We start from the raw sequence: 57,671 nt of genomic DNA on the forward strand, positions 1-57,671 counted from the left end.
GTTTTTTATGAGTTTACAGACCTTGTAGAACCTTTATCGCTAGATGAGGCCTATCTTGATGTTACCGAAAATAAAAAAGGAATGCCAAGTGCCACGGTTATTGCCTCTTGGATACGACAACGCATCAAAGAAACTACAGGATTAAATGCCAGTGCAGGGATAAGCATTAATAAGTTTATTGCTAAAGTTGCCAGCGACATCAATAAACCCAACGGACAAAAAACAATCCCGCCAGAAGAGGTTATTACTTTTTTAGAAGAGCTAGATATCAGAAAATTTTATGGTATCGGTAAAAAAACTGCCGAAAAAATGTACCTCCACGGGATTTTTACAGGCCTTGATTTGAAGTCAAAATCCAACGAATACTTGTCAAAAAATTTTGGAAAAAGTGGGGCGTACTATTACAATATTGTACGTGGAATTCAACACAGTGATGTCAAGCCAAATCGCATACGCAAATCTTTAGCAGCAGAGCGTACCTTTAAAGAAAACATCACTAGCGAAGTTTTTATGCTAGAAAAGCTAGATCATATTGCAACAGAGGTAGCTCGTCGCCTTGAAAAAAGTAAAGTCGCCGGTAAAACCATTACGCTTAAAATCAAATACTCGGATTTTACCTTAAAGACACGATCAAAAACTGTAGAGCTTTACATTAGATCTAAAGAAATTATTTTTGAAACTGCAAAGGACTTACTTTATCAAGAAAAGTTAGAAAACAGCGTGAGACTTCTGGGTATATCCCTATCAAATCTTAATACAGATGATCGTAAATTAAAGGATGCTCAAAAAGCAATTGAAGAAGATAAAATTGATGTCCAAATGCGATTTGAATTTTAGTTAATTATCCTAAAATCTTAGTTTGGCGTCTATAAAAAGCGTCCTGTTGTCTTTTTAAAATTTCTTTAGACATTTTCTTTTTATAATTATAGAGCTCTTCATCTTGAGTTATATCTGTATAAATACGATCATTTAGAATATGATCTGTTTGCGTGAGCATAGAACGGTGAGCCGATTTTTGAGCACTCCACTCTTTAATCGTAAGCTCATGATCTGCAAGTTTGATGTCATATTCTCCCATAGGAGAGATCAATTTTGAAAATATAGGAGCTGTTTCTATGGCAAGAAATAATAGAAATATAAAAAACGATGGAAGCCAAGGCAAAACCTTCATCGCATCGATACGAGCCATTAATCCGTCAAAGTTATTTATTACAGGCTGGCTGTTGCTTATAGCTGCATTAAAAGCATCTTTTAACCTAGTTTTTTCCGCTTCCGCGAAAGCGATTGCATCATTATTCTTCGTTTTAAGAGCAGCAAGTTCTGCAAGAGCAGCATCGTGCTTGTCTCTTTTCTCTTTATATACCGGGCCTTTACCCAGTAATTCTGTGCCCGCAGTTCCCTCTGCCTCTGCGATATAAATATCGTACAGGTTATTCACTTCTGTTTCCTTTTGAGAAATTTCAGCTTTTAAGTTCTCAATTTGGTCGTTGAGCTTGTTAGTCTCTGGGGTGAATTGCGCGAGTATTTCCCCTTGGTTTTGAACGGTAAATTCATTTTTTTGACTTAGAATTACCCGATCTATCTCTTTTTCAAATATTTTAAGCTCTAATGGTTTTGAGATCACCACAGCAATGATTACTGCGAGAATAAGTCTTGGTACTGCCATCCCAAATTCTTTCCACCATTGGTCACGTTTCTTAAGGGTGGAAACGATAAATCGATCAAGGTTAAAAATTACAAGACCCCACAACAACCCAAAAAGAATAGCACGATATACGTTATCAAAAACTGTATATAGCGCGTATGTTGCAGCTATGGTTGCGAGTACAGCAGTAAAAAATACGGTAGCTCCTATTCCTGCATATTTAGTTTTTTCTCCACGAGAGCACGTATCAAGAACATCTCTGTCTGCTCCAGAACAAAGAATAAAAAAAGATTGAATCATAATGTGCCTCGTTTTAGATTTTGATGGTAAGTGTTTCTTATAGTTGGTCAACTATAAGAACGATCAAAATTTTAAAATGTTACAGTTTTTTAATTATTTTGAAATCAAATGAATAGGATATTACTTATGGAGGGTAATTAAATACTTATTATTCTTTTCTATTTTTTTAGCTTATAATACCTCATTATTAATCGCAATAATATAATTAGAGAACAATAGATTTTATTTTGTAAGAATAATCTCGCACTTATAGTTAAAAAATCGATAAAGCACTGATTTAAACCCAAAAAAGAACATCTAGAAATATGGCTTTTACGTATCTTGTAAGAGATCCCTATTAAAAATGTATAATATGAAAAATGTTTACTTCATTTTAATCTTTTTTATTTCTCAGTTTGCTGTTTCGCAAGTGGGAATTAATACAACAACGCCTATTTCACAAGCAGCCTTACAGATCGATGGTTCTAATAGTGGTTTGTTAATTAATAGAGTAGCACTAACAGGAAAAGATGATGTCACTACGATACCTAGTTTGTCAGTCCCAGCAGATGCTGCAGCTGCAGAAGGTTTGATGGTTTATAATACTGCTACAGCTGGTACAGGAGAAAACACTGTAAAGCCTGGCTTTTATAGCTGGGACGGGACAGGGTGGTTACGTTTTGTAGATGAAGACTCAGTAAGTCGTCATACGGGATGGGCGGTATATAATGATACGCAATTCACAAGCGCAGCTCCAGGATTTGTAGCAGCTAATACTTCTTATTTCTTACCTAACAACGCAGGAAATAAAATTGAATCGCAATTACCCACTGATGTACCGACTTTTTATGATGAGACTACTGAAAAAATAACAGGTAGGAATGGAGATGGTTTGAATGTAGTGATAGAATTCAAATTGAGACCTTTGACAAACGGAACTGTACGAGTAAACTTAAGTATAGATATCGGAGGTGGAGTAGGGGAAATATACCCACGTAGTTTTGTACTCACTCGAGGTATTAATCAAGAGCATTTCTATTTAAGTTCATTCAATGCTTATACATTAGGTACTTGGGAAGCAAATGGAGGCTCTGTAATTATAGAAGCTACAGGTAATGTTGAGGTATATGATATTAGATATGTATTAACTAGGACGCATAAAGCAAGATAACTCTTAGATTTTAAAGACTCTACTCGTTTACATTTACAAAAGAATCTTTTTGATTACTAGGTAATTCAAACAACTCAAGCTCAAAATAAGATACTGCAGCAAGAAAGTGATCAAATAAATCTGCCATAATATACTCGTAATTCTCCCAGACTTTATCTTTACTAAAGCAATATACCTCTAATGGTACTCCTTGAGCGGTAGGCGCAAGTTGACGACACATGAGTAACATTTCCTTGTTAATAGCGCTGTGATTCTCAATATAGGTTTCCATATATTTTCTAAAGACTCCTATGTTTGTCAAGTTTAATCCATTAATTTGAAGTGATCGATCTATATGATCTTGAGAATTAATTTTTTCTAATTTGTCTTCCATCGCACTTAAATAACTTGAAACCAGCCGTATGTTCTTTAATGCCTCTACGTCCTTGTCTGAAAGAAATTTAATGCTGTCTTGTTTGATCAGTAATGATCGTTTAATACGCCTCCCAGGGCTATCTGTCATACCACGCCAGTTCTTAAATGAATCTGAGATGAGCGCATAGGTAGGAATGGTCGTAATGGTCATATCAAAATTTTGCACTTTTACAGTAGCAAGGTTAATTTCAATAACATCTCCATCTGCCCCAAACTTATCAAAAGTAACCCAGTCACCTATACGTATCATATCGTTAATAGACACTTGAATACTAGCGACAAAACCTAAAATGGTATCCTTGAAGATAAGCAATATAATAGCAGAGGCAGCTCCAAAGGTTCCTACAGCTTCTTTTAAAGATACTGGAGTCACAAGGCTTACGGCAAAAAATAGCATAAAAACCCAAGCAAAGATCATAAATACCTGTATGTAACTGTCTATGGGCTTGTCTCTTAGGCCAGGTACTGTTTTAAAGTAATCTTTAAGTGTATGTAAAAAAGCGCGTATAATACGCAGTGCAATAAAGATCCCTACCAGTGTAAACAATACCAAAAATATTCTATGCGTTTCTGGAAAATCAATTAATACTGTAGGTAAAAAAGCCAGTAGCATGTAGAGAGGGACTAAGTGTGCAACCCTACGTGGAGCTCTGTTTTTAATCAATAAGTCATCAAAATTTGTTTTGGATCGTTTAGAAATACTCGCAGCTACACGACGTAAAATATTTCTAACAATGAGATCTACGACCACAACAAGGATAAGAAGCAATATACCCAGTATGAGTGCATTTAGAAATTTTGCAGCTATTTCTGAAAGTCCCCAATTTTCAAATTGATTGAAAAAAAAATGTCCTACCGTTTGTTTATCCATCATGGTACAAAGCTACGTATAAGACTATAATATTTTACATTAGTACAACTTATATCTGGGTGTAATTTTTGGGGTTACGCTTTCGCGAAAGCGTAAAAAAAAGCTACCCCTTTCACGAAAATAGCTTTTTCTATGAGGTGTTAATGTTAATCTCTAAAGGCTCCCAGGAGTTATTATGATTTAGAGATATACGTTTTAGGCGGATTACTATATGGGAGAGGTGTTTTTATTGATAGGGTTTTGTCTTTCTTAACTAATTCTAATGCGCTATCAAATGATATTTCTTCTTCATTAAATAAAAATATACTTCCAAGTTTTTTCATTTTTAACAAGTGATCTTGGATAGAGGGTGGCATTGGAGGCGGTGGCGGAGGTGGTAGTTCAGAAAGGGGTGCTGGTGGCGGTGGTGGTAGTAACTTTGCTGAGGGATTTTCTTTTACATAATTGGTTTTTTGGAATTCTTTTTCGGCCTTTTTACTGAAGGCGATACTATTTCCTTTAAACATAAATGATCTGACTGCTTCAGCATACTCTTTTGGAGACCATCCTTTAGTGATTTCATTAATTACCGCTTTCAATTTGGAAATTGGGGTAAACTTGCCATTAATCCAGATTTGATCATTTTTAATTTCTATCACCAATGATTTTTTTCCATTTCTCTGTGCACCAGTATTGAATTGAGAGGCGTAGTTTTCATCATTGCCAGTATAAAATTCTACACAAAAACTACTTTTAGAACTTCTTGTAAGCTCAAATAATTGTTCTATTTTCTCTTTTTTAAGACTTTCAGGATAATTTACATCTGTTTTAACGAGTGCAGAGGTAATATGCTGCTGTACTGCTAAACTATCTAAAGCCTGTTTATCCAGTTCCTTACCTTCAAAAAGAAACACTCCTGCTGTGTTGAGCTCTAGGTTTAAAACCTCGTCTAGTTCACTGGCAGATAGATCTGTAGTATTTTGAGATTGTGCTACGATTTCATTATTAAATAGGAAGAGGCATAATGCCACAAGCGGGATGACTAATAATGTTTTAAGGATTGCTGTTTTACGATTAAATGATTTTGATAACATAACGATTCGTTTTTTGGTTAATGAATAATTGAATGGGCTTTCAAGCGAAGTGTGATGAGCACAAGATGAGTAGCTTAAAAGTAAATTTTGATATGTCGAGATTTGGGTGCCTTCATTTAAAGCCCCTTTATCTGCAAGAAATTCATGATTGAGTTTTATGGTGTTTCTTGACAGCCATATTAATGGATTAAACCAAAATATAACTTGAATAAGTTCTATAAAAAGAATATCCCAAGAGTGTTTTTGACGTACATGCGTTGCTTCATGAGCAAGGACCTCTTTAGGTATTTTATCCTGATGATACTCATTTTCATTAAGAAATATCCATTTAAAGAATGAATGTGGAATCATTTTTGTTTTTAACAAAACCAGTGTAAAACCCTTTTTAGGAAGAAGGTGTGCTTTTGAAATTTTTCGCTTTAAGCGAACTAAATTAGCCGTAAATCTTACAGTAAAGAAACTAAATCCTAAAGTGTAGATTATTACTAGAGCAATCTGTGTATAATTTGTTGCTGGTGCAGCTACTGGAATTGTTTCTTTAGAAAATTCCTCACCTGTGGATTGATAAACAATAGCTGCTTCTTCAACGGTAGTATTAGTATCATACGTAAAAGTAACAAGCGGGATAGCTGTTGCAAATCCAACAGCAAAGAGTAAATAATAGCGTTTAAAATGATGTAACAAACTATTCTCTAGTACTAATTTATAGAATAGTAAAAATACGGCCAGACAAAGTGTGCTTTTTATAAGATAGGTTACAATCATAATTTTTTCTTTTTAAGTTGACTGTCTATAATGGCTTTAAGGTCCTCTAATTCCTTTTTTGATAAATCTGTTTCCTGAGTAAAAAATGATGCAAACTGACCAGCACTATTATTAAAGAAGTTTTTAATGAGCCCATTGACGTGCTTAGAGAAGTAATCAGTTTTTTTAACTAAAGGAAAATATTCTCTGGATCTGCCATATTGAATATAGTCTACAAATTGTTTATCCTGCATGCGTTTAAGTAAGGTGGCAATAGTTGTAGTTGCAGGTTTAGGTTCAGGATAGGCATCTATGAGGTCTTTCATAAACGCTTTTTCCTTTTTCCAGAGGAGTTGCATTAATTGTTCTTCAGATGTGGAGAGCGCCATTTTATTCTAAAATTTTAGAGTGTGTTCTACAAATGTAGAAAAACTTTTTAATTCTACAAGTGTAGAGTAAAAATAATTTCAAGAAAAAAATTATTTTAATCCACAAAAAAAAGCGTATTGAATAGGGTAAAAGATTTGGAGTAAGTGGAAAATTTAAATTTTCCACTTACTCCAAATGAATTTTGTATATTATACCTCTCATAAATACCCCATATTATGAAACAATTTATACTTACATTTTCACTCTTTATCAGCTCGCAATTGCTTTTTTCTCAGATTGGTATTAATACAACCACTCCTGATCCATCTTCTGCATTAGACATTTCATCAACCAATAGTGGTGTTTTGGCTCCGCGTATGACCAGCGCACAGCGACTTGCTATTACCAGCCCAGCCACTAGTCTCTTAGTATTTGATACAGATGAGAATGAATTTTATTATTATGAAGGTTCAACTTGGATTCCCTTGGGGTCTTCTCAAATGAGAGATAACTATAAATTGGTGAAGAGCATTGCTGATCTTGCAGATGAGTCTACTGGTAGCGCATATGTTTTAAACACAGATTTTCTCTATGAGATCAATGGAACAATTTTAGTAGACCTCCCTATAGATATAAACGGTGCTTATATAGAGGGTGTTGATAGTGGGGAAGATATTTTAGTAAATGCGAGTGGTGGTGCTCTTTTTCAAGGCACAGGTGCTGGCAGTATCCGTAATATTACATTATCGGGTAATGGAAGCCCAATTTTTGATTTAACGGGTACAGGATCGGAGCTTTTAATTGTAAATAATACAGTCCTAGCAGGAGCTAGTTCCGTTGGCTCTATAAGCTCTGTGGGTACCGCTTTTTTTAGTATCACGCAATACGTTGGAAATGGGAACGGGTTTACATTATCAAACATTGGTAGTTTCTTGATGAATACTATGTTTTGGACTGAATCGAATTCAGGAACATTTATTACGGCTTCAGGAAGTTTTGATAATTTTCAAATGGGTAATGGGAGGATAGAAGCAGATGCTGGTGAAACAGGATTAGATGTAAGTGCTAACCCTACAATTGTAAATGAAGCAGCCTTGTCTGAAATTAGTTTTATAGGAGCTGGAACGAGAGTTCAAGGGTATACTGTAGGTAGCTATCCGGGGTACAATTTTAACACAAATTGGAATGTAAGTTGCTCAGGAATACCTACGGAGACAGACGAGGTGGCAGTAGGGGATTTAAATTTTAATTTTACAGCTGGCGGAGGTGCTGGTACTACTTTTCCGGCAAACGGTACTCCTCGGAAATTACAAGGTACTACTACCACTAATAATTTGTTTCGCTTTTCTGAGACTGGCAGTAATAGAATTATATACGAAGGAAAGGAACGAAGGTTTTTTGAAGCTTCAGCGAGTATCTCTTTTGAAGGAAGTCAACCAGGTGATCGTTTTATATTTTATATTGCTCGAGGTAGAGCAGGAGATGCCACTGCTACAGTAATAGACGAGACGGGCGCCTGGAAGATTGTTTCTAATGCAGCAAATCGTGGCGGTGGAGTTACAGTCGCTGATATAAGCGTCGTTCCAGTTATTGGTGTTTTTGATTTAGAACCAAATGATTACATTGAAGTTTGGGCAGAGCGATTTAGCGGTACTGGAAGTATATTTACTGTAGCGCTTAATCTCGCTGTTTTTTAATTTTTTCGCGCAAGCGTAATTTGAAAAATGAAAATGCCAAGTATTATTTAGATTTTTCTGAAAAATAATACTTGGCAAAATAACCTTTAGTTTGATAAAACTTATTTATTCATCTCTGTAAAGTATGTATAAAAATAGGGAATCGTTTCTATACCTTTTAAATAATTCCAAATTCCAAAATGCTCGTTAGGAGAGTGTATCGCGTCGCTATCTAACCCAAACCCCATTAAAATTGTTTTACTCTTGAGCTCTTTTTCAAAAAGTGAGACGATAGGAATACTTCCTCCAGAACGTTGGGGTATAGGTGTTTTTCCAAACGTTTTCTCGTATGCTTTTTCTGCAGCCTGATAGGCGATAGTATCTATTGGTGTTACATATCCTTGACCTCCGTGATGTGGCGTAACATTTACCTTCACACCTTCGGGTGCAATACTTTCGAAATGTGTTTTAAAAAGTTCTGTTATCTCTTCCCAATCTTGATTAGGGACTAAGCGCATCGAGATCTTTGCATATGCTTTGCTTGGGATCACTGTTTTTGCACCTTCTCCTGTATAACCACCCCAGATTCCATTTACATCTAAGGTAGGACGTATAGAATTTCGCTCATTAGTAGTATAGCCTTTTTCACCATAAACGGCATTGATGTCTAAAGACTTCTTATAATTTTCTAAAGAAAAGGGAGCCTCTCCCATTTTGTCTCTTTCAGCTTTTGTAAGTTCTTCTACTTTATCATAAAACCCTTCTACAGTGATGTGATTATTTTCATCATGTAGACTAGCAATCATTTTGGCCAGAATATTAATAGGATTTGCCACAGCACCACCGTATAAGCCAGAATGAAGATCCCTATTAGGTCCTGTTACTTCCACCTCTACATAGCTCATACCTCGCAAGCCAGTTGTAATAGATGGAGTGTCGTTTGCAATCATTCCAGTATCAGAAATTAAGATGACGTCATTTTTAAGCTTTTCTTGATTGCGCGCTACGTACCAAGCAAGGTTCTTACTTCCTACTTCCTCTTCACCTTCAATCATAAATTTTACATTACAAGGCAACTTATCTTGTGCTACCATATATTCAAAAGCTTTGACATGCATATACATTTGCCCTTTATCATCGCATGCTCCACGAGCAAAAATGGCGCCTTCTGGATGTAATTCTGTTTTTTTGATCACAGGTTCAAAAGGGGGAGAGTCCCAAAGCTCTACTGGATCTGGTGGTTGTACATCGTAATGACCATACACCAAAACGGTAGGTAGACTTTTATCAATGATTTTATCTGCATACACAATAGGATATCCAGGGGTCTCACAAATTTCTACCGTATCGCAACCTGCTTTCTTCAAACTATCTGCTACCATGCTTGCTGTTTCTTGGGTAGAAGTTGCATATGCAGAGTCTGCACTTATACTAGGAATTTTTAGTAATTCTATAAGCTCATCGATAAACCTATCCTTATGTTGAGCAATGTATTCTTTAGGATTTTGCATGTAAATTATGTGTTTGACGTAAAAATACAAATTACAAAGTGCATTTTTTATTGAAAAATTATTTTACAATTAGAAAATAGTATTATATTTGCACCCCGTTACAACATATAAGGGTAACGGTACTACCAAATGCGGGCGTGGTGGAATTGGTAGACACGCCAGACTTAGGATCTGGTGCCGCAAGGTGTGGAAGTTCGAGTCTTCTCGCCCGTACAAAAGCCAAAGTGAAAACTTTGGCTTTTTTAATTTAGTATACATTACTATCTAAAAGGAACTTTAAAAATTTACGCTTTCGCGAAAGCGTATTATTAAAACCCAAGTGTATTATCAATTTCTGAGATTTTTACCTCTGGGTTTGCACCTTCCTTACTTGCTACAATACTTCCTATAGCACAAGCTACTTCTAGTGCATCATCAGGTGTCTCTCCAGATAATAATCCAAAAAGTAATGCTGCCAAAAAACTATCGCCAGCACCAATAGTATCAATTGCTTCTACAGAAAAACCTTCTTGAGTATGAATGCCACCCTTGTGATACAGCATTGCTCCATCTGCGCCTAATGTGACACAAATGGTAGGGGTTTCTGTCATGGCGCTTAGCATTTTTAACTCGTCTGCAAGTGTCTCACCTTCTATACCCATTGCTAGGACTACAAGTTCAAGCTCTTCATCATTGAGCTTGATCATATCTGAAGCCTCCATGAGACCTACTATGATTTCAATATCATAGTATGGTGCTCTTAGGTTAACATCAAAGACTGTAAACTTAGAACGGGCAATTAACACTTCTATGGCTTCTATATTTTCAGGTACAGGAGCATATTTTACATCTAAATGATCCATATCTAGAGGCACATCAATTCCAGATCTAAAAGCTAGGCTTCCTATTACTAAAGCATCTGCCTCTGTAACTGCTTGAACATTTTTTTCTGTCCAAGGAATACGATCCCATGCAGCCGGCTGTGGTATTGTATAGGTAACAGCCCCTTTTTTGTTAAGAGCCACTTCTACGTGTCCTGTTGGCTTATCATTACGTTGTATGTATGAAGTGTCCAAGCCTAGGCTTTTAATTTCTTCTAGAGCTTCTTTTCCTAGCGTATCATTCCCAAGAGCGCTTATCATTTGGACCTTAGCGCCAAAGGAATGTAGTCTACACGCAACATTAAAAGGCGCGCCACCTAGGTGCTTCTTCTCTGGGTACTGATCCCACACTATTTCTCCGTAAGCGGCTATATTTAAAATTTTTTCAGACATTTTTCAGGTATTATTCTGCGGTAATGATTTCTAAACAGCACGGCATTAAATATTTAAAGTGATGCGGGTTATGAAATTATTGATAAAAATTACTTTTGCAAAAATAACCATTCACAATGACCATTGGTTTTATATCTACTTCTTTTGGGGTATAAATCATCTTAATAAAAAAAATATTCACTTTGAGGAGTTCATCATACTGCTCAATCGCTACTCTTATGTATTATTGAGGATACAAAAATGGGATTCAGATACTAACGGCCTATATTAAATCTAAAATAAAAATTCTCCTTTTGTAAAAGTTATTAATAATACATCGTTTTCGTACCCAAAAGGATTTGAGTAAATTGTACAGTGCGTTGTACAAACCTTATTTTTAACCACACAATATGAAAAGAAAACTCACATTAAAACTTATTGCAAAAGAACTAGATGTCTCAATTTCTACAGTGTCAAAAGCATTAAGAGACAGTGCCGAAATAAGTGAAGATACGAGGCAAAAAATTAAAGCTTTTGCAAAGCTTTACAACTATAAGCCCAATAATATAGCTCTTAGTCTTAAAAACCGTAAAACTCAAACGATAGGGATCATTATACCACAAATAGTACATCACTTTTTTACAACAGTAATTCGTGGGGTTGAGCAAATGGCTAGAGAACATAATTACAACGTGATTATTACTCTTTCTAATAATGATTTTGACAAAGAAGTCCTTAATATGGAACTGTTAGCTAATGGAAGTACTGACGGTTTTATTCTATCACTATCAAAAGAAACTATGCAAAAAGATGACTTCCATCATCTCACCGAGGCTATTGACCAAGGAATGCCAGTTGTTATGTTTGACCGTGTGGTTGATGAAATTCCTTGTGATAAGGTTTTAATTGATGATAGGGAGGGAGCAAAGCTTGGAGTAAATCACCTTATAAAAACAGGTTGTAAGAAAATTGCTATCATCACTACAGAAGATTATATCACCGTAGGTAAATTACGAACCAAAGGATATATGGAGGCAATTGAATCTGCTGGCTTAGAGGTTGACCCAAACCTTATTTTGAAGCTAGATGCTATTGATGCTTTAGATGACAAACCTATGGCACGCATCAAACATTTCCTTAAAGGTAAAGATATCGATGGCGTATTTACTATTAATGAGATTTTTGCAGTAAGTGCAGCTAGATTTTTGATGGAACAAGGGAAAAAAATTCCAGATGATGTTGGGATTGTTAGTTTTTCTGATGGCGAACTCTCACAGCACTTTGTACCTAGACTCACAACCGTTAGTCAGCACGGTGAGCAAATGGGACGAAAAGCAGCAGAACTGCTAATCAATAAATTAGAACGTCCAGAAAATGAAACAGAAGAATACACCACAGCATATATTGATACTAGCCTAATAGAAAGAGATAGCACAAAACGCCTTCCTAAATAATTTATCATATATACGCTTCCGCGAAAGCGAAAGGGGATACACTTATAAAAGATGCAGTGACTTTCTGCGCGATTTAGAACTTTAATTAAATGAAAAAAAAAGCTTTTCTTTTTGACTTAGATGGAGTAATCGTTGATACCGCAAAATTTCATTACCTAGCCTGGCGCAATCTCGCTAAAGAAATGAATTTTAATTTTACTGAAGAACAAAACGAACTTTTTAAAGGTGTAAGTAGAGTAAAATCACTAGAAATTTTATTGGATTTAGCAAACTATAGAGCTACTGAGGAACAGAAGACAAGATGGCTCAAACAGAAAAATATGGAGTATTTAACCTTTATCGATGGGATGGATGAAAGGGAAATCTTACCGGATGTAGTGAGAGTTTTAGATTTTTTACATTCAAAAGATCAGGGAGTTGCTTTGGGGAGTGCTAGTAAAAATGCACGTCCTATACTAAAGAAGCTCGATTTACTCTCTAAATTCCACGCTATCGTAGATGGTAATGATGTGACTGCTGCAAAGCCAGATCCAGAGGTTTTTTTAAAGGGAGGTGAGGCGTTGCAAATAGAACGTTCTCATTGTATTGTTTTTGAAGATAGTATTGCTGGAATACAAGCGGCAAAAAATGCTGGCATGTTAAGTATCGGTATTGGAGATACTAAGACTTTAGGAGAGGCAGATTATGTATTTAGAGATTTTACAGAAATAAATACTGATTTTCTGATTAATCTTATCGATAAGTAGTTTAAATCATCGTATAGAAAAAATAAAGCCAACACCAGTTTTTAACCACATAGAATGCATACAAATTATATTATACCAAATCCTTGGTCCATCATAGAAGAAGGTTGGAATCCAGTCCATGTAAAAGCATCAGAAAGCTTAATGGCTCTTGGAAATGGGGCGATGGGACAGCGGGCAAATTTTGAAGAAACTTACAGCGGAAAAACTTTTCAAGGCAGTTATATAGGAGGAGTCTACTACCCTGATAAAACTCGTGTAGGTTGGTGGAAAAATGGCTACCCAGAATACTTTGCAAAAGTTCTCAATGCACCTAGCTGGATAGGAATAAATGTATGTGTTAATGGTGAAAATCTAGATCTAGCTACCTGTAAAGAGGTGAAAAACTTTAAGCGAGAGCTCAATATGCGAGAAGGAATCCTCTATAGAAGTTTTACTGCAAGATTACAGAACGACATTGAAATAGAAGTACATTCTACTCGTTTTTTAAGTCTAGCAATGGATGAGGTAGGGGCTATTCACTACACGGTAAAGCCAATTAATAAAGATGTGAGTATTCAGTATGAGCCCTATTTGAACAGCAGTATAACTAATGAAGATTCAAACTGGGATGATACATTTTGGAATACACTAGAAGTTTCGGACGAGGAAGAAATGGCATTTATCTCAACACATACCATGAAGACAGAATTTTATGTGTGTGCGTTTATGGCTGCATCTTTTGAGATAGATGGGAGGGAAATTTCGCTTTCGCGAAAGCGAATAGAAAACAAAACTTACATCGGTCATATTTATGAAACAGATGTAAGAGCAGGTGAGCACTTTACAATATCAAAAATAGGAGGTTACGTAACGAGCCTCAACCACAAAACCGATGAGCTTAAAAAAGCTGCTGTAAACGTTTTAAGTAAAGCAAAGCAATTAGGTTTTGATAGGATGAAGCAGTTACAAAAAAATGCTTGGGCAGGCATATGGGAGATGTCTGATATCACTATAGAGGGGGATGTAAAAGCACAACAGGGAATACGATTTAATATATTTCATCTTAACCAAACATATACTGGAAGTGACAGTAGGCTTAATATAGGGCCTAAGGGCTTTACTGGAGAAAAATACGGGGGATCAACTTACTGGGACACTGAGGCATATTGTATTCCATTTTATATGGCCACAAAAGATCAGCTGGTTGCTCGTCAGCTTTTAAAATACCGTTATGATCAACTTGATAAAGCTATTGAAAATGCAGAAAAACTGGGCTTTAAAAATGGTGCTGCATTATACCCTATGGTAACTATGAATGGGGAAGAGTGTCATAACGAATGGGAAATTACCTTTGAAGAGATACACCGCAATGGTTCTATGGTGTATGCTATTTTTAATTACGAGCGATTTACAGGTGATAAAACTTATATTCCAGAAATGGGGTTAGAAGTAATTATTGCCGTAGCTAGATTTTGGGAACAGCGAGCAACATACTCTACTGCTAAAGATAAATATGTGATTTTAGGGGTGACTGGCCCTAATGAGTATGAGAACAACGTTAATAACAACTGGTTTACAAATTACCTAGCAAAGTGGTGCCTAGAATATGCCATAGAGAAAGTAGCATATACAAAAGAGTCCTTTAAGGAAGATTGGTCTCGTATCATTAATAAAACAAATCTTTCTGATAAGGAGATGGTTTCATGGAAAAATACAGCTAGTAATATGTATTTCCCTTTCTCTGAAAAACACGATGTATTTTTACAGCAGGATGGCTTTCTCGACAAGGAACTCTTGACAGTAGCCCAACTTCCTAAATCAGAAAGGCCTATCAATCAAAAATGGTCATGGGATAGGATACTAAGATCACCATACATAAAACAAGCAGATACGCTACAAGGATTTTATTTTTTTGAAGATCATTTTTCACTGAAAGAACTGGAAAAACACTTCGACTTTTATGAGCCATTTACTGTTCACGAGAGTTCATTATCACCTTGTGTACATGCGATACAAGCAGCCAGATTAAATAGAATGAATCAAGCCTATGCATTTTACTTGCGTACTTCGCGTTTAGATCTAGATGATTATAATAAAGAGGTAGAGGAAGGTTTACACATCACGAGTATGGCGGGTACGTGGCAAAGTGTAGTAGAAGGATTTGGAGGAATGCGTGTACAAGATGAGGTTCTCTCTTTTACTCCTAAAATACCACAAGCTTGGAAAAGTTACAGTTTTAAAATAAATTTTAGAGGTCAGATTTTAAAAGTTAATGTAACAAAGGAAGCTGCAGATTTCACACTAACGAATGGAGAGAAGCTCACAATACTATTGAATGGAGAGAAGCGATTAATTTCTGCTAGTTAAATCTCTAATAGTATCGTTTTAAAGCTTTACAATTTTAAGGGACTTTGCTCCGTTACTGCTGCCCCATTATATTTTAATGTCCAACCTAGTGAATTTGTCAATATGTATATTTTTGAAAGCTCTGAAATGAGTCTATTTTCTGCATTTGTATATAAATCAGATGCTTTAATTTTTTGACGTAAGTTAGATAGTACTCTTTTCTTTATGATATTGTAATCACGGGCATTAAACTGGTTTAAGTAATCTTGTTGTACATCGTAGTATTCTATATTGGGATTTATGTTGAGTTCTGGCTTTGGAATATTTGTAATGTACACTGTTTTTGAAAGCTCATCTATTTTTGTGGTTACCTTACTTAAATCATACGATATAGATGCTTCGGCGTTAACAACAACTAGCGCTTTTTTTGAGGCAGATAGTACATCTACGTAAAATCTCTTTGAATCTTTATAGCTAAAGACTTGTGCATAGCTACCTTCTGTAACAATGAGCTTCCCAACATTTCTTATTTCTTTCTCAATAAGTGCTGTGTTTGCCTCTAGCTGCTCACGATTATTCTTGATATGCTCACAATAGCGTAACCCAAAAACAATAACCAACGCAAGTACTGCTCCTAGAAAAATTTTTCTCATAGTAAGATTTGAGAAAGTAAGTTATAAAATAAAAGCCACACATTGCTGTGTGGCTTTTGAAATAGCTTTTTAATCCCCCAATTTAAAAGTCTATTTGTTAGTGATTTTTGTTGATGTAAATATACAAGAGGCCATCATTTTTTTTTAGGGGCAAATGCCCCTAATTATAAATATTCCAAAATCAAACATTCTAAGTGTTTTAAACTAGGGTTTCATTATTAGGTTAAGATATTTTAAAAGGTCTTTGAGATTATTTTTAGAAAAATGCGCATTCTTGAAAGGATTCTTTGAGATATATACTTGCTTTCTCAAAAAATTATATTTTCTAGGATAGCGTTTTCTAAGTGCGAACTAACAAGATCGCATTCAGCAACATCTACTCTTCTGAGAATAGCTTTCTTTGAAAAATCACTAAATAATGAATGTTGTGTGAAATATGCTTTCGCGAAAGCAGAATTACAATTTAAAGGGATTGCACGCGCTAAAACCCTGCTCCCGTCATTTTTACATTCAGTAAAAAATGCAACTCTAAACCAAGCGCTCCCTTAACTTGCATTAGATAAGTTACAATACTTAAAAGTGTATTCTAAAAAAGTGGTGTTTTTAGGATGTGCGTCTTGAAAATTTTAGCTTATAAACAGAAATAAATCAGATTCACTTTTTTTGATAGTGTCAAGAGTGTAGTTAAAATGAGAGAATTTTTTTACGAATAAGTAGTTCGGAAATATTACTCGTTTATCGGAAGGAAAATCTCTACTTTCCAGTCTAGTTCATTCCCACCCATATTAGGGTTGTTGTAAAAAACTTCTATAGGTAAGGGAATTGCTTCGATATTATGAGTCTCTGCATACTGCAGTAGAGCATACCACGCACGATCTGAAGTAATGTAATTGCCATTATATGTCGCTTTCAATACTTTTTGTTGGTGGCGAATTCCGAATTTAATGCCTGAAATTTGAGGTAATGAATTTAAAGACTTTATAGGGAATGCAAATTGATAGGAGATGCTATCCTTACCTGTATCCCAATGTGTGATGTTTAAAAAAGGAGGTCCGTCTAATTGCAGATTGTTTGCAACAAGTTTGTTCTCTATGAATAAAATATCGCGCATCATGCCACTTACTTTTTTATCTTGAGGCCCGTTAAACTCTGTGTAAGCATAATCTTTCCTAGGTAATATCGTTAGTCCATCTATTTCTATTTTTATATTTTCTAAATGAGATCTAATAAAATCTGTGAATTGTAAAACTGTAGCTTTTGATCTTCTTTCAAATGATGTGTGAAAGAATACTTTTTTTAAACGATCTAAACCACCTAACTTTTCATCGGTAATATATATAGTAATATCTGTTAGAGAGTCGTGTTTTCTTTCTAAATTCCAATTATAGGTGTGGATGGAATCATTGAAAGAGAGTTTTTGAATAAGGTTCTTAGTGTTAATCTGTAAAATTGGATAATTCTTATTATAAATGCGATTCCAGCTTTTAAGAGTTTGGTTAACTGTTCCAACATTAGTTCTAACGGATAGCTTTGCTATATAATCATCTGGTTTTATAAACATAAACCAAGTCATAATCATCAAAATGATAACTAGAACTAATAGAACTGCTTTTTTCATGGTATTAAAGAACTTAATTAAAGCTAAGCTGTGTATTATTTTTCATCTGAAGTGAAGTAACGACATATTTTCCAAGTGCTATTCCTTGTTTTAATCCTTCATCTACAGCGACACGGTAATGGATTCCCCCGTACATACGGCTTACTGCCGCTTCTTGTGCAGCAGCTTTAAAAGACTTGAATTCACGTACTGGTAAACCATATGGAGTTTCCGTATCGTCCAAAAAGGAAAAATTAGTACCAAAGATACTTGTCAAACTTTCTGCTGCGGCTCCTGAGACTACGGAGTGGCCACTTACATATTCTGGAAAAGGAGGTGTTTGTAATATAGGCTTCCATGCATCGTCAATATGATCATTGATAAGTGTTTCTGGTCGAATAAGATTAGATCTATATTTTTCATCCCAGCAAGAGATAAAAGCATCTGCCATAGCTACAGAAGTTTTTGCATAAGCATATAATGTATTTGAAACGTCAAACCCTGATTTTTTAGCGGCAATTTTTGTAATCCCCATCCAGTGCCCTCCAGGAGTTATTTTTTTTGTAGCAAACATTAAGTGGCCCCGAGTAACAGATACATATGGATTACAATCCCAAAATTGAGCTATTGCAATTTCTTCTGAGTTATCCCCATCTGCAGTGATTTGTTGACTAATGTCATAAACCTCTTTGACTTGTTTATAAAAATCTGAACCTTCTTGCATTGAAAATGCTGGAGGCGGTATTGGTTTAAATTGATCTGCCGTTCTGATTACAAAAGGGCGTATTTTGTTCCAGTGAGGTTCAATACCATCCATATATGCCGGTGGAGTAGGTTGCCAGCGTGAAGGCTCATCAGAAAAGACGGAGAATTTAGGCATCGTTCGAGTTTGCTTATAATTATCCTTATCCATCCAGTCTGCAATATGACCAGTGACCTCCGCAGCATATTTTTTCGAGGAATTAAAAACAACATCATTTTTACTTTCCCAAATTTTATAAAGACTGTCGCGATATATTTCAATTTTATTTTCAGAAAAAATTAAACGCTTACTGAGTTCTATATGAGTCATTAAAGCGGATAGCTCATAATTTACTGGAGCATCTAAAGCGGGCTTTGGGATAGCATTTAAATCTTTTAACTGTCCTGATAGAGGGTTGAGACCATTGTCTTTTAAAGCGAGAATCTCGTAGGCTGCAATGTTGGGGTAAGCATAAATTCTACTCGCCACTGGAGGAGAGAAGATATCATGAATAATAACATCAGTAACCTTATCGATGGTAGTATGAAAATGATCTGGAGTGATTACAATAGGCTCCTCATTTTTTTTACAAGACATGATGCAAAAGAAGCTTAAAAATATTACTATTGAAGATTTCATTAATTTCATCTTTGAGATTGTATTTGATATACCTGTGCTTTATTATTATTAAAAGTAGCTAGTAAGTACTTTTTTGAGCCTGATGTAATGATGCTTAAGTCTCGTATTGATTTTTGTGCAAAATCTAGACCCAAATTATGTCCAAGAGCTATCGTAGTTTCATTTTTAATAAGCGCTCCAGAAAATGAGTCTAACCTACCATGATATGGTTTTGTTCCAAAATAGTTGCCACCAGTAAGTACTTCTAGTTTTCCATCCCCATCAAAATCATGACTAACAAAATTCATAATAGGAGCAATTTGCAAATCAGAATTGAATGCTACAAATGTAAATTGTCCATCATTATTTTTCAAATAGCCTGACGTTAAATTTGTTGCTGTATGAAGTATAGTGTTTTTTAATAGGTTTTTACCAAATATATCTTCTACCGTTTTTCCAGCAAAGTCATTGTTGTTTTTATACTTCTTTTTTAAATATACTAGTTGAGAGGCTAATCCAGTAAGATTCTGAGTCGTATAGTATTTTCCATTTTTTTCCACTGCAAGAACCGTTTCGCTTTGCCCATTGGTATCGAAGTCGCCGTAATACATGCGTAACGGTTTTTCAATACTTGCTTTAAATTTACTATTTGTCCCCCAATTGCCCAATAAATAGTCCAAGTCACCATCTTGATCAATATCAAAAGGGACTATGGCTTGCCATAATCCAGACAGGTTTTCCAGCAAGAGATTTTTTTCTAATAGTTTTCCATTTTGATTTTCAAAAAATCTAGGAGACATCCATTCACCTACTACAATTAGGTCTTCAAGTCCATCACCTGTAAAATCGGACCATACAGCTGCCGTAACCATACCTATTTTGCCTATTTTATTTTTTGTATCTATCCTATACGTGCCATTTACGTTCTTAAGAAAATAAGAGGGAGGTATAGCTCCAAAGTCTCCTGTGATCATATGGTTGCCTACAAATAGATCTAAATCACCGTCCCTGTCATAATCAGAAGTCACTATTGTTGAAGTATTATGCGGTGTAGATGGTAGCTCTAGTTTAGACGTAGTAGTAAGTTGATAATTATTCAATGCTGGATTAGCTAGTGAAAAATCTGCTCCACCTACACCTATGAACAGTTTGTTATCAACAATCACGGCAGAGACATCTTCTCTTTTTGCAACAGAACTTAAAATTGGGAGTTCCGCTTTCGCGAAAGAGTTAGATTCACCGTAGTAAATTTCTGAGGTGTTGAACTTAGAACTACCAAAATAAATATCCTCTAACCCATCTCCATTCAAATCTCCCACAGCTACTGCAGGCCCACGATCAGATGCTTGATATGGTATTAACTTTTGTCTATTAAAGTCAAGATATGCATCTTCTTTGTGTTCATAAGATATCCCAAGGTTATTTTCTACTTTTGAAAATAGAGGTGCCATTTTCTTATTACTAGTTCTTTCTATTTTGGGTATATTATTTATAGGTTGTAGCGCTAGTGTTTTATTCGCCAGTATCTGAGGAATATGTTCTCTTGTTTGATCTGGCCAAATGATTAGCAATGAGTCTACTGTCTTTGTAGATCCAAGTCCGAAGTGAGCCATAGGCTCAGAAGAGGCTTGAAAACCTCGAGCGGTATATAACTCCTTAAACTGCATTTTCCCATCAGCGTAGAGGTAGACTTTGGTGCCAATTCCTAAACTATTTTTTTGAGTAAAATCAAACTTTATCTTTAGCCAGTTTGCGGTGCTATCAGTTTGATTTATATAGAGTAAGACTTCTTCGTTTATCCTATTAACAACTAGGTCTAGATCACCATCATTATCTAAATCTGCTAAGGCAGATGCGCCAGAGACAGAGGGTTTTTCTGAAATCCAAGTGCTAGAACGGTCTGTAAAGGAAGCCTCTTTTCCGCCTTCAAAAATGATATTTCTCACACTGCCATCTGGCATGAGATCTAATGCTTTCTGATCAAGAAGCCTATTCTTATGAAAGCTGTTTTGAATTTGATCACTAGAGATAAAATTGATAAAATCTATATTGTTAGGTCTTTTGGGAATCCCATTTGAGATAAATAAATCTTGATTTCCATCTTGATTATAATCTCCAAACAAAGCACTCCAGCTCCAATCTGTTGAAGCTATTCCACTAGCTAATGCTCGCTCTTTGAATTGATATCCAGGTTGATTCACAAAGAGCATGTTTCTCGTAAATTGATAATGATACCCAAAACGCTCAGTACGCATTTTTTGAGTTTGCATGTTATCATCACCTTCAGAAGACTTGAGCACTCGTTCTTCCGATGGAAGCATGTCTAATGATAGAATATCTGGGTAGCCATCGTGGTTAATATCTGCTACATCATTTCCCATTGAGAACCTAGAAGAGTGACTAAAATTCTCTTTTAAGCTTTCGCGGAAGCGCCCATCTTTTAAGTTCACATAATAGTAATCATCCTCATGAAAATCGTTACCTACAAATAAGTCTGGCCAGCCATCTTGATTAAAATCTGAAACCGCGACACCTAACCCGTAACCATTTACACCCCCAAATACTCCCGCTTCCTCACTTACATCTACAAAGACGCCATTGTCATTTCGTAACAGACGATCTCCTGTTTTAGGATCTCTTTTATTGCGCAAATCAGCTCTACCAAAAGATTCTTGGGTATGTACAGCATGATTGAGTTGGTAAATGTCTAGATCACCATCTTGATCATAGTCAAGTAAAGCCGCTGTTGTTCCATAGCTTTGATAGGCAAGCCCATATGCTTTAGCCTGTTCTGTAAAGGTTAGATCGCCATTATTAATAAATAACTCATCGTGTCCTGTAAAGGAATTTATACCCACGACAGCACGCACATAGATGTCTAAAAGCCCATCCTCATTTGCATCTAACATAATGGCTCCGGTATTCCAGCTACTTTTACCCTCGACTCTGGCCTGAGCACTTATATCTTCAAATATGAGATTTCCTTTATTGAGATAAAGTTTATTTTTTACTTGATTACCAGACAAATAAATATCTGGGAGTCCATCATTATTAATATCGCCGACTGCAGTACCACCTCCATTATAGAAGTAGAGGTAGTCTAAAATATTTAACGAATCACTTTCTTGTAAACTGTTTTTAAAACGAAGCCCCGTTTGTAAACTCGATGGATTCTTAAATAGTAAGGCATCACTCCTAGGCACCGATTGCTCTTGGTGGCAAGAGACACAAAATATTACGATTACAAGTAGAGAAAAACGCTGTAACATAAATTATTAATCAATCTTAAAAACTCTAGGCTTACCGTCATTAATAGCGGCAATAAGATATTTAGCTCCGTTTTTATCTTCAAAAGGAGAGAGGTGCTTAAGCTCTTCACGTATAAAAAATCCAGAAGTTGTATATTCTTGCCATTCGAAATTTGTATGCCCATCCCCTAAGAGTACAGCACCGTAACCAGCATCCTGCTGGGAGTATTGAGGTTTATATTCAAAGTTATTACCACCCATTACTAAATCTAAATTTCCATCACTATTTATATCTACACAAACAACCCCACAAATACAGGAAAATTGCACGCGTGCTGGAAGCGGTTTTATTTCGTAATCATTATTTCCATTATTAACGGCAATGATTGAAGATGCTGTAGTAACCTCTTTAATGATGGATTTATCCAAGATATGCTTTGGGAAAAGTTCATCTATAGATCTCTTAGCATAATCTGAGGCTTTGAGATTCTTTTTCTTAAGAGAAGATAGCTGTGTAGTAATTTCTTTCTTTTGATGTATGGGGTAATAGTTCCCTTCTTTCTCATAGGTAGTGATTTGCTCGATAGTGCCATTATTATCAAAGTCATTCACATACATCCGTAGTGAAGAAGTTTTGGTAGGTTTATAGTGAATGTTTGTTCCAGAATTTCCTATGACTAGATCTAAATCTCCATCTTTGTCAAGGTCTGCTGCACTTATGGTATTCCACCAGCCAAGGGATTTACTCAAGTTTGTTTCAATTTCGCGTAAGCGGGCGCCTTCGAATTGATACATTTTTATAGCACCCCAGTCTGCCACAGTAATAAGTTCTTTAATACCATCTTGATTGAGATCAATCCATTGTGCATCTGTTATCATTCCGGCATTAGCTAATATTTTGCTGTTTATGTTGTCTTTTTCAAAATTCCCTTCACCATCATTTTTGAGAAACAAATGTGTAGGGTCAATCCCATAAATTGCAGTTGTAGATCTAGAGGCTATAAATAAATCGATGTCACCATCTTGATCATAATCATATGGGGTAATGGTAGACATACTCTGATCTACAGAAGGTAGGATTATTGCATCTTGAAAAGTACCATTCCCTTCGTTAAGGTATAAGCGAGGTTTGTAAAAGGAACTCCCACCTACTTGATTTCCACCTGTAGCTACTACCAAATCTAAATGGCCGTCATTATTTACGTCAATAAAGGATGCGGCAGTATCTTCAAAAATGGTCGCTTTTGAAAAAGAGACGTTGGGCGATACTTCAAGTTTTCCATTTCCTTTGTGTAGGTAAAGCTTCCCTTCTTGATCTTTTGCTCCACCCAAAAAAATATCTTCATTGCCGTCGCCATTTACATCTCCGACAGCGAGCGCAGGTCCTTCTTGAGATAGTTTTTTGGCAATGAGTCCTTCATAGTCAAAATCATTATAATTGTTTTCTTTATGAGCTAGCACTCGTGTATTTGATACCTCAGTGAGTAGCGTTTCTTTTGGTTGAGGTGTTTTTGGGATGTATTTTTCAGTAGCTTGAGCTATATTTAATGCGAGCTCTTGATTCACTTCAATATTTCTTAGTATTTGTGTCTGGTCATTAGGCCAGATAATCCTTAAAGAGTCTATTAGGTTTGACTGCCCAAGGCCTATGGTCATGCCATATTCCATCGAGGATTGAAAGCCTCGAGAAGGTATATGTTCTTGAAGTATAGTCTGACCACTGTGGTAAAGTCGTATTGTTGTGCCAACTGCAAATGGATTGTTTTTAGCTCCTTCAAATTTTAGTTTTATGTAGTTATTCTCTACAAGAAGCTCACTATTATTTTTATATATAAATGATGGCATGTTTACATTATTAACGACGAGATCGAGATCGCCATCATTATCTAAATCTCCATATGCAGCACCATTACTCATACTGGATTTTCCGAGGCCCCAGTTTTTTGCTTCATTTTTAAAGGTGAGATCTCTTTGGTTATGATAGGCGTAATTAGGAAGTGGCTTGACGGGCATTTTATTAATAATTGAATCAACAGCTTCCTTTTTTCCTGTTAGCATCATTTTTTTGATAATATCATTTGCCATGAAGTTCACAAAGTCTAGATCTGTTAAATCGTGATTGATGCCATTTGTAACGAAGATGTCTCTGTAGCCATCATTATCCATATCAAACAAAAGCGAAGACCAGCTCCAGTCTGTTGCTTCTACACCACTATAATATGCAATTTCAGAGAAGGAACTATTCCCGTTATTGAGTTGTAAGGTGTTTTGAATGTATTGTTTATAGAAATCATTTTTCTGTTTTCGTTTAAAAAGATTATACCCTTCAAACTCCATTACAGTCTTGACTCTTTCTTCATCTTCAGGCAACATATCTGTGATGAAGATATCTTGAAACCCATCATTGTTTATATCTGCAATATCAACGCCCATTGCAGATAAGCCTAAATGTGAAGTCCAATTTTTAATATCTTCCTTAAAAGTTCCATCTTTATTATTTATATATAAGTAGTCGCGTTCATAAAAATCATTTGTGATATAAATATCAGGATATAGATCATTATTTATGTCTGTGACAGACACACCTAATCCGAAACCAATAAGACTACCATAGATTCCTGAATCCTTAGTGACGTCTGTAAAAGATTCTCCGTCATTGCGAAGTAGGAGATCACCTTTACCTCGAAAAATTATAGGAACATTATCCCAGTTTTCGGCTCTTTTTTCTCTTTGCTGTTCATACCCAAGACTATTTACTGGGACGTTACTATTGTTTAAAATGTAAACATCTAAATCACCATCCTTGTCATAGTCAAAAAACGTACTGTGAATTGTAAATCCAGTGTCAGCAAGATTATAATTTTTTGCTTCTTCTCTAAAAGTTAAATCACCATTATTAATAAATAGTTCATTATGATGATTATCACCCTCTAAATTACCTGCATTTGCTACATAAATATCCAACAGACCATCTGCATTAACATCTGCCATGGTCACTCCTGTTGACCAAGCTTTAGTGCCACCAGCTTTAGACTTTTCTGTAATATCTATAAAAGTGAAATCTCCCTTATTTAAATATAAATAATTTTCACCACTATTTACTGTAAAATAAATATCAGCTAGCCCATCGTTATTTATATCTCCTATGGCTACACCACCTCCATTGTAAAAGTTTCTATATTTAAAAATATTGATTTCGTTTGTGTTTACTACTTTATTGATAACATCAATACCCGTTTCTTTCGAGTCTAATAAACTAAATAGTTTTGTAGAAGCTTCACTTTTATCAGTATTACAAGACAGAAAAAAGCAACAAATAAGTAGTCCAATAATAGTATGTGAATTTTTAATCATATAGTTTTTTTAAAAATTGCAGAGTGTCATTACTTTTACCAATTATCAAATAGTCGCTTTGACAAGAACTAAAAGATTTTACGCTCCTGCTAAAACCAGATATGTTAAACAATTGATTTATATTTTCATAAAAAAAACCATTTTTGTCATTTATAAAAATGGTACCGTGTGACGCATCAAGTCTCCCTAATTGGGTGCTTATCTCAAATTCATTGCCTACAATTATAATATCTTTATAACCATCGTTATTAAAATCTTCAGCTTTGATGTCGTAAATGGGACTTAGCTGAGCTCTGAATGGAAGTTTACGGGCAGTAAATTCTCCATGACCTTTATTTTCAAAATAGGTAGTAGCTAGCGTATGAACAATTTTAGTTTGAACCCTTTTCATCGCGTCATTTCCTAAAATTTCATTTACAGACGCTTTCGCGAAAGCATTATAAGAGAGAAATTTTTTATTAATGAATGGCAGTTGCTTCACCATTTCGTCTTTTGAAGCAAGAGTAGTTTCTTGATTGTTTTCTATATAAGTGATGATAGGATCCAGCATGTTATTATTATCAAAGTCATTCAGGTATAATTTCATAGGCTGGGATATTGAGGCTCTAAGTTTTGAATTAAGTCCCCAATTTCCGGCAATAATATCTATGTCTCCATCATTGTCAAAATCATCTGTAACTATAGTATTCCACCATCCATTAGACTGCGCAAGTGTACTATTAGATAACTTCGTTAATGATAAACCATCATTAAGTAGAATTGTAACTGGCATCCAATGCCCAACTACGATCGCATCTTTATAACCATTTCCATCAATGTCATGCCACGTAATGTCACGTACATTTCCAATGCTTTTGAGTACTAAGGCAAATGTATCTGTGATGTCTTTAAAATTTCCCAAGCCATCATTTTCAAAAATCATTTGGTCTGGGGTGACACCATAAGTTTGAGGCACTGTATCGGAGGTAATACAAATATCTAAATCTCCATCATTATCAATATCAACGCTAGTTACACTAGAGGCATTAATTTCTACAGCTTTAAAAGCGACAGTATCTCTTTGGAAACCGTTTTCTTTACCAATGTATAATCTAGGTTGTATTGCTTTACCAGAAAGAAACTCATTTCCTCCAGAAACGATCAATATATCATTTTTATTATCACCATTAGCATCAAAAATCGTTACATCGGTGTCCTCATAAATTTTAGTTTTTAGACTGTCTGATAGCAATTCCATTTTAAATGATGGGTAGTCAGGTTTGTTGCTCTGGAAATGTAACTTTGTAAATGAACCCTTTGCTCCAAGGGTAATAATATCATCCATTCCATCTTGGTCGACATCAGCCACTTCTATTATTCGACTTTGTTTTGATTGACTATAAGGCGATAAGGGGATTCTGTTAAAATCTAAAGAAATATTTTCCTCTTGTTCTACATCTAATAAGGGTGGCACGGTGAGTAATACTCTTGAAGGTTTATCTTTAGTTATTGCATTATTTTTTAAGCTCTTGGCAAATTCTACATTAAATGTTTGGTTAGCGGGGACATCGTAATACGTTTGAACTTCTCCCGTTGGCCAAGTTATCGTAAGAGAATCTACTTTTGTGATAGTATCTAGCCCAATAAATGTCTTTGGTGGAACAGCAGATAAATAACCTCTAGTTGTGAAATTTTCAAAATGCTGTTCTTTATCTCTAGTATAACAAGTGATCTTAGCACCAATGCCGTTTATGTTTTTAGGATTACCTAAAAAATTTATTTTTAGGAAGTTAGTTTTTTTTAGATCTCTGGTCTTGTTTTCGAGAACACTGGCTAATGAATTTGTGTTATTCAGTACAATTTCTAAATCTCCGTCATTGTCCAAATCTGCATAGGAAGCACCATTACTAAAAGTTTTGGTTACATTTCTAATATCGCTAGACATATTTTGGAAAGTACCATCGCCTTTATTCTTAAAGTGATAGTTATAAATCTCTTTTTGAGGAATTTCATCTATAATGTACAAATCTTCATTGAGAATTCCAGCACCTAACTTTTTTTGAATTTTTTCATTGGCAATAAAGTTCACAAAATCCATATTGTTTGTAGCACCTAATATACCATTTGTTATATAAATATCTTTGAGTCCATCATTGTCAAAATCAGAAATTAAAGGAGACCAAGACCATTCTGTGGCCGCAATATTACTAGCAAATGCAGTTTCAGAAAATGTAGCATTGCCATTATTTATATGCAATGTATTTTGCATAAACTGAGGTTCGTAGCCATTTTTTAGACGTTGCTTATATATTGGATATGGATATTCTGTACCAGAGGATTTTAAACTTTCCAACTCTTCTGGGAGCATATCAAGTGTAATTATATCTTGATGACCATCATTATTTATGTCCGCAATATCTGTACCCATGGTGAAATGGGAGCTGTGACCTAGGATGGATTCACTTGTGTTTAATTCTTTGAATGTACCATCCTGCATATTTATATATACATAATCATTCTCAAAAAAATCATTTCCGATATAAATATCTGGATAACCATCATTATTGATGTCACCTACAGAAACACCTAATCCATAGCCTAATTTACTTTGATAAATTCCAGAACTGCCAGTTACATCATAGTAAAAACCATTATCGTTTCTATATAATTTATCTCCAGAAGTGCTGCTATAAGAAGTTCTTAATCTTCCCTTTCCGTAATTTGAATTAGGATGAACAGAATGGTTTAGAAGATACATGTCTAAATCCCCATCAAGGTCATAATCAAAAAATGAAGCCTGGGTAGATAATCCAGAAAAATTTAAACCATACTTTTTTGATTCTTCTTTAAATATTGGGATACCGTCGTCTATACCTTGATGAACAAAGAGCAAGTTATGTCCTTGTAGCTCTAGATGCTCATTTACTTTTGATACATAAATATCCATTAACCCATCGTTATTGATGTCAACTATAGTTACTCCAGTTGTCCAACCGAAATCGTTTTTAATTTTTGATAAAGAAGTAACCTCCTTAAAATTTAAATTACCCTCATTCATGTAAAGATGGTCAGCATGTAGATTAGAACTAAAATAAAGATCATCTAGACCGTCATTATTAAAATCTGCTATGGCTACTCCTGCACCGTTATAGAAATATAGATAATTGAGAATGTTGATAGAAGCAGAATTATTTATTTTATTTATAAACGTAATCCCATTTTTTTCATTTGAATAGAAAGTATAGTTGTCTTCATCTTTTACACAAGATAAATTGAATATTAAGACTAAAAAAAGTAAACTTCTAGTATACAAAACGGTTTATTACTATATAATTTGAATGAAGTTAGAATAGTATTAATTTCTTTACCAAAAACTAAATAAAAAGAGACTGTCCTCTTTAAGACAGCCTCTTTTAGCTAATTAAATATGGTTGTAGTATTAATAACCTGTATTTTGAGATAAATTTGGGTTAGAAAGAATTGCTGTAGCGGGAATTGGGAATACATTCACAGATGGATCGCTAGCATCCTTTAGGCCCCATGCATCGTTGTATTTTCCAAATCGAATGAGATCCTGTCTTCTCCAAAATTCCTTGTATAACTCACGACCTCTCTCGTCAAGCATATCTTGTTCAGTAACAGTTCCTAATGGAGTAGCTCCGCGAATTAATCTTAGCTCATTAACTAAAGCTGTTGCATCCCCACTGGCTCCTCTTAAAATAGCTTCTGCTTTCATAAGATGTGCGTCAGAATATCTAAAAACTATTTCGTGATTAGCAAATGCTCCATTTACAGGATGGTACTTAATTGTACGTATACCTGTGACTTCATTATTACCAACTAAACCAGGTAGTTCTTTTGTAAATACGAGAGGGTTTCCAGGCCTGTCTGTTAGTGCTGATCCATCAACATCGTATTGTTGACCAATTAAGAACCCATAACCTATACCTAGGTTTTCAGGACCGGCATTAGTGGCATCAGGAACAAAGCCTCTTCGCTCTTCTTGTCCCGATCCAACCACATTTATATTAGGATCCCCTTCAAAGAGATCATAAAATTCTGCAAGTGTGGTCCATCCATTCCATCCACCTCCACCATTGTCTGGAGAGTTTTGAAAATAATGCATTCCATTCCAAATTCTATTACCAACACCTGTCTGTGCAAACCAGATTGTTTCGTTATCAATGTCTTCTTTGAAAATATCAAAATAACCAGCCTGTAAATCAAAACCATCTGAGTTGATTTCATCTACAAGAGAAACCACGCGGCTCATATCAGCAGTGTCAGGAGAGGTTTCTAAATAAATATTCTTGTTTAATAATACTTTGGCTAACAAATACCTAGCTGCAGATTTATTAGCACGATTGTTATCTGCACTAGGCCCTCTCATCGGTAGGTTTGTAATTGCAAATTCGAGATCCTCAATGATGAAGTCTACTGATTCTGCTCTAGATAGTACAGTAGGATTTACACTGGGCGGTTCATTAGGTTGTCTGAAGGGTTGTTGTCCATACATATCAGCTATCCAGAACATACTCCAAGCTCTTAAAAATCGAGCATCTGCTTCTTGAGCTGAAGATTTAGTTGTCAATGGATCAATAATTGTTGTCGCTGTAAAGACATTTTGATTTAAATTATTCCAAACAGCTAAGACAAAAGGATGTATAGGACTGTAAGTTTGAGCATGTAAATCTCTCCATAAGCCATTATCTCCCCAGTCAGTTCCGCGAGTGGGCACTAATAATTCGTCTGATGTAACCTCATTAAGGGCATATAGATCTGCTTGATTACCTATCTGGCCATAAACAGAACCGTAGAGTCCATTTATAGCTCCATCAACATCAGAAACACCTGAAAAACCACCTTCGGAATCTACTTCAAAAGCAGAATCTGTTTCTTCTACCTCTAGATCTGTACATGAGAAAATACTCATACTCAGAAGGGCTACCGCCATTATTTTTAAATTCATTTTAATTTGTTTCATAGCTCTAATTTTTAAAAAGTTGCATTCACACCTAATGTGTAAGTACGCGGTCTTGGGAAGGCTACATAGTCAATCCCCCTTGAAGGCACATTGTTTTGTACATTAGTAACATTTACCTCAGGATCAAGACCTGAATAATCAGTGATCACAAATAAGTTCTGACCGTTTACATAAATTCTAAAAGATTTGAATATGTCAGTATTATTAAGATTTAAATTATACCCTATTGAAGCATTTTGTAATCTCAAGAAGTCGCCCTTTTCAAGATACCGTGTTGATACGTCAGGAGCGTTAATTGGTTGTTCTCCACTTGTTAATACGTCTGCTGTAACATTTCTTCCATTGTTTATACTACCCGCAGTAAAAAAAGCATTAGCAGTATTATTATAAATATAGTGCCCGAATTGTCCAGCAAAAAATAAACTCGCGTCCCAATTTTCATGTCTAAAAGAAGTTGAAATACCAAGATTTACATTTGGTAAAGCACTTTTGTCGACAAATCGTTGTACATCATCAGTAATTTGCAGCCCATTTTCATCGTACCCCTCAAATTCCCTCAAGTAATAAGAAAAGAGTGGTCGCCCATCCTCAAGCAATTGTGCGAAAGCTCCTGTAAGACCTTGTCCAAAGATTTGGCCAAATGGAATAGAACCACCAAAGTTTTGAAGTTCATTTTCATTATAAGATACATTAAAACCAAAATTTAAACTTGTCTCTTCTTGTTGGATGAAATCATAGTTTAGAGATAATTCAACTCCTTTATTAATTATATTTCCATCAACATTTCCAAAGAAAAATGGCTGTGGAGCCGGTTGAGCTGATTGCTGATTCAAAAGAAATCCATCAGTATCTTTATAATAAAGGTCTAGGGTTCCATTAAAGCGGTCGTTGTTTATACCAAAATCAACCCCTACATTGTACTGAGTGGTCTCTTCCCAACGTAAATCTGGATTTGCAAAGGCAACGATGTTGGTATTTAAACCAGCATTTCCACCATTGATAACGCCATTTTCGTTAAAAGTAGCAGCTGTAATAGCTCTTCTATTGGTAAAATTATTAGTACCTAAACCTTCTTGACTTCCAGTAACTCCATACCCTAACCTAAGTTTAAGCGTTGAAATAGCATCCCCTATAAAGTCCTCTTGATTAATTTTCCAAGCAAAAGCACCAGAAGGAAAAGTTCCGTAGCGCTCATTTTCTCCAAATCTTGTAGAACCATCTCTACGAACAGTTGCTGTAAAAAGATATTTATCAGCAATACTATAGTTAGCCCTTGCAAAAACGGATTGTAATTCATCTATTGAATTAAATCTTGTACTAATAAAAGTTTGCACGTTAGAATCAAAAGCATCATTAATAGCATTTTGATAGGGAGTTGTTTGACCAGAGCTATTAAAATTAAATCCTTCAGATAACAACCCATTTGTATCATCAAAGCGTAACTGGAGGTAATCATTATCTGCCACTCTTTCTGCATTAGAAACACTAGATTGTAATCTTCCAGTCATTAGGCCAATATCATCTGTTCCAAAGCCAAATCCACTTATATTACGTCCACTGTTCTTAAACTCTTGATATTCGTAACCTACTAAGACAGATAGATTGGAATTTTCAAATTCCTTTTCATAATTGAGTGTAGCATTTAATAGCGTATTTTCAATTTCAAGGTCATTAATACTTCCTCTTCCATTCCCTGGTGTGCCATTATTTATGTTGTTTACATTAGCTCCTAACATTGAAAATCGCTGAGACTCTGCATTGTCATAACCTCCAGTAACTTTAGCAGAAAACTCTTCAGTAAATTTATATTCAGCACTTAAGCTTCCTAAAAAGCGATCTGTTTCTGCACCGCCAAGGTAATTTGCAAGAAGATTTGCAGGATTAATGGCATCTCCTGGTTGGGAGAAATTAGGATCGCTAGGCCAAGTAGGATTTGCAGAGTAAGCTGAACCAAGAAGGTCCCCTTGAAAACCAGCATTCGTAGAGATGGGTGGAGTTTCATCATTAACGCGCGAAATAGATGCTTGTAAGTCTACTTTTAATTTATCATTAAAAAATTTCTTATTTGCATTTAATCTACCACTTATTCTTTCTAAAGAAGAATTTTCTACAACTCCGTATTGTTTTCCATACCCGAATGAAGCCCTTAAATTACCACCCGTATAACCCTTAGAATATGACAAAACATTATTACGAGAATACGTTGTTTTTAAAACGACATCTTGCCAATCTGTATCAAAACCTTGATCTAAAGCAGCAGAATTACCTCCAAAAGTATCTATAGCATTTAGGTAATCTTCTCTGTTTAAAAGGTCAAACCTATTGGCTGCTGAGGCTACACTAACAGACGTATCAAACTCAAACTTACCTTTAGAATTGCCACGACCACTTTTGGTTTGTATTAACACGACTCCATTTGCCGCACGAGAACCATATATAGCTGTTGCAGAAGCATCTTTTAATACGGATATACTTTCAATATCATTAGGGTTTAAGAAGTTGAGTGGGTTTTTTGCACTACTTCCTCCAAAACCAATATCTGCACCACCTGAAGTTGTTTCGCCACCACCAAGAGGTACGCCATCTACCACAAATAATGGATTGTTATTTGCTCTTACACTTGTTGTTCCTCTAATACTTAAATTGATTCCTGCGCCTGGTTCTCCAGTAGACTGTGTAATTTGTACACCCGCAGTTTTACCTTGGATTAGCTGTTCAGGAGAACTTATAACCCCTCCATTAAAATCTTCAGAGGAAACGACAGCTACCGCTCCCGTAGCATCCTTAATTCTGGTAGACCCATATCCAATAAGTACTACTTCATCGAGTGCATTATCAGTTGCGAGATTTACATTAATATTAGTTCTGCCGTCAACTGCAACTTCTTGAGATACAAAACCGACGTAGCTAAAGACTAAAGTTGCATCTGCTGGAACATTATTAAGAGAATAATTTCCATCAAAATCAGTGGTTGCACCATTTGAGGTTCCTTTTACGATTACGTTTGCTCCTGGCAAGGGACCATTTTCTTCAGTAACTTTTCCAGTAACTATCTGAGCTTGGGCAATTCCCGTAAAGAGAATTGCAACAAACAAGAACATACTTTTAAATAGTACTTTCTTCATAAGAATCTTGTTTAAAATATTAGTTTGCTTAGTTTTAGAAGAGGGATTTTACACCATTTCTGTTATAAAAGTATGTAAAATTTATGTTAAGATAGCGTATATTAGATAATAAAATTACGAAAACGTTTTCGTAAAAATAACTTTGAAATTCTAACAATATGATAAGTTATATGCTTTTAAATTAAGATTTTACAAATTCTATAGAGCTAATTTTATCAAATTAAAAATGCTTTTTTGGGAAACAGATCAATAAAAGGTCGCTCTTACCTATTTTTGTGACTTTTTAGTATTTATTAAAATTGGTGCAATTTCTACACGCAAATTGAAATTTAAATTTTTTTTCGAAATAGGTTTTATGCGCTTTCGCGAAAGCGTATCAGAAATGATTAAGGTAAATTCAAAGTTTTCATGATATATACATATGATGTGATAATTGTAGGGGGAGGTGCAGCAGGTTTCTATACTGCACTTAATCTAGCGGAGCGCACACCTCATCTCAACATCGCTATTTTAGAGCGTGGAAAAGAGGTGCTCACTAAAGTTAAAATTTCTGGTGGAGGTCGTTGCAATGTCACTCATGCTCAGTTCATCCCGAAGGAACTTTCAAAAATGTACCCAAGAGGACAAAAAGAACTATTAGGTCCCTTCCATACATTTATGACCGGGGACACAGTAGGCTGGTTTGAAGATCGGGGTGTACCTTTAAAAATTGAAGAAGATGGAAGAATGTTTCCAGAAACAGATTCTTCTCAAACTATCATAGATTGTTTTTTAAGAGAGGCAAAAAAACATAAAGTACATATTCTTACAAAGCATACCGTTAAAGAAGTAACTCATCAAGAGGACGCGGTACGCTTTAAGAGTCAAAAAAGCTCTCTATTCACATTAAATACCAATCAAGGTATATTTGAGTGTCGTCAACTTGTTATAGCAACTGGGAGTAACCCTAAGATATGGAATACCCTAAAAGGGTTTGATCACAATATTATACCTCCGGTGGCATCTTTATTTACTTTTAATATCGAAGACGAGCGAATAAATGATCTTATGGGCCTCGCTACAAACGTTTCTATAAAAGTGATTGATACAAAGCTCAAGTCTCAGGGGCCGTTACTTATCACACACTGGGGTATGAGTGGTCCAGCAATTCTTAAGCTTTCTGCCTGGGGCGCCAGAGACCTAGCAAACTTTCACTATAAATTTAAAATAGAAATAAACTGGTTAGAAAATTATTTACCAGAAGAAGCTCAAGAAGAATTATTTAACTTAAAAATGAAATATGCAAAGCAATCTCCTTATACCTATGCCCAATTGGGTCTTCCAAAAAGATTGTGGCAAAATATATTAAAAGCTTCTTTAATCTCGTTAGATCAAACCTGGGCAAACTTGACGAAAAAACAGTTAATAGCTATAAGTTTTGAGCTTACACGAGCAACCTATGAAGTGCAGGGAAAGAGTACATTTAAAGAAGAGTTTGTAACTGCTGGTGGAGTAGCGCTCAATGAGGTAAATTTTAAGACTTTTGAAAGTAAAAAATGTAGTAACTTATATCTTGCGGGAGAGGTACTTAATATTGATGCAATAACAGGTGGGTACAATTTTCAAAATGCTTGGACAGGCGGTTATATGGCAGCGCAAGCAATCGCTTTAAAAAACAAATAAATGCTAATAAAAATTATCCTATTAATCTTTTTACCTATGACTTTGATAAGCCAAAATTTAAAAGACCTCCAATGGAAAAAACGTGCAGTACTTATTGTTGCACCTACATTTGAAAATGAAAAGGCGCAAAATCAAGCAAAATCAAGCAAAATTACTTGAAAACATTAAAAAGAAATTTAAAGAATACAAACTGTGTCTAATTGAGCATACAAATCAGGGAGAAAGGACAGATTTCGGAGCTATTGAGGACGCTCATGTAACAGAGGAAATAAAAGGCTTTAAAGTATTTCTCGTAGGACTAGATGGTTCTGTTAAATTGGAGAGTAGTGAGGTAGAACCAGCTCAAAAATTCTTAGACCTCATCGACTCAATGCCTATGAGGCGTAATGAACTCAATGATCACTAGCAAAAGAGATCTTGTGCGATAAAATCTAGCTAAATAAAAAATTTATTGATTAGTTGAGTCTCCAGATTTCAAAATTAAGTGCTGTAGCTAAGATAATCCATAACAAATAAGGAACAAGAAGTAAAGCAGCCCATTTATCTACTACTTTAAACCATTTAATGGTGAATATTAAGAGGATTAAAAGCCCTATGATATCTAATAAAGCCAAAAATGGCTCCTGAAAGCCAAAAAATATTATACTCCAGAGCGCATTAAGTATGAGCTGAAATCCAAAATGATACATTGCAATCTTTACCCATTTGTGGTAAAATCCTTTGTTCCACACAATTGCTGCAGCGACACCCATCATAATATATAATGTAATCCATACGGGTCCAAACACCCAGTTAGGGGGACTCCATACAGGCTTATTTAGTCCTAAAAACCACGTGTCAATTGTAGTTTGTGTTGCTAGTGCCCCAAGAACTCCTACTAGTAAGCAAATCGCGACACTTAAAATAATTCTAATAAGAAAATCTTTACTCATAAGGTTAGCTGATTGCTGCTAAGTTAATAAATTCTGTATTATAACATTCCACCTTCTTATTCCTATCTTTGTATAAACACTTTTAAAAGAATGACTCAAAGCGATTTTGTTCCATTCGGAACCTTTAATCTGTTATCAGAGGGAGTGGTATCCTATCAATCACCAAGTAATATTGCGTTAGTAAAATATTGGGGTAAGCACGGAGAGCAACTCCCACAAAACACAAGTCTTAGTTTTACACTATCTAATTGTTTCACTAAAACTAGGTTGTCGTTTAAGCAAAAGTCTGATACTTCAAATAAAGTAAGGTTTAAAGTACTACTGGACGATAAGGAAGAACCTAGCTTTGTTCCTAAAATCAAAAAATTTTTCAATCGAATTGAAAAGTATCTTCCATTTATTAATAATTATGATTTTAGAATTGAAACTTCTAATTCATTTCCTCATAGTTCTGGAATTGCAAGTTCTGCATCAGGGATGAGTGCCCTGGCTGCGTGTCTTATGGAGATGGAAAAAATCCTTAGACCAGAAATTTCTAAGGAATATTTAATTAATAAAACTAGTTTTCTAGCGCGTCTAGGTTCTGGCAGCGCTTGTCGGAGCTTAGAGGGGCCACTCGTGGTTTGGGGTAAGCACCCTGATGTAGAAGGTAGCAGTGATTTGTTTGGTGTTAGCTATCAGGGCGAGGTTCATAAAAATTTTAAGAATTATCAAGACACAGTACTGCTAGTAGATAAAGGAGAGAAGCAAGTGAGTAGTACGATAGGTCACAATTTAATGCACGATCATGCCTATGCACAAGCAAGATTCAGACAGGCTAACACAAACCTTTCTAAATTACTGTCAGTATTAAAATCTGGAGATCAAGATGCTTTTATAAAAATTATAGAAAGCGAGGCACTTACGTTACATGCTATGATGATGACTAGTCATCCATACTTTATATTAATGAAGCCTAATACTCTTGAGATTATTAATGATTTATGGAACTATCGTGATCAAACTGGTTCAAAAGTATGTTTCACACTTGATGCTGGAGCTAATGTTCATGTATTGTATCCAGAAAATGAAATAAAAGATATTCATAACTTCATTGATCAAAAGTTATCAAAGTATTGCCAAAATGGGCACTATATTAATGATAACGTGGGGAGTGGAGCAAAAAAACTGTAAATTTGTAATTCACAATTCCTGCCCCATATGAAAGGACCACTTTTTTATTCAAAAATTCTCCTGTTTGGAGAATACGGTATTATTAAAGACTCAAAAGGTCTTGCGATTCCATATAATTTTTACAATGGTGCGCTCAAAATAGAGGAGAATCCTAGTGATTCTGCTCGAAAGTCTAATGGTCACTTACTGAAATTTGCTAAGTATTTAAAGGATTTGATGGAAGCAAGGCCAGAGCTTGTTACTTTTGAAATAGATCAAATGCTTATTGATATTGAGGTAGGTATGTATTTTGATTCTAGCATCCCTCAAGGATATGGAGTGGGTAGTAGTGGTGCCCTCGTTGCTGCACTTTACGATAAATATGCCGTAAATAAGATTACAATTTTAGAAAATCTAACACTTGATAAATTATTGCAGCTTAAGGAGATTTTTGGCGCTATGGAGTCCTTTTTTCACGGAAAATCATCTGGTTTAGATCCACTTAATAGTTACTTAAGCTTACCTATACTTATCAATAGTAAGGATAATATAGAGCCGGCAGGAATTCCTTCTCAAGCTGAAAAAGGAACAGGTGCGGTATTTTTATTAGACAGTGGCATGGTAGGCGAAACGGCTCCTATGGTGCATATTTTTATGGAAAACATGAAGCAAGATGGTTTTAGATCCATGCTCAAAAACCAATTTGTTAAACATACAGATGCTTGTGTAGAAGATTTTTTAAATGGAGATGTAAAATCCTTATTTGGAAATGTAAAACAACTCTCTAAAGTGGTACTTAACAACTTTAAACCAATGATACCTGCGCAATTTCATAAATTATGGAAACAAGGAATAGAAAGTAATGATTATTACTTAAAGCTCTGTGGCTCTGGAGGAGGAGGCTATATGTTAGGGTTTACAGAAGATTTAGAAAAAGCTCAAAAAGCACTTAAAGGTTACCAATTAGAGGTAGTTTATACTTTTTAGCAAACTTTATTTAAGAATTTAATAGGGGAGTCTATGCTTTCGCGAAAAAACAAACGTTTTATCCTTAAGTTAGTCAGCCTTATATCTGTTGTACGTGGTTATAATATTCTTATAATCGTCATTGCGCAATACCTTACTTCTATATTTATATTAGCACCTGACCTTCGCTTGAGGGATATCCTCTTTGATATAAATTTATTTTTTATTGTCTTAGCAGGTGTATTTACTATTGCTGCCGGATATATTATAAATAACTTTTATGATTCTGAAAAGGATCTGATAAACCGACCACGAAAGACTATGATAGATAGATTAGTGAGTCAGAATACTAAACTTTCTATATATTTTGTATTAAATTTTTTGGCAGTTATTGCAGCTAGTTACGTGTCTTTTAGAGCAGTAGTCTTCTATTCACTTTATATTTTTGGTATATGGATTTATTCTCACAAGCTTAAAAAAATACCATTTGCAGGTAATCTAGTCGCTGCAACATTAGCAATTACTCCATTTTTTGCGGTTTTCATCTATTATGGTAATCTTGCTCCAGTCATTTTTGTACACGGATCGTTTTTGTTTTTAGTCATCGCCATGCGTGAGATGGTAAAAGATTTGGAAAATTTAAAAGGAGATCTCGTACTTAATTACAGAACCATACCTGTCATTTTTGGTGTTAAGACTTCAAAATGGTTGCTTACCATTCTTGCTGGATTAACAGTTGTACCTATATATTTCTTGGTAAACTATTATGCGTTGGGATATATGGGGATTTACTTTTATGGTAGCGTAGTGCTCTTAATAGTCTTTTTGAGTATTCTATGGATTTCAGTTTCACGACCACATTATATCTTATTACATAATATTCTAAAATTTATTATCGTATCTGGAGTCTTTTGTATTATTCTCTTAGATGCCAGTGTAGTCCTGAATAGAATTTTTTAGAAGTAACCGCTTTCGCGAAAGCAAAAATAAGAGCATAAAAAAAGGCTTGCTTTAGCAAACCTTCTTCTTAATCGTAAAAAAGTATCTATCTTGTTTATGACACTACAGTAACTTGTGCTGCTGTCAATCCTTTTCTTCCTTCTTCTTCTACGTACTCAACTTTGTCTCCTTCGTTGATAGTTTCACCGTTAAGACCTGTAACGTGTACAAAGATGTCTTTACCAGTGTCGTCGTTTGTTATGAAACCATAACCTTTTGACTCATTGAAAAATTTAACTGTTCCTTCCATTGTAATAAATAAGTAATTAATAAAGTGCAAACTTACACTATTATTTGTTAACCAATAGTTATGCCACTATTTTATTTGAGTAAAGTGATTGGTTTTTAGAATGTTTCAACCTAAGAAGTGTAAAAATGTGAAAATCTTACTTCTCAGTATTCTGCTCTTTACTATTATTATAATCTCTCATTTTTTGAAAAGCCTCATCTGTAAGCATATAGTCTTTTACTTTGCGATCCTTCCATCTGTGGTAAATAAATGTAGGCATCAAAATGAAAAATCCACCAGCAATAGAAAATCCAATAAACTTATGACCGAGGGCAAGATCAACATTGTCTTTGCAGTAAAATCCATAGGCAAGCATACCTGCGAGTATAAAAAATAATACTATAATAAAAAGGCGTCTTGTTTTATGCACGTAACTTCAAATTAAGCTCTTTCAACTGTTCTTCATTTAGAGGTGCTGGAGCATCAATCATTACGTCACGACCGCTATTGTTTTTTGGGAAAGCAATAAAGTCACGTATGGTTTCTTGCCCTCCTAGAATAGCAACAAGTCTATCGAGTCCAAAAGCAAGACCACCGTGTGGTGGTGCTCCATACTCAAAAGCGTCCATTAGGAACCCAAACTGCGCCTTTGCTTCCTCTTCAGAAAAGCCTAGGTGACGTAGCATGATAGCCTGTGTTTCTTTATCGTGTATACGAATAGAACCTCCACCTATCTCGTTACCGTTAAGCACAAGATCGTAAGCGTTTGCTTTTACTTCGCCAGGTTTTGTGTCAAGTAATTCTATTTGACCAGGTTTTGGAGAGGTAAATGGGTGGTGCATTGCGTGGTAATGTCCAGTCTCTTCATCTAACTCAAGTAATGGGAAATCTATCACCCACAACGGTGCAAACTCATCTGGCTTGCGTAGTCCTAAGCGCTCTGCAAGCTCCATACGTAGCGCACTCATCTGTACGCGTACTTTGTTAGTTTCACCAGAAAGTATACAAATTAGATCGCCTTTTTGAGCGCCTGTTACTTCTGCCCACTTTGCAAGATCTTCTTGATCATAAAATTTATCTACAGAAGATTTAAAGCTTCCATCGTCATTGCAACGAGAGTACACCATACCAAGTGCTCCTACTTGTGGGCGTTTTACCCACTCGATAATTTTATCAATTTCTTTGCGAGTATAAGAGTTACCTCCCGGAACCGCAATTCCAACAACTAGTTCTGCATTGTTAAATACACCAAAGTCTTTATGTTGTGCTACTTCATTAAGTTCGCCAAACTCCATCCCAAAGCGAATGTCTGGCTTGTCATTACCATATAAGCGCATGGCATCATCGTATAGCATACGTGGGAACTTTTCAATCTCTACCCCATTTACTTCCTTAAGTAAGTGACGAGTAAGCCCTTCAAAAATGTTTAAAATATCTTCTTGCTCTACAAAGGCCATTTCACAATCTATCTGTGTGAACTCTGGCTGTCTGTCTGCACGTAGATCTTCGTCTCTAAAACATTTTACAATCTGGAAGTATTTATCCATACCACCCACCATAAGCAATTGCTTAAAGGTTTGTGGTGATTGCGGTAATGCATAAAATTGTCCTTCATTCATACGAGAAGGTACTACAAAATCACGCGCTCCCTCTGGAGTAGATTTTATAAGGTAAGGAGTCTCAACTTCAATAAAATCTTGCTCAGATAAATATTTACGTACTTCAAGAGCCACGCGGTGTCTAAAGATAAGACTCTCACGTACTGGCTTTCGGCGTATGTCTAAGTAACGATACTTCATACGCAGGTCTTCTCCACCATCTGTCTCATCTTCAATAGTAAAAGGAGGTGTAAGAGAAGCATTGAGTATTTCTAATTTTGATACTAATAACTCTATGTCTCCAGTAGCGATATTAGGGTTTTTAGAATCACGCTCAACGACGGTGCCAGTAACCTGTATGACAAACTCACGTCCCAGTTTGCGTGCTTCTTCCATAAGAGCGGCATCTGTACGTTCTTGGTCAAAAACAAGTTGTGTCATCCCGTAACGATCTCGTAGATCTACCCAGATGATAAATCCTTTATCTCTAGACTTTTGTACCCATCCAGCGAGGGTTACTTTTTTATTTATATCTGTAGCGCGTAAGCTTCCGTTGTTGTGTGTTCTGTACATAATTGTGACTCAATTTGAGATCTGCAAAAATAGAAATACTAGAGGTGATTTGTAGTATTATAAATTACAAATATCAATCTCAGTATTGAAAATGTGCGAGTACGCTTTCGCGAAAGCGTATGTAAATCTTATCTCAGCTCATTAATTAGAAAATTAAGCAAGTAAAAATCCGTGGAGGTTCTTTTTTACGTAGTTATTTTTGTAATAAATAACTAAACATGATCCAACATATAGAAGACGAATTGCAGCCGCTGAGGGCTAAACTTTTACAACATCCTTTGTACACCCATATCAAAACTCCAAATGATCTATCTGTCTTTATGGAGTATCATGTTTATGCAGTTTGGGATTTTATGTCTCTGTTAAAAGCCCTTCAAAATGGCTTGACGTGTACTACTTTGCCTTGGAAACCGGTGGGGAACCCAGAAGTGAGATATTTGATAAATGAAATTGTACTTGCTGAAGAAACGGATATCAACCGGGAGGGTAACAGGCAAAGTCACTATGAGATGTATATAGATGCCATGCGTAAAGCGGGGGCAGATATAGAAGGTGTTACCAATTTCATACGTGCAGATTTTACAGCTATAGATCTTAGGGATACTATCAAAAAGCTACCTCTACCTATAGCTCAATTTTTGCAATTTACATTTGAGGTTATTGCAAACGGGAAAATGCATGAAATTGCGGCAGCTTTTACCTTTGGTAGGGAAGATCTAATTCCTAAGATGTTTACTGTTATAATACGTAACATTCAGGAGCATTTTCCAGAAAAAGATCTTGCCGATTTTAAATACTATTTTGATAGGCATATTGAACTAGATGAAGATGAACACGGGCCTATGGCTTTAGAGATGATACGTCAACTCTGTGGAGGTAATGCTACAAAATGGCAAGAAGTACTTGAGGTTTCAAAGAAAGCGCTGGAGGTGAGAGTCGCTTTGTGGGATGGTATTTTAAAAGAGATTTTAAAGAAAAAAGAAAATCTAGAGTCTATAGTGTAATCAAAATAAATGCTAGCAATAGTTGAAGTTATTGCTATTATATAAACTAAAAAACCCGCAAATTGCGGGTTTTTAATTATGTATTAGGAAGGAAAATTATTTCTTATTAACCTCTTTGATGTATTTTTCTATGGCCATGGTCATAGATGGTGTTTCTGGAGTAGGTGCCATGATATTTATGGTAAGTCCAGCTTCCTTAGCGGCATTAACCGTCGTATTTCCAAAAACTGCAATACGCGTGTCATTTTGTTTGAAATCTGGAAAGTTTTCAAACAAAGATTGTATTCCACTTGGGCTAAAAAATACCAATATGTCATACGTTACATTAGCATACTGAGATAAATCACTTACTACCGTTTTATAAAAGGTAGACTGCGTCCATTTAATATTAAGCGCATCAAGTAATTCTGGTACAATAGGCTTAAACTTATCTGAGGATGGAAGCAAAAACGTTTCGTTTTTGTGCTTTTTAATTAGCGGAATAAGTTCTGGAAATGTACGCTTGCCTACATATATTTTACGTTTTCTATAGACCACATATTTTTGAAGATAGTAAGCAACAGCCTCACTTTGACAAAAATATTTTAGTGTATCTGGGACTTTAAAACGCATCTCATCTGCAATTCTAAAGAAGTGATCTACAGCATTACGGCTTGTAAGTATAATCGCGCTGTAGTCCTTGAGGTCTACTTTTTGTAATCTGACTTCTTTTCCAGAAACACCCTCTACGTGTATAAATGGGATGAAGTCAATTTTTACTTTTTGCCTTTGCTCAAGTTCAAAATATGGGGAGTTTTCAACCTTTGGTTTTGGTTGCGAAACGAGAATAGTTTTCACTTTCATAGACGCTCAATTTTATTTGACCTCTAACCATTTGCAATGAACTTATACAAAATGAAGTAGGGTGCAATTTCGAGAGTGCAAAAATACAAAATAAAATAAAACGGAAAGCGAATAAAATCATCTCTGTATAATCGTAGCAGCCATAATTGATAAATAAAATATATAAACACAATACTACTAAGGATTATGTATACAATTTGATGATTTATATCTTGATGATATGCAAAAACAAGACTGCAGCATAATGCAAAAAGGCCCAATGCATTTTTTAAATTTAAGCGCTTATATAAAAATGGTTGAATTCTGTTGTAAAAACGTAGTGCATAACTAATAAATCTTTCTACTAAGAACTTAAAAACTTCAAATAAAGAGTATCCAAGCAACACAAGTCCAAAAACCTTTATGTTATCCCTAAATTCAACCTCATAGTAAATACAATAAGCTGTAAAAATGAGTAGTGAGATTCCAGTGCACTGTATGATAAGGAGTACAAGTTGCAAGGGCTCAAAGAAAAAGCTCCCTCTAGTTCGATTAGAAATATACCTATCTGCACCACGTAAATTTATAAAATCAACAAACTGCTGGTAATAAAAAGATTTTGCGACAGCAAGACTAATCAGACAGACAACAAATATAATTGTGATCCAATTTTGATAAGGGAAATCTCTAATAATTGTGTCCAATAGTGTAAGATATTTTAAATCTTTAAAAATAGTATAAATTATGGTAAATGAGATCTTGTAGATGGATCTACCTTTTTAAAATAAGTACCTTTGCTAGAAAGTATTTTTATGGCAAACGCCGTAGTTATCATTCCTACATACAACGAAATCGAAAATATAGAGCGATTAGTGCGCAACATATTTACATTACAGCGTGCATTTCATATTTTAATTGTAGATGACAATTCTCCAGATGGCACAGCTGAAACAATCGAAAAATTACAGAAAGAATACCCAAATAAGCTTTTTTTACTTAAAAGAATTAAGAAAGAGGGGTTAGGCACTGCTTATATAGCTGGATTTAAATGGTCTTTGCAGCAACATTATGAATATGTATTTGAGATGGATGCAGATTTTTCTCATAACCCTAATGACCTCATACGTCTATATAATGCTTGCGCAAAAGATGGAGCGGACCTATCTGTTGGTTCTAGATATGTCACAGGAGTGAATGTTGTAAACTGGCCAATGGGTAGAGTATTATTGTCTTGGGGAGCTTCTAGGTACGTTCGCTTAATAACGAGAATGCCATTTCATGACACTACAGCCGGGTTTATTTGCTATAGAAGATCTGTATTAGAGGCAATTGATCTCAAAAAAATTAAATTTGTTGGTTATGCATTTCAAATTGAGATGAAATATAAAGCCTATCTTGAAGGTTTTAAAATTGTCGAGGTGCCTGTAATATTTACAGATAGAACCAAAGGGGAGAGTAAAATGAGCTCAGGTATTATTTCTGAAGCTATTTTTGGAGTTATAAAAATGCGATTACAACATCTATTTAAAAATAAGTAATGAAGAAGATATTAATTAAAGGGGCGCAAGTAGTAAATGAAGGAATTATAAGATACAGTGACGTGCTTATTGAAGATGGGATTATTACTAAAGTTGCTCCAGACATAAAATTAGAATCTCAAGATATTAGCGTATATGACGGAAAAGGGAAGCATCTTTTTCCTGGAATTATAGATGATCAAGTACATTTTAGAGAGCCAGGACTCACTCATAAAGCAACAATAGCTACAGAGTCCCGTGCTGCAGTTGCGGGAGGTATAACTTCATTTATTGAGATGCCTAACACCAGTCCACAAGCGACAACTATAGATTTACTAGAGGATAAATTTGAAATTGCATCAAAAACTTCTGCGGCAAACTATTCTTTTATGTTTGGGGGTACAAATGATAACCTTGATGAAATTTTAAAGATTGATAAAACAAAAGTAGCTGGCCTTAAGCTTTTCTTGGGAAGCTCTACTGGAAACATGCTGGTAGACAATGAAGAAGTTTTAGAAAAAATTTTTAAGGCTACAGATTTGGTAATTTCTACTCATTGTGAAGATGAGGATACCATCAAAAATAATTTAGCTACTTACAAAGAAAAATATGGAGATGACATTCCCATTGAACTTCATCCGATTATTCGCAGTGAAGAAGCTTGTTATATTTCTTCATCAAGAGCTATTGCTTTGGCAAAAAAAACAGGTGCCCGCCTTCATGTCTTCCATATTTCAACGGGAAAGGAGGCATTGCAATTTGATAACTCTATTCCTTTAAAAGAGAAAAAAATAACAGCAGAGGTTTGTATTCACCATTTGTGGTTTTCAGATCAGGATTATAAGGATAAAGGAACATTCATTAAATGGAATCCAGCTGTTAAAACGAAAGAAGACAGAGAGATTATTTTTCAGGCATTATTAGATGATAGGTTAGATGTCATCGCTACAGATCATGCCCCTCATACACTTGAGGAGAAGCAAAACGTTTACACACAGGCACCTAGTGGAGGGCCACTAGTGCAACACGCACTTCCAGCAATGTTAGAATTTTATCATCAAGGTAAAATATCACTCGAAAAGATCGTTGAAAAAATGTGTCATAATCCAGCAATTTTATTTGAGGTTGCAAAACGTGGGTATATAAGGGAAGGCTATAAAGCAGATATTGTACTGATAGACTTAGATTCCCCGTGGGAGGTTGAAAAAAGCAATATTTTATATAAATGTGGCTGGTCTCCGTTTGAAGGAGCTACGTTTAAGTCATGCATTACACATACTTTTGTAAATGGTCATTTAGCCTATGAAAACTTTGAGATAAAGGAAGGCCTATATGGAGAGCGATTAACTTTTGATAGATAATGAGATTTGTAAAACATACATTATTTTTTCTTGCACTAACTCTTTTTTTTAGCTGTCAAGAAATTGAAGATCCTAAGAAACCAGAAATTACTTTGACTAAAGCGCAAATGGAAGAAATACTCTATGAGTCTATTCTTCTTAAGGCTGCTAGAGGTTACAATACTGGTTTAATGATTCAGACAGGAATAAATCCTGAGACTTATATTTTTGATAAATTCAAGATAGATAGTGTAACACTTGCTCAGAATATGGCATATTATGCTACCAAAACAGATGCATTTAAAGCGATGAATACAAGAGTTTTAGATAGATTTGATGCAGAATATAAAATAAAAGATTCTTTATATCAAATAGAACGTAAGGAACGAGATTCTTTAAATAAATTGAATCAAAAACTTAGAAAAGAGACTCTTCTTGATACCAGCAGGCCTGTGATTTTTAAGGGGCCCATTCTAGATGTATCTAAGTCTTTAAAAAAGAAGCGTGTAAAAGAATTGAAGCTTAAGCGTGATTCCGTTTAAAATGTTTTGCAATACGAACCAATGTTTGATCAATAGGAGTTAGTGTTATACTGAATTCCTTTTTAATTTTAGTATTAGAATACTTTGTTGTGTGTTGTAATGATATTATTCCTACCCGAGTGATTTTTCGACTTCTTATAAATAAACCTACCACAAAATCAAGGAAGACGGTAATCTTAAGAATCCATTTATTTAAAGGGATTCTTGGAGGTTTTTTGTCCAAAGACTTAGCTATGGCGATGAGTAATTTTTTGTAAGAAATATTATTACTAATGGCAATAAATCTTTCTTGTTTTATAGATGATTGCATCCCACTAATCATCAAGTTTACTAGATCTTTAACGTCTATTGTTGCTGTAGCGCCTTTTATGTAATACTTCTTCTCATCCCATACTCTCTTAAATAAGACACCGCTGCCGCTATTGTAATCCCCTTCACCTAGTATAATCCCAGGATTAAAAATGATAGCATCGAGTCCTTCTTCGGTACCTCTCCAAACTTCCATTTCGGCTCCATACTTGGTTAGTGCGTATACAGATACACGCGCATTAGGGTCCCAGTGATTGCTTTCATCAATAGGATTGTTAGGTGTTTTGGCAAGTGTAGCTATAGAACTTAGGTGTATTAGTTTTTTGACCTTATAGTTTAAACATAGGTTAACTACATTAGCTGTTCCTTCAATGTTTACTTTTGTAAGGTTTTTAAATTGATACGGATCAAAAGAGATAGCAGCTGCGCAATGGTATACATGGGTAACCCCGCTAAAGACCTCTTCTAATCGTGGTATATTGTTAATGTCTCCTTGCTTCCAATCGATAAATTGTATTAGTGATTCTGCTTTCGCGAAAGCGTAAAAGCGCTCTACCTCATTTTTTCGGTCTTCACTACGATACAAAGCGCGTACTTCTTGCTTATTTTGAATAAGTGCTAGGATTAGATGTCTTCCTACAAGCCCTGTACTGCCGGTAACTAATATCATTATGTAAATATACAAGATCACTTCAGATTGATGCTAAATCGAAATTTTAATTTTTAGAGCGAGATACACTAACACTTTTTAAATATTTAGGTGAGCCTTGCTCGCTTATTTTTATATTTGCGACTCCACAAATACATATGAGATGATTAAGAATTTTGTAAAAGAATTACAATGGCGAGGGATGGTGCACGATGCAATGCCACAAACTGAAGAACACCTTATGGAGGCAATGCGAGCTGCATACGTAGGTTTTGACCCTACGGCAGATTCTTTACACATAGGAAATCTTGTGCCTATTATGCTTCTTGCTCATTTTCAAAGAAGTGGACACAAACCAGTAGCTCTTGTAGGTGGTGCAACAGGAATGATAGGAGATCCTTCTGGTAAGTCTTCAGAGCGTAATTTATTAGATGAAAAAACATTACGCCACAATCAAGAATGTGTCCGTAAACAACTATCTCAATTTTTAGATTTCTCTTCTGGAGCAGATAATGAGGCAGTCATGGTGAATAACTATGATTGGATGAAACATTTTTCATTCCTTGATTTTATACGTGATGTAGGGAAGCATATTACTGTAAATTACATGATGGCCAAAGATTCTGTAAAAAACAGACTTAAAGGTGAAGACGTAGATGGCATGTCTTTTACAGAGTTTACATACCAATTAGTACAAGGATATGATTTCTTGCATTTGTATCAGAATAACAATTGCTCACTACAAATGGGAGGGAGTGACCAATGGGGTAATATTACAACAGGGACAGAATTGATACGCCGCATAGGTGGTGGTAAAGGGTATGCACTCACGTGCCCTTTAATAACCAAGTCTGATGGTAGTAAATTTGGAAAAAGTGAAGGTGGCAATGTTTGGTTAGACGCAAACCGTACCTCGCCTTATAAGTTTTATCAATACTGGCTTAATACAAGCGATGATGATGCTGAGAAATATATTAAAATTTTCACTTTTTTAACTCAAGATGAAATTAATACGCTTGTAGATTCTCACAGAGAAGTACCACATCAAAGAGGATTGCAAAAGAAACTTGCAGAGGAGGTGACATTAACTGTACACGGTCAAGATGCTCTAGAAAATGCCATTACTGCATCTAATATACTCTTCGGTAAAAGTACAGGCGTAGATTTAAAAAAACTTGATAGAGAAACCTTTTTAGATGTATTTGAGGGCGTACCTCAAGCTGAAGTTGCAAAAACAGAAATTGAGGCTGGACTTGATATGGTAGCAGCCCTTGCAGAAAAAACAGGATTTTTAAAATCTAATGGTGAGGCAAGACGTGCACTTAAAGAAAATTCTATTTCTTTAAATAAAGAAAAAGTAACTGAAGCCTATACGATTCAAAGCAGTGACCTTATTAACGGTACGTTTGTTTTGTTACAGCGTGGTAAAAAAACCTATTTTATTATAAGAGCAATATAAGTCTAACGACTTCATAAAAAAAATGAAAACTCCAGCATCTCAAAAAAGACACTAGAGTTTTCTAACTAACTAACCAATCACTTATGAAGTCGTTTTTATTTTCTATTCCTTACACACATATGGAGTAGATTCTTTATAAATATTTAATATTCTTATAGAATTTTTTGCTGTATATTTTTAAAGAATTAAGAATAACAAATGATGTCATCTTATTTCTTTGACAATTGATAAGCACTAAGGTTTAAGGGTTGTTTGTTTAAAATTTTGAAGAAGCCTTACACTTCTACAAAGCCATTAAATTGCAGCCTCTTATATCAGAATTATCAAACCTACCTAAAACTTCAAAGCGTCCATCGGCATACACTTTACCTAGATCTTGGGTAGCAATAAAGGAACAAGAGTACACATTGGCAAGATCAATTATATTAAGACCGCCACTCTTTTGTGAATCTAGAATAGTTAAGGCATCTTCTGTATCTCTTGAGTACACTTTCATCCAAGGGGGAGTATTAAAGATTCCATTACCATGAGAATACGCTTGACTTAAAAGCTCTGTCATTCCATATTCGCTATGTATATGGTCCACTCCAAAACCTCTTGCTAAAATTGAATGCAGTTCTTGTCTTATAAGTTCTTTGCGTCTTCCTTTCATACCGCCAGTTTCCATAACTATGGTATGTTTCAAATTAAATGGGTATTTCTCTACTAGATCAAGTAACGCAAAAGAAACTCCAATTAATAATGTTTTCTGACCTTTCTTTTCGAGATTTTCTAACGTGTCTTTTAATTCTTCATAGTTGTGAAGATAAAAACCACTTTTTGGGTGATTGCTAGATCTTATAAGATCTTGAGCCATGTAGATAAGAGAAGATCCTGAGCGTTCAAGATAAGATGGAAGTAAAGCTAAAATAGCAATATCTTTTGGATCTGTATACGCTTTCGCGAAAGCGTTTCTAAAACTTTTCTCATAGAGACTAAGATCTGCAACATGATGTTTGCTAGTGATAGCGCCAGTAGTGCCGCTACTACAAAAAGTGATTTCAGAAGAGATCTGCTCTGTTAGAATCCTATGCGACTTAAAAAACTGAATAGGTAAAAATGGGATATCACTTGAATGTTTAATCTCACTTGGGTGTTTGTACAAAAGATCGCAAAATGAACGATAAACCTTGTTGTGCTCAAATTGATATTGAAAAATCCTCAACGCTTCACGTTCAAAGTCGTCATCATTTCTAATATCAAAAATAGCATTGTGGTTCATTAGTTAATCTTTGGTGCAAAGGTAAAAAAGAAAAGCGCCCTCATAAGAGGGCGCTTACTTATAAATATATAAAAAAATTTATTTAATAATAAGCTTTGAAGTCATAGAGCGATTTGCTTCTGAAACCTTTACTAAATAAATACCTGCGGAGAGGTTTGCGACACTTATAGGTTGTGCAGTTACAGTATCAATTACTTTTTTACCAGAAATCTCATAAATAGCAACTGACTTCTCTCCAGGAGTGCTAGTTGTTACATTTATGAAACTAGTCGCTGGGTTAGGATAGATGCTTACAACTAAAGCGTTGTTTTCTCCCACAGACATGAACTCTTCAAAGTCAGCAAGAAAACGAGGTTGTAATTGATATGTGCCATTAAATTCTCCTAAAACTCCAGATATATTAGTAGCTACTGTTGGTATCGTAGTGCCAATGTAATCTGCTCCACCGAAGTTTGTACGTAGGATAAACGTATCTCCACCTGCAGTAATTGTATAATTTTGTCCAGCTGCCCAATCTGTAGATCCGCCATTATCAATTGTAGCTTCCATTACTTCTACATATTCAGACTCATAATCTTCACCATTAGCAGTGAGTTCTGCAAGCGTTACAACTTGTGCTACTATTGCATTTTCTGTTGATGTTGCAGTACCAGGGTCCTCACTAGGAACAAATTGCAGTACTCCTCTAAACTCCCCTAAAGTCCCAGTTATTCCAGTAATACCGTCTCCAAGATTATACGTAGTAGTAATTGTTTCTGCGCTATCGTCTATAAGAATTGCAGCGGTAGCGTCTTCTATATATTTTTGATTTCTGCTTGATCGTTGAAAAGTAAGTACTGCTTCTCCAGTAAGTATCACTTCTGTCCCTAGGTCATAAGCTCTCAACTCAGCAATATTTGCAGCTTCTGGAAGTGGTTCGCAAGCAGGAGTGGTTAGGTCTTGACTTAAATCACAAGAATCACTAACTACTGTAAAAGTAATAGTAGTGCCCTCATCTACACCAGTAATAATAATCGTACCAGTTTCCACACTAGAGGGGTTGTCTCCATCTACAGTACCAGCCGATGTTCCTAATGTATAAGTCACCCCGTTTGCTCCTCCAGAAAATGGAATAGAAATCGTGGTGCCATCTGTACCAGTAGTTTCACTTGTACATTCAAAAATAGCTGTCTCTAGTGATAATGGGCATCCAGCAGAAAGAACATTGATATCTGCCGCATTCCTAGCTGTTATATATGAGATACTATTGTCTTTTGTGATAATTCCAGAAATATCTGCCGTTCCAGGGACAGTTGTCCCGATGTAGTCTACATTAAAAAATGCAGCTCTAAAAATATAGCCTCCATTTGCTGTAGTAAGAGGATACTCAACTCCATTATCCCAAGTAGTACTGTTTGTATTATCCACTGTTGTAGACGTTAATTGAACATACTCAGACTCATAATCTGCGGGATTTGCGTTAAGCATATCTGCAGTAACTACTTGTGCCGTAATTGTATTTCCAGTTGAAGTGGCAGCACCAGAATCTTCTGATGGAACAAATTGTAAAGCGCCATCAAAACTACCTAGGACTCCCGTGATCCCAGTAATCCCATCCCCTATAGTGTAAGTAGTAGTAATTACGCCAGAATTATCATCAATAAGAATTGCAGCTGTATTGTCTTCAATATATTTCTGACCTCTAAAATCTTGCTGATAGGTTAATAATGCTTCACCAGTCAAAGTGTAACTTTCACCTACTGTCCCTGCTCTAAGTTCAGCTATAGTGGCTACTTCTGTAGAAGTCGCTACTGCACAAACATTTGTAGCTCTTGGTGTAGGTGTGGAGGCGCAAAAAACACCATCTACTAACTGTAGTGACTGTGAGTCTTTTAAAGAATTTTCGTTTTCATCATATTGAGTGGTTTCACCCAGTCCATCGAGTAATCCTGCATCATCACCGTCTGATGTTCCATAAACAAGTGCATCTAAAAGATTAGTAGTTGATACTGCGGTTCCAGTAGGGTAGTCTGCTACATTACCTGTATAAATTGCAATAGCATCTGCACCATTTTGTAAAATATTAGTCGCTCCTAGGGTGATATCTGCAGTAGCAACATCATTGCCGCCTATTAGAAAATAACCATTTTCATCAGTAGTAAATCCATTAAGATCTACAGAGTTGTAGCTTGTGTCACTACTTCCATTAAACAACACTAGCACTAAACCATCTAAAGATTGATTTGGAGTTTCAGAAAAAAGTTCTACAAATTCCATGGAGTCTGTACCAGTCTGATCTGAGTCTACTTCATTTATGACTACCTGTCCGTACGAAAGGCAAGTTGTTAAAAATGAAAAGATTAAAAGAGTAATTTGTTTCATATAATATTGAGTTAGATTAAGGTCTAAAAATACAAAATTTTCAAATTTGTCTTGTTTTGATTTCGCGGAAGCGAAAATATTTAACGCAAGCTTAATATTCAAAATACAATATCATTATACATTGCAGCATCAAATTAATATCTCCTAAAACTGCTATATTTACCTAGCATCCAAAACAATTTTATAATGAAAAAGAAAGATCTTAAAATACTGCTAGTAGATGATGAACCAGATATTATTGAAATTGTAGGATACAACTTATCAAATGAAGGATATCAAGTGATTACTGGGGCTAATGGAGTTGAGGCGGTTAAGCTTGCAAAAAAACACCAGCCTCACCTCATAATTTTAGATGTGATGATGCCCGAAATGGATGGTATTGAAGCTTGTGAGATAATTCGATCAAATCCAGATTTAGAAAATACGGTTATCACGTTTTTCACGGCTCGTGGTGAAGACTATTCTCAGGTGGCAGGTTTTGATGCCGGAGCAGATGATTATATAACTAAACCTATAAAGCCAAAAGTGCTTATAAGTAAAGTAAAGGCCTTACTGCGCCGTTTTAAAAATGAAGAATCACCTTCTCAAATTGTAAAAGCTGGAAATCTAACTATTAACAGGGAGGAATATAAGGTCTATAAAGGTAAAGAAGAACTTAATTTACCAAGAAAAGAGTTTGAGCTACTATCATTACTTACTTCAAAACCTGGAAAAGTTTTTACTAGAGAAGATATTCTAGATCGTGTATGGGGGATGGAAGTAATTGTAGGTGGGCGTACTATTGATGTCCATATACGGAAGTTACGTGAGAAAATAGGAGAAAAATCTTTTAAAACAGTAAAGGGTGTAGGGTATAAATTTGTAGTTTAATGGCAAAGGATTTCAAGCAATCTTATTCTTTTGCCCTAATCACGGCATTATATATTACAATATTTTTTGCGGTATTAATTATTGCTTTAGAATATATACAAAATGACGATCCTTCTTGGATGTATATTGCAGTGGGTATCGTATTATGTTATTTCTTCTCATTTGCTCTGATACACTTTAGGACACAAATATTTATTTTTAGACGTGTAAAGCAAATTTATGATAATGTCACTCTTCTAGAAGATGCTAGTTTAAGACCGGAGAATATTACCACAGATATGGCTTCGCTTTCAGAAGAGGTGGAACGTTATGCTAGGGAGCGCAAAATTGAAATTGCGTCATTGCGCATACAAGATGAATACCGGCGAGATTTCTTAGGAAACGTTGCGCATGAACTTAAAACACCTTTGTTTACCGTACAAGGTTATATTCTCACACTTCTAGATGGTGCTATAAAAGATAAGAGCGTACGGAAAAAATACCTAGAAAGAGCAGATAAAGGTGTAGAGAGACTCATATATCTAGTGAATGATCTAGATATGATTACAAAACTAGAAGTAGGAGATCTTAATCTCAATTATGAATATTTTGACATCGTGACACTAGTGCACAGCACTTTTGAAATGCTAGAAATGAAAGCAGCAAAGCGTAATATAACTCTCGCATTTGATGTTGAATATACAAACCCCATTATGGTAAACGCAGACCAAGAGCGTATACAGCAATTGCTTACAAATCTTATTGTAAACTCAATTAAATATGGAAAACGAGATGGTACTACAGAAGTTAGTATACAGAATCTTATTCAAAATAAAATATTAGTACGAGTAACAGATAATGGAGAGGGGATAGAGACTGAAAATATACCTAGACTTTTTGAGAGATTTTATCGCGTAGATAAATCTGGGAATAGAAAAGTAGGTGGCTCAGGACTGGGTTTGTCTATCGTAAAACACATTATAGAAGCGCATGAAGAAAAGGTTTATGTAGAGAGCGAACTTGGTGTTGGTTCTGAGTTTTCTTTCACAATGGAAAAAGCTGAAGAAATTGCTGAAATTCCCTGATTGATAATTAGTAGAAAAACCTTTATAAACTTTAAGTCCAGCTAGGTCTTTAATTTTAAAAGTTTCTTGGGTTGAATAGGGTGCAATGCATAATTTTTTGAGTCTCATTGCGAGATATTCCTGTTCAGGCTGCCCAGGAGTTGGTATAAAAAACACTTTCTTCTGTAGTCTTGCTAGATCCATTACAGTTGTATAGCCAGAACGTGCGATAACAAATTCACTTGCATTTATTGCTTTTTCAAGTTGTGTGGATGTTAAGTAATTAATAATTGTAACATTGCCTTTTACAGAACTTTCCTGACTTCTTGATATGACACCCTCTACTAGCAAAGCCTTTCCAGGTAACTTGCGAAGCTCACTATAAAGCAATTCCCTTAATAAAGATCTTTGTGGCTCAGGTCCAGATAGTACTGCGATAACTTTATATTTATAGGGTACCGTAGCAGATTCCATTCTGCTAAGAATACCTATGTACTTTGTGGGTATATTTAAAGGTTTTTTAGGGTGACCTAACACTCCACTTAGATTAGTATCCCCCAAAATATCTGGAACCCAGCATTCATCAAACTTTTGAATATAAAATCTGTGTATCCATGTCGTAAACCATGTTGTGCGACCACTTAAAACATTAAGTTGATGAGATATTAAAATTGCAGGGACTTTAGATGTATACATCCCAAGCCTATTATCAGAAATCACAGCATCTATTTCTAAAGACTCAATGAGTGAGTTTAGCTTTTTACGTTCTTCTTTAATAGCACGAAGTATCTGAGGTATATTACGCAACATTTTTTTCTTAAAATCAGCAGATTTTATAGCGTATGTAATTCTATAGGACGGTAGTTTGATAAAAGGTACAGACGGAAATTCTTTTTTTAGTAAGTCAAGAGCTTGCCCATCACTGGCTATAGTAACCTTATAATTTTCAGACACTAATGATCGTATGATAGGTATACAGCGTGTGGCGTGACCTAATCCCCAGTTAAGTGGTGCAATTAATATGTGTTTTCTATAATTCACTTGACAAAGATGTGATAACAATGCGTAGTAAAAGTTTCCTTAATTTTACCAAAATATTAAATATACCAGTGGGAAGTAAAAATAAACTTAAGCGTTTTCGCGAAAACGAAACTTTTTCAAATGTAATTCAGCCCTCTCGAGAAGAGCTGGTAAATGGCTCTTTTGCTCTTAAAGGTAAATGGAATAAAGATTTTTTCAAAAATGACAACCCTATTGTTTTAGAATTGGGTTGTGGAAAAGGTGAGTATTCTGTAGGTCTCGCAGAGGCTTACCCTGAAAAGAATTTTTTAGGAATTGATATAAAAGGCGCTCGTTTTTGGCGAGGAGCAAAGACTGCATTAGAACAAAAACTGGATAATGTAGGCTTTATGAGAACTCAAATAGAGTTAATTGAGTACGCTTTCGCGAAAGCAGAAATATCAGAAATATGGATTACTTTTCCAGACCCTCAGATTAAGTATAAGCGCACTAAGCATAGAATGACTAATTCAGAATTTCTTCAAAAATACAAACGAGTCTTAACACCAGACGGATTTGTAAACCTGAAGACAGATTCAGAGTTTATGCACGGTTATACTTTAGGTCTTCTACATGGCGAAGGTCATGAGATAATAGAAGCAAATCATAATGTTTATAAAAATGAATATTCGCCTAAAGAAGTAGTTGAAATTCAAACATTTTATGAAAAACAGTATCTAGCACAGGGAAAACCGATTACTTATATTAAATTTAGGGTCAAGTAAGTAGCTTCATTTGGAAATTACCAAATTATTTTTAATCACCTATTTTGCGGCGCTGGCAGGAGTCATTCCTCCAGGGCTTATAAATATGTCTGTCGCAAAGACATGCGTACAGCATGGTAGAAAAAATGGTTTGCTTGTGGCTATAGGTGCCTGTGTCATCGTTGTTATTCAAGCGCTTATCGCAGTATTGTTAGCGAGATACATTTTTGGGAATCCGTTTGTGCAAAATATGTTGCTCCGTACAGGTCTAGTGATTTTTCTTATCATGGCGGTATTCTTCTTTTTAAAAGCAAAACAAAGTCACGTTAAGAAAGTTAAAATTTCTAAAAAAAGAGGATTACGTAGTTTTGGTAAAGGGCTTGCAATTTCCACACTTAACGTATTACCTATACCTTACTTCTGTGCTTTAGGCGCTGCTCTAAATGTAAGTGGTAAGGTAGAATATGATGTAATGGCAATAACTGTGTTTGTTCTAGCAGCTGCAGTAGGTACTTTTACAACGCTTTACTTGTATGTGCTCTTCTTTGCTAGAATAGAAAAGCGTAGCGAGTCTTTTGCAAAGTATTCTAATTATTTTATGGCTGTATTAATGATTATTTTGATGCTAATTACAGTGGTAAGAATTTTTTATTACGAATGAATTATGCACCCGAAACAGAGAATTTCTTTCATAGGGTCTATGCGGTAGCTACTCAGATACCTTACGGACGTGTCACTACCTATGGGGCAATTGCAAAATATCTTGGAGCATCTCGTAGTAGCAGGATGGTAGGTTGGGCAATGAACGGA

At 35.4% G+C, this 57,671-nt stretch carries 44 protein-coding genes, 1 tRNA gene and 1 pseudogene (2 of these 46 only partly in view); 22 read left to right on the forward strand and 24 right to left on the reverse strand.

The features are described from left to right. Positions 1 to 837: the 3' portion of a DNA polymerase IV gene (gene dinB, locus OD90_RS10120; protein ID WP_144669689.1), read on the forward strand. 276 nt of this gene lie to the left of the window's left edge; 837 of the gene's 1,113 nt are visible here — the last part of the coding sequence; its start codon lies beyond the left edge, outside the window; the stop codon is at positions 835 to 837. A 4-nt stretch (positions 838 to 841) separates the two neighbouring features. Here the strand turns inward: dinB and OD90_RS10125 are convergent, their stop codons facing one another. Then, on the reverse strand, positions 842 to 1,945 hold the full coding sequence (locus OD90_RS10125) for a DUF4407 domain-containing protein (protein WP_144669056.1): 1,104 nt from the start codon (positions 1,943 to 1,945) through the stop codon (positions 842 to 844). Between the two features lie 352 nt (positions 1,946 to 2,297). On the opposite strand from OD90_RS10125, the gene OD90_RS10130 reads away from it, so the two are divergent. Continuing rightward, the gene (locus tag OD90_RS10130; protein ID WP_144669057.1) at positions 2,298 to 3,095 is read left to right on the forward strand and encodes a hypothetical protein; all 798 of its coding nucleotides are present in this window, start codon (positions 2,298 to 2,300) and stop codon (positions 3,093 to 3,095) included. Between the two features lie 19 nt (positions 3,096 to 3,114). On the opposite strand, the gene OD90_RS10135 is transcribed toward OD90_RS10130, so the two are convergent. From OD90_RS10135 to OD90_RS10145, 3 genes are all read right to left on the reverse strand, one after another. Continuing rightward, positions 3,115 to 4,380: a mechanosensitive ion channel family protein gene (locus OD90_RS10135; RefSeq protein WP_144669690.1), complete on the reverse strand. Its 1,266-nt coding sequence runs from the start codon at positions 4,378 to 4,380 to the stop codon at positions 3,115 to 3,117. Between the two features lie 173 nt (positions 4,381 to 4,553). Further along, on the reverse strand, positions 4,554 to 6,218 hold the full coding sequence (locus tag OD90_RS10140; RefSeq protein WP_144669058.1) for a M56 family metallopeptidase: 1,665 nt from the start codon (positions 6,216 to 6,218) through the stop codon (positions 4,554 to 4,556). Next, positions 6,215 to 6,586, reverse strand: coding sequence for a BlaI/MecI/CopY family transcriptional regulator (locus tag OD90_RS10145; protein WP_144669059.1), 372 nt, complete (start codon positions 6,584 to 6,586; stop codon positions 6,215 to 6,217). The genes OD90_RS10140 and OD90_RS10145 overlap by 4 nt, the downstream gene beginning before the upstream one ends. Positions 6,587 to 6,802: 216 nt before the next feature. Here OD90_RS10145 and OD90_RS10150 point away from each other — a divergent pair, with 216 nt between their 5' ends. Then, positions 6,803 to 8,263, forward strand: coding sequence for a cell wall anchor protein (locus OD90_RS10150; protein ID WP_144669060.1), 1,461 nt, complete (start codon positions 6,803 to 6,805; stop codon positions 8,261 to 8,263). Between the two features lie 101 nt (positions 8,264 to 8,364). Here OD90_RS10150 and OD90_RS10155 read toward each other — a convergent pair whose 3' ends face one another. Beyond that, on the reverse strand, positions 8,365 to 9,753 hold the full coding sequence (locus tag OD90_RS10155; protein WP_144669061.1) for a dipeptidase: 1,389 nt from the start codon (positions 9,751 to 9,753) through the stop codon (positions 8,365 to 8,367). 131 nt (positions 9,754 to 9,884) lie between these two features. Between OD90_RS10155 and OD90_RS10160 the strand changes: the two genes are divergently transcribed. Further along, positions 9,885 to 9,966, forward strand: a tRNA-Leu gene (locus tag OD90_RS10160). A 95-nt stretch (positions 9,967 to 10,061) separates the two neighbouring features. Here OD90_RS10160 and OD90_RS10165 read toward each other — a convergent pair. After that, complete coding sequence (locus tag OD90_RS10165) at positions 10,062 to 11,006, reverse strand: PfkB family carbohydrate kinase (protein WP_144669062.1); 945 nt, start codon at positions 11,004 to 11,006, stop codon at positions 10,062 to 10,064. 389 nt (positions 11,007 to 11,395) lie between these two features. On the opposite strand from OD90_RS10165, the gene OD90_RS10170 reads away from it, so the two are divergent. From OD90_RS10170 to OD90_RS10180, 3 genes are all read left to right on the forward strand, one after another. Next, positions 11,396 to 12,439 (forward strand): LacI family DNA-binding transcriptional regulator, encoded by a 1,044-nt coding sequence (locus OD90_RS10170; RefSeq protein WP_144669063.1) that lies wholly within the window; start codon positions 11,396 to 11,398, stop codon positions 12,437 to 12,439. Positions 12,440 to 12,528: 89 nt separating this feature from the next. Next, positions 12,529 to 13,185, forward strand: a complete 657-nt coding sequence (pgmB, locus tag OD90_RS10175) for a beta-phosphoglucomutase (protein ID WP_144669064.1) — start codon at positions 12,529 to 12,531, stop codon at positions 13,183 to 13,185. Between the two features lie 54 nt (positions 13,186 to 13,239). Continuing rightward, entirely contained in the window at positions 13,240 to 15,531 is a 2,292-nt protein-coding gene (locus OD90_RS10180) for a glycoside hydrolase family 65 protein (RefSeq protein WP_144669065.1), read from the forward strand. Between the two features lie 26 nt (positions 15,532 to 15,557). Here OD90_RS10180 and OD90_RS10185 read toward each other — a convergent pair whose 3' ends face one another. The 8 genes from OD90_RS10185 to OD90_RS10220 form a co-directional block, all read right to left on the reverse strand. Further along, complete coding sequence (locus OD90_RS10185; protein WP_144669066.1) at positions 15,558 to 16,163, reverse strand: DUF4230 domain-containing protein; 606 nt, start codon at positions 16,161 to 16,163, stop codon at positions 15,558 to 15,560. A 727-nt stretch (positions 16,164 to 16,890) separates the two neighbouring features. Further along, positions 16,891 to 17,781, reverse strand: a complete 891-nt coding sequence (locus OD90_RS10190; protein WP_144669067.1) for a GyrI-like domain-containing protein — start codon at positions 17,779 to 17,781, stop codon at positions 16,891 to 16,893. 13 nt (positions 17,782 to 17,794) lie between these two features. Beyond that, a complete protein-coding gene (locus OD90_RS10195) occupies positions 17,795 to 19,141 on the reverse strand; it encodes a vanadium-dependent haloperoxidase (RefSeq protein WP_144669068.1) in 1,347 nt (448 codons plus the stop codon). Positions 19,142 to 19,146: 5 nt separating this feature from the next. Next, complete coding sequence (locus OD90_RS10200) at positions 19,147 to 22,389, reverse strand: VCBS repeat-containing protein (RefSeq protein ID WP_144669069.1); 3,243 nt, start codon at positions 22,387 to 22,389, stop codon at positions 19,147 to 19,149. Positions 22,390 to 22,395: 6 nt separating this feature from the next. Beyond that, positions 22,396 to 25,722, reverse strand: coding sequence for a VCBS repeat-containing protein (locus OD90_RS10205; RefSeq protein WP_144669070.1), 3,327 nt, complete (start codon positions 25,720 to 25,722; stop codon positions 22,396 to 22,398). Then, positions 25,715 to 29,014: a VCBS repeat-containing protein gene (locus tag OD90_RS10210; RefSeq protein WP_144669071.1), complete on the reverse strand. Its 3,300-nt coding sequence runs from the start codon at positions 29,012 to 29,014 to the stop codon at positions 25,715 to 25,717. Before OD90_RS10210 ends, OD90_RS10205 begins: the two co-directional genes overlap by 8 nt. Before the next feature lie 126 nt (positions 29,015 to 29,140). Then, positions 29,141 to 30,685 (reverse strand): RagB/SusD family nutrient uptake outer membrane protein, encoded by a 1,545-nt coding sequence (locus OD90_RS10215; RefSeq protein WP_144669072.1) that lies wholly within the window; start codon positions 30,683 to 30,685, stop codon positions 29,141 to 29,143. A gap of 11 nt (positions 30,686 to 30,696) precedes the next feature. Beyond that, the gene (locus OD90_RS10220) at positions 30,697 to 33,810 is read right to left on the reverse strand and encodes a SusC/RagA family TonB-linked outer membrane protein (protein WP_144669073.1); all 3,114 of its coding nucleotides are present in this window, start codon (positions 33,808 to 33,810) and stop codon (positions 30,697 to 30,699) included. Positions 33,811 to 34,218: 408 nt separating this feature from the next. Between OD90_RS10220 and OD90_RS10225 the strand changes: the two genes are divergently transcribed. Both OD90_RS10225 and OD90_RS10230 read left to right on the forward strand, forming a co-directional pair. Beyond that, the gene (locus OD90_RS10225; RefSeq protein WP_409994636.1) at positions 34,219 to 35,472 is read left to right on the forward strand and encodes an NAD(P)/FAD-dependent oxidoreductase; all 1,254 of its coding nucleotides are present in this window, start codon (positions 34,219 to 34,221) and stop codon (positions 35,470 to 35,472) included. A 115-nt stretch (positions 35,473 to 35,587) separates the two neighbouring features. Beyond that, the gene (locus tag OD90_RS10230; RefSeq protein ID WP_144669074.1) at positions 35,588 to 35,878 is read left to right on the forward strand and encodes a DUF4174 domain-containing protein; all 291 of its coding nucleotides are present in this window, start codon (positions 35,588 to 35,590) and stop codon (positions 35,876 to 35,878) included. Between the two features lie 49 nt (positions 35,879 to 35,927). Here OD90_RS10230 and OD90_RS10235 read toward each other — a convergent pair whose 3' ends face one another. Continuing rightward, on the reverse strand, positions 35,928 to 36,404 hold the full coding sequence (locus OD90_RS10235; RefSeq protein ID WP_144669075.1) for a TspO/MBR family protein: 477 nt from the start codon (positions 36,402 to 36,404) through the stop codon (positions 35,928 to 35,930). 90 nt (positions 36,405 to 36,494) lie between these two features. On the opposite strand from OD90_RS10235, the gene OD90_RS10240 reads away from it, so the two are divergent. From OD90_RS10240 to OD90_RS10250, 3 genes are read left to right on the forward strand one after another with little or no spacing between them, the layout of a single operon-like run. Then, complete coding sequence (locus OD90_RS10240) at positions 36,495 to 37,577, forward strand: diphosphomevalonate/mevalonate 3,5-bisphosphate decarboxylase family protein (RefSeq protein WP_144669076.1); 1,083 nt, start codon at positions 36,495 to 36,497, stop codon at positions 37,575 to 37,577. Between the two features lie 27 nt (positions 37,578 to 37,604). Continuing rightward, positions 37,605 to 38,543 (forward strand): mevalonate kinase, encoded by a 939-nt coding sequence (locus tag OD90_RS10245; protein WP_144669077.1) that lies wholly within the window; start codon positions 37,605 to 37,607, stop codon positions 38,541 to 38,543. 33 nt (positions 38,544 to 38,576) lie between these two features. Further along, entirely contained in the window at positions 38,577 to 39,482 is a 906-nt protein-coding gene (locus OD90_RS10250) for a geranylgeranylglycerol-phosphate geranylgeranyltransferase (RefSeq protein WP_144669078.1), read from the forward strand. A 94-nt stretch (positions 39,483 to 39,576) separates the two neighbouring features. Here OD90_RS10250 and OD90_RS10255 read toward each other — a convergent pair whose 3' ends face one another. From OD90_RS10255 to aspS, 3 genes are all read right to left on the reverse strand, one after another. After that, the gene (locus OD90_RS10255; protein WP_144669079.1) at positions 39,577 to 39,771 is read right to left on the reverse strand and encodes a cold-shock protein; all 195 of its coding nucleotides are present in this window, start codon (positions 39,769 to 39,771) and stop codon (positions 39,577 to 39,579) included. Positions 39,772 to 39,907: 136 nt separating this feature from the next. Continuing rightward, complete coding sequence (locus OD90_RS10260; RefSeq protein ID WP_144669080.1) at positions 39,908 to 40,180, reverse strand: hypothetical protein; 273 nt, start codon at positions 40,178 to 40,180, stop codon at positions 39,908 to 39,910. Continuing rightward, entirely contained in the window at positions 40,173 to 41,921 is a 1,749-nt protein-coding gene (aspS, locus tag OD90_RS10265; RefSeq protein WP_144669081.1) for an aspartate--tRNA ligase, read from the reverse strand. The genes OD90_RS10260 and aspS overlap by 8 nt, the downstream gene beginning before the upstream one ends. A gap of 218 nt (positions 41,922 to 42,139) precedes the next feature. Between aspS and OD90_RS10270 the strand changes: the two genes are divergently transcribed. Further along, positions 42,140 to 42,925, forward strand: coding sequence for a DUF3050 domain-containing protein (locus tag OD90_RS10270; protein ID WP_144669082.1), 786 nt, complete (start codon positions 42,140 to 42,142; stop codon positions 42,923 to 42,925). A 96-nt stretch (positions 42,926 to 43,021) separates the two neighbouring features. Here the strand turns inward: OD90_RS10270 and OD90_RS10275 are convergent, their stop codons facing one another. Next, entirely contained in the window at positions 43,022 to 43,768 is a 747-nt protein-coding gene (locus tag OD90_RS10275) for a uroporphyrinogen-III synthase (protein ID WP_144669083.1), read from the reverse strand. Between the two features lie 23 nt (positions 43,769 to 43,791). Further along, entirely contained in the window at positions 43,792 to 44,451 is a 660-nt protein-coding gene (locus OD90_RS13305) for a DUF4271 domain-containing protein (RefSeq protein WP_186434749.1), read from the reverse strand. Positions 44,452 to 44,559: 108 nt separating this feature from the next. Here OD90_RS13305 and OD90_RS10285 point away from each other — a divergent pair, with 108 nt between their 5' ends. From OD90_RS10285 to OD90_RS10295, 3 genes are read left to right on the forward strand one after another with little or no spacing between them, the layout of a single operon-like run. Beyond that, positions 44,560 to 45,285, forward strand: a complete 726-nt coding sequence (locus OD90_RS10285) for a polyprenol monophosphomannose synthase (RefSeq protein WP_144669084.1) — start codon at positions 44,560 to 44,562, stop codon at positions 45,283 to 45,285. Beyond that, entirely contained in the window at positions 45,285 to 46,625 is a 1,341-nt protein-coding gene (locus OD90_RS10290; RefSeq protein WP_144669085.1) for a dihydroorotase, read from the forward strand. Before OD90_RS10285 ends, OD90_RS10290 begins: the two co-directional genes overlap by 1 nt. After that, a complete protein-coding gene (locus tag OD90_RS10295) occupies positions 46,625 to 47,146 on the forward strand; it encodes a DUF4296 domain-containing protein (protein ID WP_144669086.1) in 522 nt (173 codons plus the stop codon). The genes OD90_RS10290 and OD90_RS10295 overlap by 1 nt, the downstream gene beginning before the upstream one ends. On the opposite strand, the gene OD90_RS10300 is transcribed toward OD90_RS10295, so the two are convergent. Beyond that, positions 47,127 to 48,125 (reverse strand): NAD-dependent epimerase/dehydratase family protein, encoded by a 999-nt coding sequence (locus tag OD90_RS10300; RefSeq protein ID WP_144669087.1) that lies wholly within the window; start codon positions 48,123 to 48,125, stop codon positions 47,127 to 47,129. The genes OD90_RS10295 and OD90_RS10300 overlap by 20 nt on opposite strands. A gap of 142 nt (positions 48,126 to 48,267) precedes the next feature. Here OD90_RS10300 and tyrS point away from each other — a divergent pair, with 142 nt between their 5' ends. Then, entirely contained in the window at positions 48,268 to 49,563 is a 1,296-nt protein-coding gene (tyrS, locus tag OD90_RS10305; protein ID WP_144669088.1) for a tyrosine--tRNA ligase, read from the forward strand. 283 nt (positions 49,564 to 49,846) lie between these two features. On the opposite strand, the gene OD90_RS10310 is transcribed toward tyrS, so the two are convergent. Next, positions 49,847 to 50,824: an acyl transferase gene (locus tag OD90_RS10310; RefSeq protein WP_144669089.1), complete on the reverse strand. Its 978-nt coding sequence runs from the start codon at positions 50,822 to 50,824 to the stop codon at positions 49,847 to 49,849. A 78-nt stretch (positions 50,825 to 50,902) separates the two neighbouring features. After that, complete coding sequence (locus OD90_RS10315) at positions 50,903 to 53,185, reverse strand: DUF5689 domain-containing protein (protein ID WP_144669090.1); 2,283 nt, start codon at positions 53,183 to 53,185, stop codon at positions 50,903 to 50,905. A gap of 186 nt (positions 53,186 to 53,371) precedes the next feature. On the opposite strand from OD90_RS10315, the gene OD90_RS10320 reads away from it, so the two are divergent. Together OD90_RS10320 and OD90_RS10325 are read left to right on the forward strand one after the other, a co-directional pair. Beyond that, positions 53,372 to 54,055: a response regulator transcription factor gene (locus OD90_RS10320; RefSeq protein WP_144669091.1), complete on the forward strand. Its 684-nt coding sequence runs from the start codon at positions 53,372 to 53,374 to the stop codon at positions 54,053 to 54,055. Beyond that, positions 54,055 to 55,119, forward strand: coding sequence for a sensor histidine kinase (locus OD90_RS10325; protein ID WP_144669092.1), 1,065 nt, complete (start codon positions 54,055 to 54,057; stop codon positions 55,117 to 55,119). Before OD90_RS10320 ends, OD90_RS10325 begins: the two co-directional genes overlap by 1 nt. A 54-nt stretch (positions 55,120 to 55,173) precedes the next feature. Here OD90_RS10325 and OD90_RS10330 read toward each other — a convergent pair. Next, positions 55,174 to 56,139, reverse strand: a pseudogene (locus OD90_RS10330) (glycosyltransferase family protein); the annotation flags it as partial. Between the two features lie 68 nt (positions 56,140 to 56,207). Between OD90_RS10330 and trmB the strand changes: the two are divergent. The 3 genes in view from trmB to OD90_RS10345 are tightly spaced (at most 10 nt apart) and all read left to right on the forward strand, a layout consistent with a single transcriptional unit that may run on beyond the window. Then, on the forward strand, positions 56,208 to 56,882 hold the full coding sequence (gene trmB, locus OD90_RS10335) for a tRNA (guanosine(46)-N7)-methyltransferase TrmB (protein WP_144669693.1): 675 nt from the start codon (positions 56,208 to 56,210) through the stop codon (positions 56,880 to 56,882). 10 nt (positions 56,883 to 56,892) lie between these two features. Next, entirely contained in the window at positions 56,893 to 57,522 is a 630-nt protein-coding gene (locus OD90_RS10340) for a LysE family translocator (RefSeq protein ID WP_144669093.1), read from the forward strand. Beyond that, positions 57,519 to 57,671, forward strand: partial view of an MGMT family protein gene (locus tag OD90_RS10345; RefSeq protein WP_144669094.1) — the start only. It continues 186 nt past the right edge of the window; 153 of the gene's 339 nt are visible here — the first part of the coding sequence; its start codon is at positions 57,519 to 57,521; its stop codon lies beyond the right edge, outside the window. Before OD90_RS10340 ends, OD90_RS10345 begins: the two co-directional genes overlap by 4 nt.

It is taken from the genome of Dokdonia sp. Hel_I_53, from assembly GCF_007827465.1.
GTDB lineage: Bacteria > Bacteroidota > Bacteroidia > Flavobacteriales > Flavobacteriaceae > Dokdonia.

Excerpts from the sequence above, each read along its gene's own strand:
- OD90_RS10165 (WP_144669062.1), bottom strand. The coding sequence starts at position 11,006 with ATGTCTGAAAAAATTTTAAATATAGCCGCTTACGGAGAAATAGTGTGG.
- OD90_RS10245 (WP_144669077.1), top strand. The coding sequence starts at position 37,605 with ATGAAAGGACCACTTTTTTATTCAAAAATTCTCCTGTTTGGAGAATAC.
- OD90_RS10300 (WP_144669087.1), bottom strand. The coding sequence starts at position 48,125 with ATGATATTAGTTACCGGCAGTACAGGGCTTGTAGGAAGACATCTAATC.
- OD90_RS10125 (WP_144669056.1), bottom strand. The coding sequence starts at position 1,945 with ATGATTCAATCTTTTTTTATTCTTTGTTCTGGAGCAGACAGAGATGTT.
- OD90_RS10225 (WP_409994636.1), top strand. The coding sequence starts at position 34,219 with ATGATATATACATATGATGTGATAATTGTAGGGGGAGGTGCAGCAGGT.
- OD90_RS10140 (WP_144669058.1), bottom strand. The coding sequence starts at position 6,218 with ATGATTGTAACCTATCTTATAAAAAGCACACTTTGTCTGGCCGTATTT.
- OD90_RS10185 (WP_144669066.1), bottom strand. The coding sequence starts at position 16,163 with ATGAGAAAAATTTTTCTAGGAGCAGTACTTGCGTTGGTTATTGTTTTT.
- OD90_RS10290 (WP_144669085.1), top strand. The coding sequence starts at position 45,285 with ATGAAGAAGATATTAATTAAAGGGGCGCAAGTAGTAAATGAAGGAATT.
- OD90_RS10190 (WP_144669067.1), bottom strand. The coding sequence starts at position 17,781 with ATGAAAAAAGCAGTTCTATTAGTTCTAGTTATCATTTTGATGATTATG.
- OD90_RS10270 (WP_144669082.1), top strand. The coding sequence starts at position 42,140 with ATGATCCAACATATAGAAGACGAATTGCAGCCGCTGAGGGCTAAACTT.
- OD90_RS10235 (WP_144669075.1), bottom strand. The coding sequence starts at position 36,404 with ATGAGTAAAGATTTTCTTATTAGAATTATTTTAAGTGTCGCGATTTGC.
- OD90_RS10240 (WP_144669076.1), top strand. The coding sequence starts at position 36,495 with ATGACTCAAAGCGATTTTGTTCCATTCGGAACCTTTAATCTGTTATCA.
- OD90_RS10295 (WP_144669086.1), top strand. The coding sequence starts at position 46,625 with ATGAGATTTGTAAAACATACATTATTTTTTCTTGCACTAACTCTTTTT.
- OD90_RS10200 (WP_144669069.1), bottom strand. The coding sequence starts at position 22,389 with ATGTTACAGCGTTTTTCTCTACTTGTAATCGTAATATTTTGTGTCTCT.
- OD90_RS10220 (WP_144669073.1), bottom strand. The coding sequence starts at position 33,810 with ATGAAGAAAGTACTATTTAAAAGTATGTTCTTGTTTGTTGCAATTCTC.
- OD90_RS10275 (WP_144669083.1), bottom strand. The coding sequence starts at position 43,768 with ATGAAAGTGAAAACTATTCTCGTTTCGCAACCAAAACCAAAGGTTGAA.
- OD90_RS10130 (WP_144669057.1), top strand. The coding sequence starts at position 2,298 with ATGAAAAATGTTTACTTCATTTTAATCTTTTTTATTTCTCAGTTTGCT.
- OD90_RS10320 (WP_144669091.1), top strand. The coding sequence starts at position 53,372 with ATGAAAAAGAAAGATCTTAAAATACTGCTAGTAGATGATGAACCAGAT.
- OD90_RS10285 (WP_144669084.1), top strand. The coding sequence starts at position 44,560 with ATGGCAAACGCCGTAGTTATCATTCCTACATACAACGAAATCGAAAAT.
- OD90_RS10230 (WP_144669074.1), top strand. The coding sequence starts at position 35,588 with ATGAAAAGGCGCAAAATCAAGCAAAATCAAGCAAAATTACTTGAAAAC.
- aspS (WP_144669081.1), bottom strand. The coding sequence starts at position 41,921 with ATGTACAGAACACACAACAACGGAAGCTTACGCGCTACAGATATAAAT.
- OD90_RS10205 (WP_144669070.1), bottom strand. The coding sequence starts at position 25,722 with ATGATTAAAAATTCACATACTATTATTGGACTACTTATTTGTTGCTTT.
- OD90_RS10195 (WP_144669068.1), bottom strand. The coding sequence starts at position 19,141 with ATGAAATCTTCAATAGTAATATTTTTAAGCTTCTTTTGCATCATGTCT.
- OD90_RS10310 (WP_144669089.1), bottom strand. The coding sequence starts at position 50,824 with ATGAACCACAATGCTATTTTTGATATTAGAAATGATGACGACTTTGAA.
- OD90_RS10215 (WP_144669072.1), bottom strand. The coding sequence starts at position 30,685 with ATGAAACAAATTAAAATGAATTTAAAAATAATGGCGGTAGCCCTTCTG.
- OD90_RS10315 (WP_144669090.1), bottom strand. The coding sequence starts at position 53,185 with ATGAAACAAATTACTCTTTTAATCTTTTCATTTTTAACAACTTGCCTT.
- OD90_RS10145 (WP_144669059.1), bottom strand. The coding sequence starts at position 6,586 with ATGGCGCTCTCCACATCTGAAGAACAATTAATGCAACTCCTCTGGAAA.
- OD90_RS10250 (WP_144669078.1), top strand. The coding sequence starts at position 38,577 with ATGCTTTCGCGAAAAAACAAACGTTTTATCCTTAAGTTAGTCAGCCTT.
- OD90_RS10180 (WP_144669065.1), top strand. The coding sequence starts at position 13,240 with ATGCATACAAATTATATTATACCAAATCCTTGGTCCATCATAGAAGAA.
- tyrS (WP_144669088.1), top strand. The coding sequence starts at position 48,268 with ATGATTAAGAATTTTGTAAAAGAATTACAATGGCGAGGGATGGTGCAC.
- pgmB (WP_144669064.1), top strand. The coding sequence starts at position 12,529 with ATGAAAAAAAAAGCTTTTCTTTTTGACTTAGATGGAGTAATCGTTGAT.
- OD90_RS10155 (WP_144669061.1), bottom strand. The coding sequence starts at position 9,753 with ATGCAAAATCCTAAAGAATACATTGCTCAACATAAGGATAGGTTTATC.
- OD90_RS10255 (WP_144669079.1), bottom strand. The coding sequence starts at position 39,771 with ATGGAAGGAACAGTTAAATTTTTCAATGAGTCAAAAGGTTATGGTTTC.
- OD90_RS10170 (WP_144669063.1), top strand. The coding sequence starts at position 11,396 with ATGAAAAGAAAACTCACATTAAAACTTATTGCAAAAGAACTAGATGTC.
- OD90_RS10135 (WP_144669690.1), bottom strand. The coding sequence starts at position 4,380 with ATGGATAAACAAACGGTAGGACATTTTTTTTTCAATCAATTTGAAAAT.
- OD90_RS10325 (WP_144669092.1), top strand. The coding sequence starts at position 54,055 with ATGGCAAAGGATTTCAAGCAATCTTATTCTTTTGCCCTAATCACGGCA.
- OD90_RS10150 (WP_144669060.1), top strand. The coding sequence starts at position 6,803 with ATGAAACAATTTATACTTACATTTTCACTCTTTATCAGCTCGCAATTG.